46 protein-coding genes and 1 other RNA gene (2 of these 47 cut by a window edge) are annotated in these 57,671 nt (G+C 36.1%); 23 read left to right on the top strand and 24 right to left on the bottom strand.

Features of this window, described 5'->3' with window-relative positions; translation table 11 throughout:
* From ACM9HF_RS11115 to ACM9HF_RS11130, 4 genes are all read right to left on the bottom strand, one after another.
* A protein-coding gene (locus ACM9HF_RS11115) for a TonB-dependent receptor (protein ID WP_473607892.1) crosses the window boundary here: on the bottom strand, window positions 1-678 show its 5' end (the start). Its footprint begins 1,671 nt before the window's first position; only the first 678 of its 2,349 coding nucleotides appear in the window; its start codon is at window positions 676-678; the stop codon falls past the left edge of the window.
* Window positions 679-1,066: 388 nt separating this feature from the next.
* Window positions 1,067-1,819: a winged helix-turn-helix domain-containing protein gene (locus tag ACM9HF_RS11120; protein WP_473607895.1), complete on the bottom strand. Its 753-nt coding sequence runs from the start codon at window positions 1,817-1,819 to the stop codon at window positions 1,067-1,069.
* Window positions 1,820-1,839: 20 nt separating this feature from the next.
* On the bottom strand, window positions 1,840-3,348 hold the full coding sequence (locus tag ACM9HF_RS11125) for a hypothetical protein (protein WP_473607898.1): 1,509 nt from the start codon (window positions 3,346-3,348) through the stop codon (window positions 1,840-1,842).
* Between the two features lie 441 nt (window positions 3,349-3,789).
* A complete protein-coding gene (locus tag ACM9HF_RS11130) occupies window positions 3,790-4,749 on the bottom strand; it encodes a LysR family transcriptional regulator (protein WP_473607902.1) in 960 nt (319 codons plus the stop codon).
* Window positions 4,750-4,886: 137 nt separating this feature from the next.
* Here ACM9HF_RS11130 and ACM9HF_RS11135 point away from each other — a divergent pair, with 137 nt between their 5' ends.
* The 4 genes from ACM9HF_RS11135 to ACM9HF_RS11150 all read left to right on the top strand — a co-directional run bounded on the left by ACM9HF_RS11135 (window position 4,887) and on the right by ACM9HF_RS11150 (window position 10,770).
* Complete coding sequence (locus ACM9HF_RS11135; protein WP_473607905.1) at window positions 4,887-5,819, top strand: sodium-dependent bicarbonate transport family permease; 933 nt, start codon at window positions 4,887-4,889, stop codon at window positions 5,817-5,819.
* Between the two features lie 53 nt (window positions 5,820-5,872).
* Window positions 5,873-8,434 (top strand): phosphoenolpyruvate carboxylase, encoded by a 2,562-nt coding sequence (gene ppc / locus ACM9HF_RS11140; protein WP_473607908.1) that lies wholly within the window; start codon window positions 5,873-5,875, stop codon window positions 8,432-8,434.
* 119 nt (window positions 8,435-8,553) lie between these two features.
* Window positions 8,554-10,302 (top strand): CHASE domain-containing protein, encoded by a 1,749-nt coding sequence (locus ACM9HF_RS11145; RefSeq protein WP_473607912.1) that lies wholly within the window; start codon window positions 8,554-8,556, stop codon window positions 10,300-10,302.
* A gap of 42 nt (window positions 10,303-10,344) precedes the next feature.
* Window positions 10,345-10,770, top strand: a complete 426-nt coding sequence (locus ACM9HF_RS11150; RefSeq protein WP_473607915.1) for a response regulator — start codon at window positions 10,345-10,347, stop codon at window positions 10,768-10,770.
* 34 nt (window positions 10,771-10,804) lie between these two features.
* Here ACM9HF_RS11150 and ACM9HF_RS11155 read toward each other — a convergent pair whose 3' ends face one another.
* Window positions 10,805-11,257, bottom strand: a complete 453-nt coding sequence (locus ACM9HF_RS11155; protein ID WP_473607918.1) for a hypothetical protein — start codon at window positions 11,255-11,257, stop codon at window positions 10,805-10,807.
* 39 nt (window positions 11,258-11,296) lie between these two features.
* On the bottom strand, window positions 11,297-11,947 hold the full coding sequence (locus tag ACM9HF_RS11160) for a class I SAM-dependent methyltransferase (protein ID WP_473618291.1): 651 nt from the start codon (window positions 11,945-11,947) through the stop codon (window positions 11,297-11,299).
* Between the two features lie 426 nt (window positions 11,948-12,373).
* Between ACM9HF_RS11160 and ACM9HF_RS11165 the strand changes: the two genes are divergently transcribed.
* On the top strand, window positions 12,374-12,541 hold the full coding sequence (locus ACM9HF_RS11165) for a hypothetical protein (RefSeq protein ID WP_473607922.1): 168 nt from the start codon (window positions 12,374-12,376) through the stop codon (window positions 12,539-12,541).
* Window positions 12,542-12,708: 167 nt separating this feature from the next.
* Here the strand turns inward: ACM9HF_RS11165 and ACM9HF_RS11170 are convergent, their stop codons facing one another.
* The gene (locus ACM9HF_RS11170) at window positions 12,709-14,988 is read right to left on the bottom strand and encodes an FAD-dependent oxidoreductase (RefSeq protein ID WP_473607925.1); all 2,280 of its coding nucleotides are present in this window, start codon (window positions 14,986-14,988) and stop codon (window positions 12,709-12,711) included.
* A gap of 578 nt (window positions 14,989-15,566) precedes the next feature.
* Between ACM9HF_RS11170 and ACM9HF_RS11175 the strand changes: the two genes are divergently transcribed.
* Together ACM9HF_RS11175 and ACM9HF_RS11180 are read left to right on the top strand one after the other, a co-directional pair.
* Window positions 15,567-16,340 (top strand): helix-turn-helix domain-containing protein, encoded by a 774-nt coding sequence (locus ACM9HF_RS11175; protein ID WP_473607929.1) that lies wholly within the window; start codon window positions 15,567-15,569, stop codon window positions 16,338-16,340.
* A gap of 666 nt (window positions 16,341-17,006) precedes the next feature.
* Window positions 17,007-17,213, top strand: a complete 207-nt coding sequence (locus tag ACM9HF_RS11180) for a cold-shock protein (RefSeq protein ID WP_077341181.1) — start codon at window positions 17,007-17,009, stop codon at window positions 17,211-17,213.
* 573 nt (window positions 17,214-17,786) lie between these two features.
* On the opposite strand, the gene ACM9HF_RS11185 is transcribed toward ACM9HF_RS11180, so the two are convergent.
* The gene (locus ACM9HF_RS11185) at window positions 17,787-18,329 is read right to left on the bottom strand and encodes a type II secretion system protein (RefSeq protein WP_473607936.1); all 543 of its coding nucleotides are present in this window, start codon (window positions 18,327-18,329) and stop codon (window positions 17,787-17,789) included.
* Between the two features lie 191 nt (window positions 18,330-18,520).
* Here ACM9HF_RS11185 and ACM9HF_RS11190 point away from each other — a divergent pair, with 191 nt between their 5' ends.
* From ACM9HF_RS11190 to ACM9HF_RS11200, 3 genes are read left to right on the top strand one after another with little or no spacing between them, the layout of a single operon-like run.
* Window positions 18,521-21,610, top strand: a complete 3,090-nt coding sequence (locus ACM9HF_RS11190; RefSeq protein ID WP_473607939.1) for a response regulator — start codon at window positions 18,521-18,523, stop codon at window positions 21,608-21,610.
* An 11-nt stretch (window positions 21,611-21,621) separates the two neighbouring features.
* A complete protein-coding gene (locus ACM9HF_RS11195; protein ID WP_473607941.1) occupies window positions 21,622-22,020 on the top strand; it encodes a response regulator in 399 nt (132 codons plus the stop codon).
* Window positions 22,010-23,680, top strand: a complete 1,671-nt coding sequence (locus tag ACM9HF_RS11200) for a diguanylate cyclase (protein WP_473607945.1) — start codon at window positions 22,010-22,012, stop codon at window positions 23,678-23,680. Before ACM9HF_RS11195 ends, ACM9HF_RS11200 begins: the two co-directional genes overlap by 11 nt.
* Window positions 23,681-23,772: 92 nt before the next feature.
* Here ACM9HF_RS11200 and ACM9HF_RS11205 read toward each other — a convergent pair whose 3' ends face one another.
* Window positions 23,773-24,045: a TMEM165/GDT1 family protein gene (locus ACM9HF_RS11205; protein ID WP_473607949.1), complete on the bottom strand. Its 273-nt coding sequence runs from the start codon at window positions 24,043-24,045 to the stop codon at window positions 23,773-23,775.
* Window positions 24,046-24,191: 146 nt separating this feature from the next.
* Window positions 24,192-26,141, bottom strand: coding sequence for a BCCT family transporter (locus ACM9HF_RS11210; RefSeq protein ID WP_473607950.1), 1,950 nt, complete (start codon window positions 26,139-26,141; stop codon window positions 24,192-24,194).
* Between the two features lie 240 nt (window positions 26,142-26,381).
* Between ACM9HF_RS11210 and ACM9HF_RS11215 the strand changes: the two genes are divergently transcribed.
* From ACM9HF_RS11215 to ACM9HF_RS11235, 5 genes are all read left to right on the top strand, one after another.
* Window positions 26,382-29,069: a TonB-dependent receptor gene (locus tag ACM9HF_RS11215; protein ID WP_473607955.1), complete on the top strand. Its 2,688-nt coding sequence runs from the start codon at window positions 26,382-26,384 to the stop codon at window positions 29,067-29,069.
* Between the two features lie 145 nt (window positions 29,070-29,214).
* A complete protein-coding gene (locus ACM9HF_RS11220; RefSeq protein ID WP_473607959.1) occupies window positions 29,215-31,209 on the top strand; it encodes a tetratricopeptide repeat-containing sulfotransferase family protein in 1,995 nt (664 codons plus the stop codon).
* Window positions 31,210-31,431: 222 nt separating this feature from the next.
* The gene (locus ACM9HF_RS11225) at window positions 31,432-33,522 is read left to right on the top strand and encodes a sensor domain-containing protein (RefSeq protein WP_473607964.1); all 2,091 of its coding nucleotides are present in this window, start codon (window positions 31,432-31,434) and stop codon (window positions 33,520-33,522) included.
* Between the two features lie 225 nt (window positions 33,523-33,747).
* Entirely contained in the window at window positions 33,748-36,105 is a 2,358-nt protein-coding gene (locus ACM9HF_RS11230; protein WP_473607967.1) for a TonB-dependent receptor, read from the top strand.
* A gap of 45 nt (window positions 36,106-36,150) precedes the next feature.
* Entirely contained in the window at window positions 36,151-37,437 is a 1,287-nt protein-coding gene (locus ACM9HF_RS11235) for a hypothetical protein (protein ID WP_473607971.1), read from the top strand.
* Between the two features lie 194 nt (window positions 37,438-37,631).
* On the opposite strand, the gene ACM9HF_RS11240 is transcribed toward ACM9HF_RS11235, so the two are convergent.
* Genes ACM9HF_RS11240 through ACM9HF_RS11250 form a run of 3 tightly spaced genes read right to left on the bottom strand, consistent with a single transcriptional unit; the run spans window position 37,632 to window position 40,842 of the window.
* Window positions 37,632-38,387 (bottom strand): 3-keto-disaccharide hydrolase, encoded by a 756-nt coding sequence (locus ACM9HF_RS11240; RefSeq protein ID WP_473607974.1) that lies wholly within the window; start codon window positions 38,385-38,387, stop codon window positions 37,632-37,634.
* 2 nt (window positions 38,388-38,389) lie between these two features.
* Window positions 38,390-39,934 carry a DUF7133 domain-containing protein gene (locus ACM9HF_RS11245; protein WP_473607978.1) on the bottom strand — a complete coding sequence of 515 codons (1,545 nt, stop codon included), beginning with the start codon at window positions 39,932-39,934 and terminating at the stop codon, window positions 38,390-38,392.
* Window positions 39,931-40,842, bottom strand: coding sequence for a c-type cytochrome (locus ACM9HF_RS11250; RefSeq protein WP_473607982.1), 912 nt, complete (start codon window positions 40,840-40,842; stop codon window positions 39,931-39,933). Before ACM9HF_RS11250 ends, ACM9HF_RS11245 begins: the two co-directional genes overlap by 4 nt.
* 213 nt (window positions 40,843-41,055) lie before the next feature.
* Here ACM9HF_RS11250 and ACM9HF_RS11255 point away from each other — a divergent pair, with 213 nt between their 5' ends.
* On the top strand, window positions 41,056-42,366 hold the full coding sequence (locus ACM9HF_RS11255) for a helix-turn-helix domain-containing protein (RefSeq protein WP_473607984.1): 1,311 nt from the start codon (window positions 41,056-41,058) through the stop codon (window positions 42,364-42,366).
* A 163-nt stretch (window positions 42,367-42,529) separates the two neighbouring features.
* Here ACM9HF_RS11255 and rnpB read toward each other — a convergent pair.
* Both rnpB and rsmI read right to left on the bottom strand, forming a co-directional pair.
* An RNA gene (rnpB, locus tag ACM9HF_RS11260) (RNase P RNA component class A) lies at window positions 42,530-42,913 on the bottom strand.
* 57 nt (window positions 42,914-42,970) lie between these two features.
* Window positions 42,971-43,819 (bottom strand): 16S rRNA (cytidine(1402)-2'-O)-methyltransferase, encoded by an 849-nt coding sequence (gene rsmI, locus ACM9HF_RS11265; RefSeq protein ID WP_473607988.1) that lies wholly within the window; start codon window positions 43,817-43,819, stop codon window positions 42,971-42,973.
* 137 nt (window positions 43,820-43,956) lie between these two features.
* Between rsmI and ACM9HF_RS11270 the strand changes: the two genes are divergently transcribed.
* From ACM9HF_RS11270 to ACM9HF_RS11285, 4 genes are read left to right on the top strand one after another with little or no spacing between them, the layout of a single operon-like run.
* Window positions 43,957-45,747: a penicillin-binding protein activator gene (locus ACM9HF_RS11270; protein WP_473607992.1), complete on the top strand. Its 1,791-nt coding sequence runs from the start codon at window positions 43,957-43,959 to the stop codon at window positions 45,745-45,747.
* Entirely contained in the window at window positions 45,716-46,108 is a 393-nt protein-coding gene (locus ACM9HF_RS11275) for a YraN family protein (protein WP_473607996.1), read from the top strand. Before ACM9HF_RS11270 ends, ACM9HF_RS11275 begins: the two co-directional genes overlap by 32 nt.
* A 23-nt stretch (window positions 46,109-46,131) precedes the next feature.
* Window positions 46,132-46,722, top strand: a complete 591-nt coding sequence (locus tag ACM9HF_RS11280) for a phosphoheptose isomerase (protein ID WP_076417250.1) — start codon at window positions 46,132-46,134, stop codon at window positions 46,720-46,722.
* Window position 46,723: 1 nt separating this feature from the next.
* Window positions 46,724-47,293, top strand: coding sequence for a BON domain-containing protein (locus ACM9HF_RS11285; protein WP_473608003.1), 570 nt, complete (start codon window positions 46,724-46,726; stop codon window positions 47,291-47,293).
* 70 nt (window positions 47,294-47,363) lie between these two features.
* On the opposite strand, the gene ACM9HF_RS11290 is transcribed toward ACM9HF_RS11285, so the two are convergent.
* The 8 genes from ACM9HF_RS11290 to zapE form a co-directional block, all read right to left on the bottom strand.
* Window positions 47,364-47,804, bottom strand: a complete 441-nt coding sequence (locus ACM9HF_RS11290; RefSeq protein WP_286133224.1) for a ClpXP protease specificity-enhancing factor — start codon at window positions 47,802-47,804, stop codon at window positions 47,364-47,366.
* Window positions 47,804-48,445: a stringent starvation protein SspA gene (gene sspA / locus ACM9HF_RS11295; RefSeq protein ID WP_473608009.1), complete on the bottom strand. Its 642-nt coding sequence runs from the start codon at window positions 48,443-48,445 to the stop codon at window positions 47,804-47,806. The genes ACM9HF_RS11290 and sspA overlap by 1 nt, the downstream gene beginning before the upstream one ends.
* 85 nt (window positions 48,446-48,530) lie before the next feature.
* A complete protein-coding gene (locus ACM9HF_RS11300; protein ID WP_473608013.1) occupies window positions 48,531-49,229 on the bottom strand; it encodes a cytochrome c1 in 699 nt (232 codons plus the stop codon).
* Window positions 49,229-50,491 carry a cytochrome b gene (locus tag ACM9HF_RS11305; RefSeq protein ID WP_473608016.1) on the bottom strand — a complete coding sequence of 421 codons (1,263 nt, stop codon included), beginning with the start codon at window positions 50,489-50,491 and terminating at the stop codon, window positions 49,229-49,231. The genes ACM9HF_RS11300 and ACM9HF_RS11305 overlap by 1 nt, the downstream gene beginning before the upstream one ends.
* On the bottom strand, window positions 50,491-51,081 hold the full coding sequence (petA, locus tag ACM9HF_RS11310) for a ubiquinol-cytochrome c reductase iron-sulfur subunit (RefSeq protein ID WP_473608020.1): 591 nt from the start codon (window positions 51,079-51,081) through the stop codon (window positions 50,491-50,493). Before petA ends, ACM9HF_RS11305 begins: the two co-directional genes overlap by 1 nt.
* Window positions 51,082-51,383: 302 nt before the next feature.
* Window positions 51,384-51,776 (bottom strand): 30S ribosomal protein S9, encoded by a 393-nt coding sequence (rpsI, locus tag ACM9HF_RS11315; RefSeq protein ID WP_077342589.1) that lies wholly within the window; start codon window positions 51,774-51,776, stop codon window positions 51,384-51,386.
* 3 nt (window positions 51,777-51,779) lie between these two features.
* The gene (rplM, locus tag ACM9HF_RS11320) at window positions 51,780-52,208 is read right to left on the bottom strand and encodes a 50S ribosomal protein L13 (protein ID WP_473608026.1); all 429 of its coding nucleotides are present in this window, start codon (window positions 52,206-52,208) and stop codon (window positions 51,780-51,782) included.
* A gap of 200 nt (window positions 52,209-52,408) precedes the next feature.
* Window positions 52,409-53,524: a cell division protein ZapE gene (gene zapE, locus ACM9HF_RS11325; protein WP_473608029.1), complete on the bottom strand. Its 1,116-nt coding sequence runs from the start codon at window positions 53,522-53,524 to the stop codon at window positions 52,409-52,411.
* Between the two features lie 206 nt (window positions 53,525-53,730).
* On the opposite strand from zapE, the gene ACM9HF_RS11330 reads away from it, so the two are divergent.
* Together ACM9HF_RS11330 and ACM9HF_RS11335 are read left to right on the top strand one after the other, a co-directional pair.
* Window positions 53,731-54,207, top strand: coding sequence for a Z-ring associated ZapG family protein (locus ACM9HF_RS11330; RefSeq protein WP_473608034.1), 477 nt, complete (start codon window positions 53,731-53,733; stop codon window positions 54,205-54,207).
* Between the two features lie 71 nt (window positions 54,208-54,278).
* Window positions 54,279-55,640, top strand: coding sequence for a Do family serine endopeptidase (locus ACM9HF_RS11335; RefSeq protein WP_473608038.1), 1,362 nt, complete (start codon window positions 54,279-54,281; stop codon window positions 55,638-55,640).
* 119 nt (window positions 55,641-55,759) lie between these two features.
* Here the strand turns inward: ACM9HF_RS11335 and hemE are convergent, their stop codons facing one another.
* A complete protein-coding gene (gene hemE, locus ACM9HF_RS11340) occupies window positions 55,760-56,827 on the bottom strand; it encodes a uroporphyrinogen decarboxylase (protein ID WP_473608042.1) in 1,068 nt (355 codons plus the stop codon).
* A gap of 818 nt (window positions 56,828-57,645) precedes the next feature.
* Here hemE and ACM9HF_RS11345 point away from each other — a divergent pair.
* Window positions 57,646-57,671: the 5' portion of an LEA/WHy family protein gene (locus tag ACM9HF_RS11345; RefSeq protein ID WP_473608046.1), read on the top strand. It continues 454 nt past the right edge of the window; only the first 26 of its 480 coding nucleotides appear in the window; its start codon is at window positions 57,646-57,648; its stop codon lies beyond the right edge, outside the window.

Here is a 57,671-nt window from a genome sequence, read left to right on the forward strand (position 1 = left end):
TGCATTAATACGAACAGCAGAGTTTTCAGAAAGTGGTAAGTTATAATCTAACGTTACACGTTGGTATTCATCTGTACCTAAACCTGCATCTACACGACCAAAGTTATAGTTTACAGAAGCTTTTTTAGTAACACTGTTTACAGCACCACCAGAAGAACCACGACCAGCAAATGTTGAGCTTGGACCTTTAGTAATTTCAACACGTTCAGTGGCGAAACTTTCACGCGTGCTCATACCTGGATCACGTAAACCATCAACAAACACATCACTACGCGCTTCGTGACCACGAATAATGTAACGGTCACCAAACGCATTACCGTTCTCACCTGTACCTAATGTAATACCCGCTTGTGCTGATAAAATATCTTTAAGGTCAGTTTTACCTGCTTCTAACAATTGATCTTGTGTTAATACCGTGATCATTTGAGGCGTGTCGACAAGTGGTAGCGTACGGCGTAAATCACCTGACTCATCGTGTAAATAAACTGAAGTTCTTACTCCGTGAACTTCCATTAATTCAATCGCTTTTTTAGACTGATTTAATTCACATTTAGTTGATCCATCATCTTTACAATTATCCTTAACATCTTCTGCGTATAAACTACCGCTAGAAAAAACGAGTGCAGCTGTAATTGCTTGAGCACCTAGCGTTAATTTATTATTTTGGTTTGCTTTCATGATTTGAGAGATCCTGTATTTCATTAATGTTTTATTTTTAATTGCGCGCATTTTAGAGCAACATTAATCTAAATGCAAACCAATATCATTTAGATTGTAGTAATTATTTATTTATATAAGCGATTTTTAAAAAAAATATATTAATGGGTCTATACAACTCTATGTATATCAAACGAAAGGCTGATGAAGGAGCGTTAATTAATGAATAAATTGTGGTAATAAATAATGCTAAATACGTTAATGAATTCAGCTATTTTATAGGGAGAATAAAGGATAGTAACGATGTGGTTGGTCATTAAAGCGGCTATAAATGACTAACTGGTTAATGTGAGTAAAATAAGAAGTAATATCTAAACCTTACCTCTTATTTTATTCTACTCACTTTTTATTATGTAACTTCTAGATTTGTATTCGGTAGGTCATTGTTCGTAATTGAATCATTAATTAACACAAGAATGTATCCGTTACCGCGTATACTTTTAATGGTAGCGCTGTTATTTAAAGTACGTAGCTTGCGCCTAATATTAGAAATATGCATATTAATACTTTGGCTACAATACAAGACATTACGTTTAAAAACACTCTGTGCTATGTCTTCTCGAGAAACAATTTCACCATGATTCGTCATTAATAGATTCAATAAATCAAATTCTATCCCTGTTGTTACAACTAAATTGCCGTGATAATAAAGTTCACGTTTATCACGGCATAATAGAAAAGGTTGTAACTGCAGTTGATTTTTTCCACCTATTATCAGGTCAAGCTGTTTTCGTCGAAAAAAAGCTTCAATTCGCGTTAATATTTCCTCTTTATGAAGACTTCTTCTTAAACAGTTATCAGCCCCAGCTTTAAATATCACTAAGGCATCTTCTTTCACGCCATCAATCAAGGCCCATATAACTAGAGGTGTTTTTTTCCGAATATACTTAATTACATCAACTAAGTAGTCACTTGATTTCTGTATATCAATAAAAATCAAATCAAACGAATTAGCCATCACCTGTTTAGCTAGTTCAACCAATGAAGAACAGTGAATTAACTCGGTGTACCTTGCTTTTAAACAATGAAACAATATTGACTGCTCTCGCGTTTCATCAGTTATATTATCGCTTAAAATCAAGATACGTTTATGAAAATTCATAGTTACTAAACCTATATTAATTACTGTTCAGCAAATGTAGCTCGGTAACCTGAAGGCGTAGAGTCATCATTTTCTAACACTAAAAATTGAGGTTTAGAGTCTTCATTTAACACAACTTCAAAACTAGTTAAAATCAATTCACTTGTATCATCTTGTGCAACGACATACACAGTATACGTATTATTTAATAAGGTAATTGAACCTGAAAGGCCATAAGAAACAAGTTGACTATTAGGAGTAGAACTAATCATTTCATTATTTCTTACGAAATACACCTTCACAAAACTAAAGTCATCTGATTCGATGAAATTAATAGTCGTTATTTTATGATCATAAATATTACTAACATTTGTATTATTAATTGCTAACGAATGAATAGAAACTTCAACCTCATCAACAATACCATCGTTATTTTCATCAACGTCACCGTCACCGTCATCATCAACATTCGTTTCTTGTAAATAAAAGAATACTGTTTTATCCGAGTTTTCTGGCAAGGTTAATAAATGATTTTCAATAATAACGCTGTTCGTTTCAGGAGTTGTTAGCGATATGCTGTAGTCTCCATTTTCTTGTACAAGCTCTTCACTAAACGTACCGTAAGAAAAAGAATTGATAGTGGCCGAGTGAGTAAGGTTTTCAATGTGAAATATTAAATCACCTTGATAATCAGGTAATAAATCATGCGTTTTAATTGCGTTAAATGCTTTAAAAGTACTTTGAGTATTTACATCAATATATTCTGTAATAGAAGAGTTAGAGATCAAATCAACAACATAAGGAGAACCGTTGTCTGTAGTACTTTTTCTTATTGAAAGAATGTATTGAGATGGAAAAGCAAAGTCGATTTCGTCTGATTCAAATACCACTTCATTAGTATCAGTATCAACCAAATACATAATGTAAGAATCTTGATCAAACTTTTGATTATCTAGCAACGCTTTATAACTAACTTGCCCTACTAATACAGCTTCGTTGAAGGTTTCATCGTCTTTAGAGAAATACATACTAATATCTTTATCACTTTCAAACATATTCAACACTTGTATGTTAAATAAATCATCATCGATATCATCTTCATCGTCAATTACAGCAACGTCATAAGAGAGTAATTCAGGCGCATTAACATCACCATTCAACACTAATAATTTCGTTGACTCTTCAATAATGTTTACATTTCCTTCTAATAAAATTTCTAAGTCATCCCTAGATTTTCCATCATCATTTTGAAAAGCGATTTCATAAGCATAATTTCCAGTGTCAACACTTGAAATACCACTTAAAGACTTAAAACTAACACCTGAGTATGTTTTTTCATAAGCATCTTCATCTTCATCGGTTAAGTCTTCATCAATCGTTAAATATATAGCCGGAGAATTAGCCGACAAGTTATAAAATCTTAAATTACCAATTGTATCCTCTTCATCACTTGAACCACATGCAGAAAGTAAAATTACACTTATAAAAACGATAGACACTGAGTGAAACCAAGACCTAACACTCAAATTAAAACTTTTTTCTATATTCATTAATAAACCTTATAAAATAGCAACAAAACAACGAATGGATAGCTAAAACGACATACTTTTAGCTTAACGACGTAGACGTTATTAATATCTTTTAAGTTCTTTGTAAAAGTAAAAATTTATAATTCTTTACTTTTATTTACATAATAAACAGGCCTTAAAAAACAGTAATTTTGTTTAAAATCAACAAATTAAAATAGTTGCACACGTTGTAAATAAATTTCACATTAATGTAAAAATTTATTTCATTGAGTTATGCTAGCTACCTATCAATTGTTGCTATGACTTTTCATGAATGTGATTAAAATTTGATGAAAAAAAAAGATAATTTACTGAAAATCAAATACAACTAGAGCGTGTTATTTGCTTTAACTCAAAGAGAACCTAATTGAATGATTGAAGAAAAACCTAAATAACATGAGGGTTATTATCCAACGAATACACTTACCTAACGCCTTTATCGATACTTGCTCCATTTTTCCTGTTAGCCGCTATTTTCTTCTGCAATAAGGTTAAACCTTCTTCTTGTAAATACTGATAAAACAGCTCAGCCAATACTGTTTGGTTTCTGTTTTTGGTGCGCGCTAAATACCAATGGCTTTGTATTGGAAAATGCTCAACATCTAATCGAGCTAAGCTCACCTCTTGCATATAGTCTAAGGTGTGACTACTTAAAATAGACAAACCTAAATCAGAAGCTACTGAATGCTTAATGGCTTCGTTACTTTCAATAGTCATTTTAGCTTTAAGCTTTAACTTATGGAGTTTGCAAAAGTCGTCAATACAACGTCGTGTACTTGACCCTAATTCCCGCAATAAAAAAGGATAATGAGACAATCGATTTAAACTAATAGGCATTTTTTGCGTTAATTCGTGATTAACTGGCGCAACAACCACTAGCGGGTTATCTAGAAAAGGTTCGGCTATTAAATTGTCTGAATCTGGGCATTGGCTAAATACGTAATAATCATCTTTATTTTGATTAAAGCGTTGAATGATTTTTTGACGATTACCTACATTTAATTCAACATCAATTAGCGGATAACGCTTACAAAATTGCCCCAGTAAAATAGGTAAGAAGTATTTAGCGGTAGACACTACCCCCAGCTTTAAAACACCTGATTTTATCCCTTTTAAGTTATCTAATTCAATTTGTAGCTTATTCAAGCCAAAAAACATTTCGCGTGCTGTGCTCAAGGCCGCTTCGCCCGCTTCAGTCAACTCAATACTTCGGCCATTAACGTGATACAACTGCAACTCAAGCACTTCAGTTAAGTTTTTTAATTGAATAGATACCGAAGGCTGAGATATATGCAAGGCTTCAGCAACTTTAGAAATATTTTTATGTTCGGCTAACGCTAAAAATATTTGCAGTTGGCGCAATGTGGGCATTCTATTCGACATAATATTCCTTAAAAAGGTTTTACACCCAAAAGTATAGACATATGTATATACTTTCAATAAAAATTATATATTTTTTATTATTAATAAAGCAAATTATGATACGCCTACATTTATATTAATGAATAGTTTTTACGGTTATGGCTCAATTTCTCCCTGACATATTAGCCTTCTTTTTTATAACAGCATTCATAGCACAACGTTTTTCAGTTGACTTAAGGCTACCTGATGCCGCTTACCAACTAATCACTTATATTCTATTAATAACGATTGGTTTAAAAGGCGGGCAAGCAATTTCGTCAAACGCGAGTTTAACGTTAATAGGAGAAAGTAGCTTAGTTATAGTCATGGGGTTGGTTATAACATTCGCCGCATTAATGTTTATTAAAATCGGTTCAAAATTAAATAAAAATGATTCTGTAACACTCGCGGCTCATTATGGTTCAGTGAGTGTGGGTACTTTTGCTGTAGCAGTAAGCTTTCTAGAAATGCAAGGTATTAGCTATGAACTAACCCTTAACTTATTTGTTGCTTTACTTGAATTACCCGCAATTATTCTGGGTTTATATTTACTCAGCGACAAGCAACATAAATTAGATGTTAAAACGATATTAGCTCACAAAAGCTTAGTGTTAATTGTAATAGGTATGCTGATTGGTACTTTATATGGCGATATTTCTCAGCCTATGACAAACAATTTAAAGCCTATGTTTAGCGTAATGCTAGCCTTATATTTAGTGCATATGGGCGCATTAGCAGGTAGCAAAATTTCAGATATTGGCCCAAATAAATATTTCATTATTTGCTTTGGGATCGCAATGCCTATAATTGGCGCAAGTATTGCGTTATTTGTGGCATGGCTAATTGGTTTAAGTCATGGTGGTGCCGCTTTATTAACAGTATTGGGTGCAAGTGCCTCATACATTGCAGTACCAGCAGTGTTTGAGCAAGCCCACCCTGAAGCCAATGTTGCTCAGGCTTTATTTGCTTCACTGGCTATTAGCTTTAGTTTCAACGTTATTTGGGGCATCGAGCTTTATACTGGTGCAGCCAAATATATAACAAATATATAAATTAAATTCTTATTCATCGCTGTATAAATTAAAATTTTTTTAAAGGAGCTGGTATGTTAGAAAACATTCAACAAAATGTGCGCGAATTAGGTACATTACTAGGACAAACCATAGCTGATGAGCAAGGCGCTCAATGGCTTGAAAATATTGAAAAAATGCGACTGCAAGGTCGAGACATAACCGCGGGTGATGCCAGTATAGTTGAGCAATTACAACAAACTATTTCAAACTGCTCAGAAGCTGACTTATTAATTTATGCCCGAGCTTTTAGCCAATTTTTAAATTTAGCGAATGTGGCTGAGCAACAGTACACCACTAGCCCACAAGGGTTAGATGAGCTAGATCATGCACATCCGCTAGAAGATTTAAAAGAAAAGCTTGGCAACGTATCGGCTGAAAAATTTACCCAAGCGTTAGAAAAGCTTCACATAGAGTTGGTATTAACTGCGCACCCTACCGAAGTTAATCGCAGAACCTTTATTCATAAATATAATCAAATTGCTCATGAACTTGATCATAATAACAACGCGTCGTCTCCTCGTATTACTGAGCTAGTAGAACAAGCTTGGTACACAGATGAAATTCGCCAGCAACGCCCTACTCCGTTAGACGAATCGCGTTGGGGTTTAAACACTATTGCTAATAGTTTTTGGTTTGCTGTGCCTCAGTTTTTAAAAGAGTTAAACCAATTAAGCCAAGACTTAACCCAAAAAGACTTACCTATTGATTACAACCCAATCACTATGGCGAGTTGGATGGCGGGCGACAGAGACGGCAACCCATTTGTTACCGCTAAATTAAGTGAACAAGCTTTACTGAATGCTAGGCTAACGGCAGCAAAACTTTACCTTATTGATTTTGAACGCTTATATTTAGAGCTTTCAATGCGTAAAGCATCAGAAGAATTACTTGAAGCAGACGTAAATGGTGTAGGACCTTACCGTACTCAGTTAAAACACGTTATCGAATTATTAAAACTGAGTATCGAGCAGCTAAACAAAGGCGAAACTCAAGGTATTCTAAATAGCTCTGATCAACTTAGATTACCTCTCATTGCTTGTCGCGATAGCTTATTGTCTGTTGGCTTAAAAAACGTAGCCAACTCTTTAGTTGTAGACATGATACGTAAAGTAAATTGTTTTGGTATTTCTCTGGTTAGGTTAGATATTCGCCAACACAGCGAGCGCCATGAAGCTGCTGTTGCAGAAATAACCCAAGCATTAAACATGGGCGACTTTGCAGCATGGGATGAGAAAAAGCGTCAAGCCTTTTTAGTTGACGAGATACAAAACCCTCGCCCATTACTTCCTAAAAAACAGTGGTCTGCCGATACTCAAGAAGTGTTAGACACTTACGCGATGATTGCATCACAACCTGCTGAGTTATTTGGTATTTATATTATTTCAATGGCGAGTCAAGTTAGTGATATTTTAACGGTAAATTTATTACTAAAAGCTTCTGGCGTAAGCTGGAAAATGCCAATAGCACCATTATTTGAAACGTTAGAAGATTTAAATAATGCGCCAGCAGTAATGGCCGAGCTATTTACATTAGAGAGCTATAAAGAATATTGTGAACAACAACATCACGTAATGATAGGTTACAGTGATTCAGCTAAAGACGCAGGTGTATTGGCAGCAACTTGGGGGCAATACCAATGTCAAGAAAAGCTGGTTGAAGTATTTGCAGAAAAAGACATTAAGCTAAAATTATTTCATGGCCGTGGCGGCACAATTGGCCGTGGCGGCGGACCTGCACATGCCGCTATTGCCTCGCAACCTCCAGGTTCTTTAGATGGTGGTTTACGTGTTACTGAACAAGGTGAAACCATACGTTATAAGTTTGGCTTACCTAACTTAGCAACTCGTAGCTTGCATTTGTATGCATCAGCTATTTTAGAATGTTTAGTAACACCACCACCTGCGCCAACGGCAGAATGGCGAAAGCTAATGGACGAAATGGCAAACGATAGCTGTGATATTTATCGCTCTTATGTACAAACCAATAAAAACTTTGTTAAATACTTTAGACAAGCAACGCCAGAGCAAGAGCTAGCGTCATTGCCTTTAGGTTCACGTCCTAGTAAACGTAAATCAGACGGCGGCATAGAGTCACTTCGCGCAATTCCTTGGATATTTGCATGGAGTCAAAATCGTCTTGTTGTACCTAGCTGGTTAGGTTTAGGTGGCGCTATAGAAAAAGCCTATCAAGATAATTCAAGCGTAATTCACGACATGTTAGAAAGCTGGCCTTACTTTAAGTCGCGTATTTCGCTTACCGAAATGCTTTATACCAAGTCTGACGAACAAGTTTCAGCCTTATATGATGAGGCACTTGTTGACGATGACTTGAAATACATGGGTGCAGAGTTACGTGAACAACTTGCTGCCGATAAAAAAACATTATTGAATTTATTAGCACAAGATACATTGCTGCAAAACGATCAATGGAATTTCAGCTCGTTTGAATTACGTAGAGGTTATTTAGCGCCGTTACATTTAATACAAATAGAAGCATTGAAACGTTTACGCCAACAACCTGAACATCCTGATAACGAACAGTTATTGATGGTAACGATGGCGGGCATAGCAACAGGTATGAGAAATACAGGTTAATATTGGATTAACCCAATTTGAATAATCAATTGTTTAGCCTAGAGCTACATTAATGAATCAAATGGGTGTAAATGTACTATATTACAGGGAAGTAATATTGTTTTTTGTAGGAATATATAATGGAAGAAGCACCAATCAATGGTGATCAAAGAGAAAAATTAGTTAATGCTGGAAAAATGAATTTTGTTCATTGGTTAATTGTCGCTATTTCTGTCGCTTTAACCTTCACAGCATGGCACTTCACAAAATCACAGTTAAATCAAAAGCTTGAGTTGAAATTCCAAAGATATGCTGAACAAGCAATTGATTTAGTCAAAGAAAGAATGGGGTTATACGAAAATGCCCTTTGGGGAGGTGTAGCCTATATTGACGCCACAAATACAGACATTACACATACCGACTGGCTAACTTATGCCAACAGTTTAAAAATTGATACTACTTACCCCGGCATCAATGGCATAGGTATCATCTATAATGTACAAGCAAACCAGTTTAATAGTTACATGGAAAAACAACGCGATCTTAGGCCCAATTATAAAGTTCACCCTAGTCATAACGAATCGGAATATTGGCCAATAACTTATATTGAGCCTGTTGAGCACAATAAAAAAGCTGTTGGCCTTGATATCGCTTTTGAAATTAATCGATATTCATCTATTAAAAAAGCACGTGATTCAGGTAAGGCTCAACTAACAGGGCCGATCATCTTAGTGCAAGATGATAAACAAACACCCGGTTTTTTGTTTTATACGCCCTTTTATAAAAATGGCCAAAAACCAGAAACAACGGCAGCTAGAAGAGACACTATTGTAGGCGTTGTTTATGCTCCTTTTATTATGAAAAAACTCATGCTAGGAACTTTAGCGAAACAAAACAGACATGTAAGTATTAGAATAAGTGATAACGATAGTTTACTTTTTGACGATAATACCTATGGAACTTCTAACGATTATGATCCTAATCCTTTATTTTCAAAAAAAGTGGATACTTATTTATATGGTCGAGTATGGACATTTGATATTCAATCAAATATCGACTTCAGAGAAGAGTCTAACGCAGATCAGTCTTTTTTCATTTTAATTGGTGGTTTAACTGTTGATGCATTTTTACTTGGGGTTTTTATTTTTCTCACAAGAGCTAATAGAAAAGCATTAGCCTACGCAGATAAAATGACTACGGTATTACAAGATAAAACTCAAGATTTAGTGAAATCTAATCGCGATTTAGAAAAATTTTCTTACGTTGCTTCACACGACCTCAAATCCCCCCTTAATTCAATTAAACAATTGGCTCATTGGATTAATGAAGATTGCGGAGAAATATTACCTAAAGAATCGCAAAAACATTTAAATATGCTCATACTACGTTGTGATCGGATGATGAAGCTATTGACTGATTTGCTTGATTACTCTCGAATTAATCGTACCGAATTTAAAAAAGAACGTGTCAATTTATACGATATGAATCAAGATATAATATCTTTAGTGGATATTCCTTTAGGGTTTACTTGCACCGCTCCAGATGTTGAAATTAATATTCCAGCTTCCCCATTAGAAATAGTACTGAGAAATTTAATTTCTAATGCAATAAAACATCATGACAAAGACAGCGGTAAAATCAGTATATTATATAATAGTAATAGCGACTCACACATTATTAGCGTAGAAGATGATGGTCCTGGTATTCCAGCCGAGTTTCATGACCAAGTCATGCTAATGTTTCAAACCCTAAAGCCAAGAGATAAAGTAGAAGGCAGTGGAATGGGGTTAGCTATGGTGAAACAAATAGTAGAACATTATGGTGGCAATATAAGCATAGTTTCAGACGGTAAACACGGAACAAAATTCGTTATAAAATGGAAAAAATAAGATCAATTCCCCCTATACAGTTAATTAAATTTTGGAGCTCTAATGACATCATCAAAACCCAGTGACGTAACATTATTTTTAATCGAAGACGACGATGTTGATGCAATGACAATAGAACGAAGCTTTATTAAACAACGTATTGCGAACCCTATTATTAGAGCTTATGACGGTATTGAAGCTTTAGAGTTATTACGAAACAATACCGTTCCTCGCCCTATGGTGATATTGCTCGATTTACAAATGCCACGTATGGGCGGAATAGAGTTTTTAAAAGAATTACGTGCTGATGAAGCTTTGTCTGATCTTGTGGTATTTGTTTTAACAACATCTAAATCTGAAAGCGATGTTGAGCAAAGCTATCACCAACACATAGCTGGTTATTTTACAAAAGGTGAAGTAGGAGAGAAATTACTAGGCGTTGTTAATACATTAGATAGTTATTGGAAGATAGTACATCTTCCTGAGTAAACGACACGTTGATTTTTACTCATTCATTTAGCGGTTAAAAATCAAAACTTTTAATAATAAAATACTCCGGCCAAGTTTCTCTCACTTGGCTTTCCCATTGTTTATCGTTTTCACCATTTGGCAGTTTTCGTAACCAATATTTAGCCCACTTACTCACGCTTTTTCCTGATTTACTCAACTTTAATGGAGAGAATCGGCATTCGTAGTTACAGCCATTATATTCAACCATTTGATGATTTTTAGTTCGTCGGTATAAAGCCATTAACTTAGCGCTAATAATTTCTGCTTCTGTAAAAGCGATTAGTCCTTTGTTTTTTAAATCATTTAAAATGGCTGCTTTTTTTATACAAATCTCGTTATGGGCATCTATATGAGGGGTATATACCATGCCAGACAAGCCATAAATAGATTGTAGCTCTCTAACCGCAAGTGCTTTTAGAGGCTTTAATGTTTCGTTAATTTCATTTAAATCATTAATGGAATACATGTATACCTCCTTAAAAAACTAACTTGCCAGATAAATATTTTAACGTTCAAACGTTAAAATATGTCCTTTAAATTCATGCTCTAGGTAATCGGTATGAACAGGTTTTTTATGGGAAGAGGTAAAACCAAATTCAATCATTTTGGTACTTAATTTACTCTTACGCCCTCTACCCGGATCAACAAGAATAACTTCACATTTAGGCTTTGAATGGTTTTCAATGAAATTGGCTAATAAGTCAATGTGGCTATCTTCATAAAGTAAATCGCTACCAATAATTAAATCGAAAAGACCCAGTTTGTCTATTTTACTTGTCCAATCAACTTGCTCAAATGAAATGTCGCTATCACCATTAAGTAGGGTGTTTCTTTGTAAAAAAGTTTTAACTTCAGGATGGTAATCGGTTGCAGTTATATCAGCACATTGTTTATTCAATAACAAACTAGATAAAGCCATACCACAGCCTATCTCTAATATACGTTTTGACTGTGTTTTGTAATCAACAATATAATGCGCAAGTACCAAACTCGATGGCCAAATAACACCAAAAATAGGCCATGAAGCAGACGATATACCTAATTTTTCAGCAACACCAACAGGATCATGAAACTCTTGTTTATCACGTAAGGTACACAGGTGAATATCTGTTTTACCAAATTCGACGGTTTGGTAGCATAAGCGGAGGTTTGTAATTAGCTTGCCTCAATAATTGAGCGCTGAGCCAATTATCAAGGATAGTGACAAAACGAAGGTATGTATTCTGTTAGATTACAGCAGTGAGCAATAAAGACAATATATTTGCATAATTATAAAACTTTAAGCGCTATTTTCAGTTATTTACTAATAATGCTTGTTTATTATTTGTTCGTACTATAGACTCTCCTCCGTTCAAGTGCTGTATTATCATAAAAAAGAAAACTTCACTCGAATTTAATAAATATCTTATTGCTCTGCCTTTCCTTGACCACGTCAGTTATCTTTAGATTTTTTTACTTAGTTATTGTTTTATCTTCAACGAATTATTTCCTGTAAATCTTTATATTTGAACCAAAACAATAATAACACTTTGTTTATATTAGGTACTTTTACCAATACAAACGCTTATATTAGAGTTTTATAATGTCTTATACATATAACGGACAACAGATCCGTGTAATGCAACCAGTGCATTCAATTTCTGTTAATCAAAACCGAGTTGCGATCAAAGATGATCACGGATTAAGTTATGTTACTTTTTCAAATTCATCTGACTTTAAACAATTTCTTTCTTGGTTATCTCAAAGCTAGTATTTAAGTAACTCGAATTCGTGATAATTACCTTGAATTGATATCGCTCAAGTGCTCTGAAATAGCTTCTTGATTGGTAACGGGTATATAAATAATAAGCGATTTCAACAATAACGCATCTGAGTTTGAAACAGACCTCTGTATCAAACTCAGATTAACAATATTGACTAACTTACAATGACAGAAAATACAGATACAGGAATATCTTCCTCTGTTTTTTCAAATTGAAAAGTTAAACTCTGCGCTTTAATTGACTGTTCAAAGGTTATTTTATTAACCGTTTGATAATTTCCAACCACCTCGTGAAGTAAAGTTCCGTCTTCTTTTAATATTTTATAGTTTGCAACACAAAACGGTATCCGTTGCTCTGGATGACCCATTAAAGAAGATTCAAGTGGATGATCAAAGTCGCTATCAAAATGAATAACAACTGAGTTAATCTCTTTTTCTTCAGACCACTTAAGTGCCAACGTTGGATTACGATCATTAATATCAGCAACCCAAGCATTACTGCTAAACCAAGGTCTTGTGTAGCCATTAATAATATTCGCGGCTGAAAAGTCTTGTATGGCTGGCGTGATTTCTAGCGCAAGGTTTTTTCCACCAGGACGTCTTTCAGGGATCCAAAATTCAAACTCGTCTACACCCAGATCTTTATCTACCGTTTGTTTACCGTTATTAGATACCGCTTTGTTAGTACCATTAAATACTGAAACAACACCTGTTATTCTTTCATTTGAGTATTCAACTTCTATATTTTCGTTTTTCAGTAGGCACATAAATGCATAGTGAGAATCAAGAAGCGTGGCGTCAAAATCAAGCGTCACTTTATGTTCACCTTCTGTTAGCGCAATTTCCTTTTCGGCTAAAGTCACATTAGGCGTGTAGTTTTCTTGTTTATCGCTCACTCGTAATTGGCTAACTAAGGTTGTATTACATTTCGCTTTAACATTAATCGTAAAGGTATATTTAACATTGGCTGTAAGCGGCAATAATTGTGCGGCACTAATGACTAAGGGTTTAAATTCGCCGTTTGACTTTATGTGAGTTAAAGACAATTCACTACTTGCTGATATTTCAGCTGAACTAGCAATATTATTACTTTTTACTAGAGGTATATGAGGAATAAAGTGGCCTATTTCATTGAGCTCTTGTTGAAGTTTCCCTAAGCTAGGCTGCGCTAATAAGTCTTGAGGTAATAAGTTATCTTTAATACACAAAGCTGCTGCTGCACCAACGACTTGTCCGCCATGACCTGAAGTTGCCATAACGCGCGTTGAACCAAAAGCGATATGTGAAGCACTGATAATACGGCCAGCGATAAATAAGTTATCAATACCTTGGCTCATAAAACAACCTAATGGTATTTGATAAATACCTTTAGCATGGTATTGCTCACAAGGACTTTCATCACTAAACACACCTCCACTTGGGTGAAGGTCAATCGCCCATCCGCCATAAGAAATAGCGTCTTCGTGAGATCTTTGTTCAACTATATCTTTTTGGGTTAGCATTTTATGGCCGATAAAACGTCTGCTTTCACGCTTACCGGGAATTGTTCCTACCCACTCTAGCGATAAGTTTTCTACACCATCAAATTTACCGCTGTTTTTTATGTGATCCCAAATCATGTAAACAACAGACCATAAAGCCCATTTTATTTCTTCGGTTCCATGAATAGTGTCTTCTGTTCCACCGTATTCTATCCACCATAAACGAATACCGTCTTCACCTTTATTAACACGTGATAAACGTTCTTCAGAAATTTTGGTATTTTTAGCATACTCAGGTGGTATAAAGTCGACAGGCTTTCCTACGTCTTTACTGTAGAAAAACAAGGTGTGACCCAATAACTCTGTTTGTTCTTCATCAGGAGCCATTTTTTCATCAAATTCATTTTTAGATTCAGCGCCAATAACAAATGGTGCTCCTGACATAAAACCTAAAATACCGTCACCTGAAGCATCACAAAACAATGGCGCGTCGATTAAATATTCTGTGCTGTTTTGTGAACAAAAAGCTTTAACCGATTTTATTTTAGTCGCACTCGACTTTGTTGCATCATAAACGGCAGTATTAAGTAACAAGGTTATGTTTTTTTCTGCTTTAACTTTATCAAGTAAAATGGTGTCAAAAATAACCGTGTTACCTTCTTTATTTTTATAAAGGTTTTCAATTAAAAGCTCATCAATAATGCCGCCTTCTCTTGACCAGCGGTTATTATTACCTAAATGAGAAGTTGCGCCTAAAATCCAAACACGAATCTCGCTTGATGCACATCCGCCTAATACAGGGCGATCTTGAACTAAACATACTTTAATACCTGAACGCGCTGCATTTATGGCACAACAAACCCCCGCCATTCCTCCACCAACAACAACTAATTCGCTTTGCAAAGAAACTTGTTTATTTTTACGAGAACCGGACTCTAAAGCCATTCTTAACATAGTGGTAAGCTCCTAATATTTGTAATTTTTTTGGCAATTGATTAAAAAGATTTTCATATAACTAACAGGCTTAAGAATAACCCTTCTCGTCAATCAATATATTGCTGACATGGATCTAGTACTTAGATTTCGTTGAAAACGCGAAACCTTTGCCTAAAAACATTTATTGTTCCAGCTCTGTTCTCTACCTTGAAATGGTATAAGAGTTAAAATAACAAACGCATTATGTATCTATAATAGATACCACTCAAGTTTTAAATAAATATAAATAATTAAATTAAGAATAGCTACCTTAATATATACCCGTTACCACTCAAGATACGTATTTCAGAGCACTTGAGCGATATCAATTCAAGACAATGCTTTGTAATAATGGTCGTTCCCTTATAAAAAGCATTAACGAAGAAGTGATTTTGCTCAAGCGCTTCTTCGATGGGTCTAAAAATAGGTAAATTATAAAGTGCACTAAGCGCTAAAATACGAAACCCCTTGCATTCAATTGAACCATAGCTTTATTAGATATAAAATATGATTTATACCCTCCCTATTCTCTTACACACATAAAATAAGGATTTGGCATGACACGCTCTGTACCCTCAGTCGTTAATAATGAAAAGCTTGGTAAATACGGTAGTCAATTAAACCAAGGTCTTATTCATGGAATAGAAGCGTTGCAAGGTATTGCCTCTAGCGATCACCCTTTGGGGAGTCGAGAACTATCTAGGATATTAGGATTAGATATTACTAAAGTTAATCGTATGCTCAGAACTTTGGCGTACCTTGGCTTAGTAAGACAAACCCCTGATAGAAAATATACCTCTGGTCCAGGCATGCACGTTCTAGCGGCGCAAAGTTTATACGCTACTGGCTATGTTAGACATGCCATTAAGCCATTAGAGTCATTAAAAGAGTTAGGTTTAATTGTTGCTATGGGCGTTTTATGGCAAGACAAGGTGACGTATTTATATCACGCTCTACCTGGTATGGATTCTGTTGATGCTATGGGCAGATTAAGTTATTACCCTGCAACATTAAGTGGTGTGGGTTTATCTTTATTATCTGAATTAGACGATAACGAAATATCTCATTTATACGAAGGTAAAAATATTGATGGGTTTGATGACTTTGATTTACTAATGGAGAAAATAACCGAAATAAGAACACTGGGTTACGCAAGAGTAGAAACAACAGGCTCCTCTCTTAAAACCAGTAAAACTTATACTCTTGCAGTAAATTTAGGACAACCCGTATATAGCGCCATTGCCTTGTCGGGCTGGTTACCCGAAGCGTCTACAGAAGAACTTATTGCCGTGTTAAACGAAAAAGCAAAAGAAATTGAACAAACTAAATAACCAGAGTTCAGGTTAAATAATATTTTAGGCAAAAAAAAAGCGTTTACCTAAAAAAGTAAACGCACTATAAACACATGAAACACTAAGGGAGTAAAGTCTCTCGTATAGTAAGAGCACTTAATTGCAGTAAAGTTCCTTTTTTGTGAAAAAAACTTCATTTTTTATTTAAAATAACATAGCTCTTTCCTACCAAATAACAATAAAATATTGTAAATCAAATAAATAAAGATATTAATTTCACCAATAATTAATATTAACCCTGATTAAAATTTATATTAATTATATATTCAAGCTAATAAGAATAGATGGTGTTACACTGACAAGCTTATTTTTATTTCCCTTCTCTTTTAAGGTAAGCAGCTTTACTGTTTATCGATCTTTGGTTGTGATTCGTAATGTTTGTATTCATTTGTTTAGAACAACTTTTGAGTCTAATAGATCTTCAGATTATAAATTTAAAATAAAACATTAAAGCAGTTAAAAATAATACCTAAAGCATTAATAAATTGCGCCAACTTATATGAAGAATAAATGGTCAATCGGTTATTGTGATTAGTATAAGATCCCATTTAATATTTTAGGGTTAAACAATTTCAAGCGATTGTCGTAATGGTGATAACAACAATGGCTTTTTTAAAACTCACCATAAGATAAAGAAAATACAATATGAGTAAAGGTATAGTTAAGTGGTTCAACGCCGATAAAGGTTTCGGTTTTATTACACCAGAAGACGGTAGTAAAGATCTTTTTGTTCATCATTCAGAAATCCAATCGGGTGGCGAATATGCAACATTAGCTGACGGTCAAGCGGTTGAATTTGAAGTTGGACAAGGTCAGAAAGGACCATGTGCTAACAAAGTAAGCGCTGTATAATTACTAGCTAACTTATTCATTTGAGCGGGTTATTTCTTTTAATATAAAAAAATAGCTTTAGCTCAAATATTAACACTAAAAAATGTACACTCGTATAATCCCCCCCTTCATTACTCGTGTTTAAATGTTAAATCCCCACTACCTTATATTAAGTTAACTAACATCTCCTCCGTTCTACCGACCTTTATCGATTAATAGCTAACCTCAGCTCGGGATAAGCAAAGTTACTCAACAAGCTATTTTTATGTCTAACTTCGTTGAATTTATTACTAATAGCCAGCTATTAGATAGAAAAATTCGCCTTGTTATACACAAAAACATCAATGTTGAGAGACTAATATAGCTTAAGAAAATAACGATATATATTAAATTGTTGTTAAGTAATAGTTTTAATTCATTCGCTAACATTCATTAACCCGAGTTGAGGTTAGCTAAATTTTAAGCAAAAAAAAGCGTTTACTTAAAAAAGTAAACGCACTATAAAACATGAAATACTAAGGGGAAATAAAAGTCTCTCGTATAGTAAGAGCATAACAATTCAATTAAGTTCATTTCTTTTTAAATTATTTTTAATTAACAACCTGTATTAACCGTTGTTAATACAGGTTCACCTAAAGCTTTCCAGTGATATTCAAAATAACAGTTAGTGGCTTTAACTTCATCTTGAGTGGGTTGGTCTTTAGAAAGTACATTTCTCGGAGCAGCCGCAACAGCATAACTACCATTTAATACATAAATACGGTATGCCCAATCGTTAACATTCAGGCCAGCTCCTTCGAATATTTCAGGGGGCGAAGTATAATCAGCAGAAAAACTAGTTGCTGTCGCCATTGCTGCCCACGGCTGATAATTACTGCCTTTTACACCTGAAAACTCAACTACATCCTCAAAACTGCTTCTTGATGTAATTGTTTTAGTTTTAAATAAAGAAACTGAAGATTTAATTGCTCCTACAGCACCTTTTATAATAGCGGTATTAGCATCTGATGTTAGATTAATAAATTTAGGGAATGCTGTAACAGACAAGATACCTAAAATAACAATAACAACAACGAGCTCAATTAAAGTAAAACCTGTATTATCCGATGGCAATAAATTACTTTTTATTGTATTCATTAATATCTTCTCTTTTTAAAAGCCACTATTTTCCCTATTCAAATAATAGCTTATATACCCGTTATCATTCAACATACTGTTCCACTGAAAGCTAAAAACACCTTTATACCCAAAGAATATCGCTATTTGTGATCCTCCATACTAAACTAAATTCATAATAATCATTAAAAATAATGTTTTTGGGACTGAATGTGTTAGGTAAATACAAATTAGGTTTACGATTTAAGGTGGCTTTTGCGTTAAATACGTTGTTATTTATATCTTTATTTACAACAGGTTACACTAGCTATCAACAGTCACAAAAAATTGCCGAAAATAAAGCGATTGAAGTACAACAAAGCCAACTAAAACTACTCAAACTTAAAATAAAATCAGCATTAAATGAACATCAAAATATTTTAATGTCGTTACGTGATACACCTCCAATACAAGCAATTATTGATGCTATTAACAATAACGGTACAGACTCTAAAAGTAATGAATCTTTAAAAGTATGGCAGCAGCGGCTTAATACCATATTTTTTTCCTTTGTAAATAATCACTCACAATATCTTCAAATTCGTTATATAAAAAGTAACGGTGAAGAATTAGTGAGGGTGGAAAGAAAAGCCAATAATCGCATTAACATCGCAAGCCAGGGTGAATTACAAAACAAATCGACTGAAAAATACGTTGTGGAAACCATAAAAATGCTTCCTGGGCAGGTTTATTATTCTGATGTAAACCTCAATAAAGAATACGGTAAAATTCAAATCCCGCATGTTCCTGTACTACGTATAGCCACGCCTGTGCACAATGCTTTAGGAGAAGTTAAAGCACTAGTAATCATTAACCTATCTACAGACGTATTATTCAATAATGTGGTTTCAACTGACCACGGCATACGTAGCTATATTGTGGATCAATCGGGAAATTACATTAAGCATAAAGATAAAAGTAAATCATTTGCTAAAGAACAAGGGCTTGATTACAACTTTTACGATGTAGAACCACAATGGGCAGAGCAAACAAAAAACAATGAAGAATTAATGCAATTAGCTAAAAATTCAACTGAACTTTTTGGTTTTCAGAAAATATTCTTTGCTCCTTATGATCATGACCGATATTGGCTATTAGCGATACACATTCCCGAAGAGATTGTTTTTTCTGAAATCAAGCAAGCGCTTGATCGTATGATACTTATACATATATTTATTGCTATTTTATCTGTAATCCTTATTTTCTGGTTTGTCTCCAAAAAAATTCTCTACCCTATATTAACGTTAGCCAGTAGCGCAAAAAAATTACATCACGGTGATTTATCAATACGCCTTGATCCTAAGTCAGTAAAAGATGAATTTAGATTACTATATTATTTAATGAACAACTTTGCTGAAAACCAACAAAACAGTACCTTAAAATTAGAGCAAAAAATTGCCGCGCAAAACAAAAGACTCTCTGCGGTTATTGATAATGTAGTAGATGCTATTATTACCATTGATGCCTATGGAAAAATAGAATCATTTAATCGCGCAGCCACAACTATTTTTGGTTACTCTGAAGATGAAGTAATAGGCAAAAATGTAAAGATGCTTATGCCTGATCCCTATCAAAAAGAACATGACGGTTATCTTGCACACCATAATAAAACTGGTGAAAAGAAAATCATAGGTATTGGTCGTGAAGTCACAGGCAAAAGAAAAAACAATAGTACTTTCCCCATGGAATTAGCAGTTAGTGAAGTTTCATTAGATGATACTAAGTACTTTGTTGGTATTGTGCGAGATATCACTGAACGTAAGCGCATTGAGCTTATGCAAAAAGAATTTATTTCTACTGTAAGTCATGAACTACGCACCCCACTAACCTCAATCAGTGGTTCACTCGGCTTAATGCTTGGCGGTGTAACGGGTGAGTTACCTGAGAAAGCCAAAGAACTACTGGTTATTGCTAATAATAATAGCGAAAATTTAATACACCTGATTAACGATATTTTAGATATTGAAAAAATGTCAGCGGGAAAAATGTCATTTGATCTAAATGTAACCGATATAACTCCCGTAATTCTCAATGCAATTGAAGCGAATAAAGGTTACGGAGAAAAACTGAATGTATCATTTACATTCAGTTCAACACTTACAGCTCCATTGATGGTCAATATTGATGAAAAGCGTATTGAGCAAGTTATGTCTAATTTACTCTCAAATGCTGCCAAGTATTCACCGACTCATGAAGTGGTAACGATTACGCTAGAAGTTATTGCAGATGAAGTGCATATTTCAGTACATGATCAAGGAAAAGGCATACCCAAAGCATTTAGAACACATATATTCGATAAGTTTTCACAAGCCGATAGCTCAGACACTCGCCAAAAAGGTGGCACTGGATTAGGACTACACATCACTAAAGCCATTGTTAATGAACATAATGGACGAATTGATTTTAGCTGTGATAAAGGTAATGGGACAACGTTTAGATTCACGCTTCCTGTATACAAAGAAGCACCGCTAATGGCTGATAACAATGAAATTATAAATCAAAAAGCATTAATTTTGATTATTGAAGACAATATCGATATTGCTCGCCTATTAAGCATGATGATCAAAGATGCAGGCTATAATTGTCACCATGCTTATGACTATCAACAAGCAAAAGACCTCATCGCGACCAATCAATACGATGCAGTCACCTTAGATCTTATTATTCCGGGTGGCAACGGGCTTACCCTATTGAAAGAGCTACGCAGTAAAGAAGAAACAAGACAGTTACCCGTTATTATCGTTGCGTCACCTAATGAAGATAGCGATAAAGTTAAAGCAGGCGACAGTATAGAACTTGTAGATTGGCTAGAAAAACCAATACAACCTGAGCAATTGGTTAAATCAATTCGAACAAGTTTAGCCATTGAAAAACAACAAAAACATCATATTTTACATGTTGAAGATAATTCAGATATCATCACAATTGTGAACTCTCTACTGATCGATAATTATCAAATAAAACAAGCACCAACTTTAGCTGAAGCAAAGCAATTAATTGCACAAGAAAAGTTCGATTTAATATTACTTGATATAGGCTTACCTGACGGTTCAGGCTTAGACTTATTACACCAGTTAAATGATAACGATAAAAATATTCCTGTGGTGATCTTTTCTGCTCATGATATTCCAGTAAATATTGCTCGTCAGGTTGTAGCAACATTGACTAAATCTAAAACAGACAACAATAAGCTTATTCAAAAAATACATGCTGTTATTCACAGAAAACATGAAAAACATGAAAAACATGAAAAGTTGAACTAGGATTAATAACTATGCAAGAACTTATTCGAATTCTTTATGCTGAAGATCAAGTCGATATCCAACAAGTGGCTACGCTAGCACTGGAAACTGTCGGTGGTTTAACCCTAAAAACATGTAACACGGGTTTAGAAGCTGTTGATGCTATTCACCCTTTTAAGCCACAGTTACTTCTTTTTGATGTAATGATGCCCGATATGGATGGTCCAACGGCTTTAGCAAGAATTCGTGAAATTGATCAATATAAAAATATCCCAGCCATTTTTATGACAGCTAAAGTACAGAGTAAAGAAATACAAAACTATCTTGATATGGGCGCACTTGCTGTTATAGCAAAACCTTTTGATCCTATGACTCTTGCCAATCAAATTAAAGAAATATGGCAACGGAACCAGCAATTACATGACACCTAACAACACAATAGACATCCAAGCTGAACTTGAGCAATTAAAATTATCATTTATAGATAAAATTCCTGCTTATGTTACTGAAATTAAAGATGTTTGGCATTCATTAAAATTATCACCTCAAAATCATGAACAGGCTGAGTTATTGCACCGTTTAGCTCATACATTAACGGGTACTGCAGCCACCTTTGAACTAGAGTCCTTAGCTATAGCCGCTAGAGAAATAGAGCAGTTACTACGAAACTTTTCTTCTCCTCCTTCTACAAAACTTCCTGTAAAAGAAATAGAAATCGTACTTAAAAAACTCTGTGATGCCTCAGCATTAGTAGATAAAAACGCAGTATCTAACCAACCTGTTTATGTTACAGCAGAAGGTCAACCAATAAGCGTTATTCCTAATGACAGCAATAACCTTATTTATATTATTGATGAGGACAAATACTTCACTCACACTATAAAGTTACAAATACAAGCTTTTGGTTATCAGGTAGAAACGTTTAACTGTATAAATTTATTTAAACACGCACTCAAACATCAAGACCCTACAGCGGTGATCATGGATGCAATGTTTGATAACACTAAAACAGCAGGCATTGATTATATAGCTGAAATTAATAGTGAGCGTGAAATACCTCTACAAACCATTTTTATTACAGAGAGTAATGATCTAAAAACACGTTTAAGTGCAGTACGCGCCAATGGCTTTGCTTATTTTACCAAACCCGTACTAATAACATCATTAGTAAGTGCACTCGACAAGATCAGTTATAAAGTGCAAGAGAGTCCTTACCGAGTATTAATCGTTGATGATTCACCAACACAAACTGAATACGCCGCGCTAACATTGCAACAAGCAGGCATGAAAACTCGCGAAGTAAACGATCCCTTTCTATTACTAGATGCATTAAATGAGTTTTCACCTGATATTATCCTCATGGATATATACATGCCTAAATGTACGGGAATTGAATTAAGCCAAGTGATACGCCAAATGGAAAACTATATGAGTACGCCTATCATGTTTGTGTCTTCTGAAGATAATTTAGGCAAAAAACTCGGGGCGTTAAGCATAGGTGGCGATGACTTTTTGACAAAACCCGTTAAACCTTGGCATTTAGTTTCAGTTGTTTCTAACCGAGCACTACGCGCACGATTAATGCGAAGACTTGCTGAAACCGATGGCCTCACAGGGTTACTCAATCATACTAAAAGTAAAGAGTGTTTAAAAAATGAGTTAGATCGAGCAAAACGCGATAACACTCCCCTTTCTTTTGCCATGTTAGATTTAGATTTTTTTAAAACAATTAATGACAATTATGGGCACCCCGCTGGTGATCGCGTATTAAAAAGCATCTCAAATATATTTAAACAACGTTTACGTAAATACGATATTGTTGGCCGTTATGGCGGTGAAGAATTTATTGTTATTTTACCTAATACTGACGCAAAAACAGCAGAAGCTATTATTAATACTTTAAGAACACGTTTCAGTGAACTTACCCATTACAGTAAAGATAAAGAATTTCAATGTACTTTTAGTGGGGGAATTGCTGCTTTTCCTGATTTTGATAGCGAAAAATCGATTAGTAACGCAGCAGACCAAGCCCTTTATCAAGCAAAACAAATAGGACGAAATCAGGTAGTCATAGCAAAGAAAAAAGAATGAATTAACCTGAGTTCTGGAAGGTAAAGCGCTCATTCTAATAAGAATTGATAAGGTACAAATACCTTCCCTTTATTTCATTGTTAACCTTATTTTTATGCTTTATATAATGTAAAAACGCCTATAACAATAAAACCAATACCTGCAGCATAATGAAGGTATTTTTCATTAATATACTCTGACATTAAACTCCCCGCTAAAACACCAATAGCTGAAGCCACAATTAAAGCTGCTGATGCTGCCAAAAATACCGTATATTTACTCACTTCTTTATCTGCTGCAAAAAGCATTGTCGCTAATTGAGTTTTATCACCAAGCTCGGCAATAAACACCGATGCAAAAATTGTTAAAAATATCTTCCAATCCATACCTAAATAAAACCTGTAAAATTAAAATCGCAATAATACCAGTTTTTCGCATGAGTTGATCTGTTTTATACAAAAGCTCATTTGTATATTAAGCGCCAGCAGACCACTAGCGCACAATATTTGTTATGAAAAATAAAGAACAAGTATTACCGAATTAAATGTAAAAAGTGTCTATGTTTGTGGTATTGGTCAATAATATTGTCGATCACTGCCGTTTTCGACCATCCCATAATATCGTAGTCTTGACCACCTTCAACTAAATGAACTTCAACACGGTAATAACTTTGTTCGTCGTCATCGTCTTCAGTAACAAAATCAGGTTGCGAATATTTTCGAGCAACAACACGATAAATAAATTCTTGTTCCTCACCGTGATCAACAATCAGGCTCAAACCATCGTTATCTGAAATTTTTACATTAATTTGGCTTTCTTGTAATTCCTTAGTTACTAGTTCAAAAGCAGGTAATACCGTCTGGTTAATAAATTTATTCGCGTTAGCTTTGTTTGGAAAATCAACAATATTTTTTAATCGCATTCGCCAGTTATCATCACCTCCACCACTAGACTGAGGCAGCGTTGTTACGAGTTGGCTTTCTTGTTTAAAGGCTTCCACCCTCAGTGCTTTAATCAGGCCAATAATGGCAAGTATTAGCACAATAGCAAAAGGTAAAGCGCTTGCGATTGTCATGGTTTGTAAAGCATTAAGACCACCCACTAATAATAATATGGCAGCAACCACACCAATACCCACAGCCCAATAAACTCGTTGCCATAATGGCGTGTCATTTTTACCATACGAACACAGCATATCAACAACCATAGCGCCAGAATCACATGACGTGACAAAAAATATCACGATCATTAACACACTAAGAAAAGACAATACGGAGGTAAAAGGGAAGTTTTCAAGGAAAACAAATAACGCGACTGATGAATCTTTACTGACCATGTCACCTAAAGCGACAACGCCTTGGTTATACACTAAATCAATAGCGCTATTTCCAAAAATAGTCATCCATAATAAGGTAAACAATGTGGGTATAAACATAACCCCTAAAATAAATTCTCTAATCGTACGGCCGCGAGATATTCTGGCAATAAATAATCCTACAAAAGGCGCCCATGCAAGCCACCAGCCCCAATAAAATATTGTCCATCCTCCTATCCAATTTGTTTTCTTGTAAGCAAAAAGGTTAAAAGTGTTATGCACAATATCCGATAAATAATCGCCCACATTTTGTAAATAGGCTTGTAATAAAAATACCGTTGGACCTAATACAAAAATGAGTACTAACAAACCTACAGCTAAAGCCATGTTAGTTTCAGAGAGTATTTTAATACCTTTATCTAATCCTGTAGCAACCGAGGCCACCGCAAGTGCAGTTATCACACACATAATAATGATTTGATTGGTTACTGAAACATCGATATCAAACAAATAACTAAAACCAGCATTAACTTGTGACGCTCCTAAACCAAGCGAAGTTGCAACACCAAACACCGTACTAACTACAGCAAAAACATCCACTAAATGACCTGGCCATTGATAAATTCGCTCCCCTATTAAAGGATATAACGCCGAACGTAAGGTTAAAGGTAAATTATGTCGAAAACTAAAGTAGGCCAGCACCAAAGCTACAATGGTATATATAGCCCATGCATGAAGACCCCAATGGAAAAAAGTCATCTTCATAGCTTCTTGAACAGCTTCAACCGTACCCGCTTCAGCCGTAGGTGGAGACAAAAAATGCATTAAAGGTTCAGCGACCCCAAAAAACATTAAACCTATTCCCATACCTGCTGCAAAAAGCATAGAAAGCCAAGTAACTAATGAGTAATCAGGTAATGAATGATCTGGCCCTAATCGAATATCTCCATAACGAGAAAAACCTAAAAAAATCACAAAAAAGAAAATGAAGGCCACGGTAAAAACATAAAACCAGCTGCCATTATCAACAATACTGGTTTGCATAAGTGCAAATAAACTTTGTGCTTCTTTAGGTAGTACAACGGTATAAAGCAAAAGCGCGACAATAATGAATGAGGCACTAAAAAACACAGTTTTATTTAGTTGACTCTTAACAGATGTAGACAATACTTTCCCCTAAAATTAATTTGTATTGATATCACATTGATTAATAACAATCTGTAAATAATAACACATATTGCAAGCTCTCAAAATACAACAAAGTATAAAAACAAGAAGAAATAAGCTAATAACATATACTTATTAAAAACAGATTATTACATGTTAAGCTATAATAGAGCTCAAATATAATTAGCACTCTAATCATATCAGCTCGAATTATTATTAAAACATTAAGGGATAATCAATATGAAACTTACTAAGCTGCATTGCGCTGTCTTAACTGCTTTAGCAGCATCAGGTAATATCTATGCAGAAGAGGCAAAAAAACAACCCAAAGCACAAATAGAGACGATTGAAGTTACTGCTACAAAACGCTCAGAATCTATCCAAGCCGTTCCTGTTACCGTGACCGCATTAACAGGCGATAGCCTAGAAAAATTAGGTGTGGCTAACTTTGACGAATACGTAGAGTTTTTACCTAATGTAATTTTTCAGGGCACAGGCCCTGGACAAAACGAAATATACATTCGTGGTGCAGCAACATCACAAACCAATATTGCCGTTTCATCCGTTCAAGCCTTACAACCTTCTGTGGCTTTTTATTTAGATGAACAACCCGTTTCAATGCAAGGCCGTAACTTAGATGTTTACGCCACCGATGTTCAACGAGTAGAAGTTTTACCGGGGCCACAAGGCACACTTTTTGGTGCAAGCTCTCAATCAGGCACGGTACGTTTAATTACCAACAAACCTACTCATGACGGTTTTGCTGCTGGTTTTGATACAGGCGTTAGCTCTACCAAAGGTGGCGATATGAGCAACTCGGTTGAAGCATATTTTAATATGTCTTTAAGCGACTCTGTTGCAGTACGTGTTGCCGCTTATAATGATCACCAAGGTGGTTGGATCGACAACATTTTAAATGTACCTGGCCAAGGTGGGTATCAAGGTAGTGCCGTTGTTATTAGTAGAATTTCAGGCGGCGCTTTAGCCGATCCAGAAAATACACCAGTAACGGCACCCAAAAATGATGCATTAGTTGAAGACAACTTTAATACAGCAAACTATGCAGGCGCACGCTTTGGTTTATCGTATTTAATTAATAACGAATGGGAACTACTTGTTCAGCATACTCAACAGTCTTTAGATACTGAAGGTGTGTTTGCGTACGATCCAAACCTTGAAGGTGAAACATCAACCAATCGCTTTATACCAGAAAATAACAATGATGATTTTGGTTTAACCACATGGACATTAGAAGGTCGTCTTGACCATCTTGATATTGTTTACACCGGCGGTTATTTAGATAGAGACATCAACTCAACTATTGATTACACCGGCTATACTAATGGTGGTTCATTTTCGGCATATTATGTGTGTAATTACGCTGGCGTACCTGCAGGCGAACAATCATGTGCTGATCCAACTAAATTCTATAAAGAGCAAACAAACACATCGCGAACGACTCATGAGCTGCGTTTAAATACTTCAGCTGAAAACCGCTGGAGACTTACTGCGGGTGTTTTTTACGACTCACAAGAATTATCAACCGTTGGCCAATTTAATATTGCCAATACCAGCCTAGACGGTGCTTACGATTTTACTAATTTACAAACAAAGCTTAAAGGTAATGACGGTATAAACAGTGACGGTTTTAATACTCCTTTCTCATCTGAAATTAGCTTTGTTAATGATGTAACTCATATCATAGACCAAGTAGCTGTATTTGGTCAGTTAGAGTTTGATATAACAGACACAGTTACAGCTGGCTTGGGTGCACGTTGGTATCAAATTGAAGATTCGTTTAAAGGTGCAACCTCAACGGTTGATGTAAGTAGTCGATTAAAAGCCTTTGGTGATGGTAGCGACGCGGCATTAACAGAATACTTTGCAACCACCACTACATCAGCAAGCGAAGTGGCAGCCATTAAAGCAGCAGTTGCTAGTGGCCAATTAGAAACTGACCTACTTGATGCTGATGGCACGTTAACGGTAGACGATATCATTATTAAAGCCTCAATTGATTGGAAAGTATCAAACGACATCATGATTTTTGCATCATACTCTGAAGGTTTTAGACCTCCAGTTACCAACCGTGTAGGCGGCGGTAAAGCTAAAAATCCCGAAGGAGCTTTTGAAAGCTTTCACATTCCGGTTTATTCAACAACAGATAGTTTAGACAATTATGAGTTAGGTTTTAAATCAACCTTATTCGACCAAGCCTTACGATTTAACGCAACAGCCTATTATTCAAAAATATCTGATTTACAAACATCACGATACGACCCAACCAATATCAGCTTTTTAGTATTTACTGATAACGTAGGCGATGCTGAAATTAAAGGGATTGACGGTGACTTCAGCTGGGTAGCAAGTGATAACTTAATTATATCAGGTGCATTTAGTGTTATTGATACCGAGTTAACTTCAGTAAACGATGAACTTGCAGGTATTGCGCCAGCAGTAGGTAGCAGATTACCTTACTCCGCTGAGTTTTCTGGTAACTTACAAGCACAGTACTTTTACCCACTAAAAGGCGACTTAACAGGTTATGTTAACGGTTCAATTAGTTATACCGGCGAACGCTTAGCCAGCATGACAATGGACGCTTATGTAAACGAAGACGCCACGCGAGAAATTTACGGCACAGGTTCTGGCTTAAAGATTGAAAAAGAAGCCGATGTTTATGCTGGTGTTAATTACAAAGACAGCAATGGTAACACTTTTGCTGGTGGTCGTTACATACAAGAAAGCTACGTACTAGCCAACTTAAGCTTTGGTGTAACCAACGACGAATGGAAAGCAGAGCTCTTTATCGATAACGTAACAGATGAACACGCTACGTTATATATTGATACACAGCAGTTTACGCCAAAAGTGGTATCGAATAGACCTCGTACCATCGGCTTTAGATTTTCTTACGATTTTTATTAAATCTTAGAAAGCTTGTAAGTTAAAAATTGCCGCTTGAGAAATATATCCATATCACCTCAAGCGGCTTTTTATTACTAAAATAAGTTATAACAAGTAAAATAAGCAAAGTATTTCATTATTCATTATATTTCGTGGAGTTAAATCGTTGAACAACACATCACCTCTCTCATTTGAAGCGCAGTTAAAATCAATTCAACAGTTAATTCAAACCGCAAAATTTAATGATGCCATCAAACAAAGTAAACAATTGCTTGAACAAACCTCGAATCAGGAAGAGCAGGCTGAACTGTGGTATTTACTAGCCGTAGCCCAACGTTATAGTAAAGATTATTCCAACGCCTTAATCAGTATTACTGAATTACTAAAATGCAACAATACACACAGCAGAGCGCACCAAGAGCAAGGCTATAATCACCTCGCATTAAATCATTCTGAACAAGCAAAAAATTCATTTGAAAAAGCCGTAGAACTTAACCCGAGCTTAGTCGCTAGTTGGCAAGAATTAATTGAAATTTACCGAGATACAAATCAACCACAAAATGTACAAAAAGCAGCCAATCATTTAGCTAAATTAAAAAGCTTACCGCCAGCGTTACTGGCAGTAACCGAGTTTATGCATGAAGGTAAACTCCTAAAAGCAGAACAAGTTTGCCGACATTTTTTACAAAATAACAAACATCATGTGGATGGTATGTGCATGCTGGCTGAAATAGGCATAGAACTTAAAATATACGACGATGCCGAGTTTCTTCTCGCCAGTGCGATTGAAATAGCACCTACTCATATTAACGCTAGATCTCAATACCTCAATTTACTTATTCGTTTAGGTAAATACAAAATGGCGGAACAGCAGGTAAATACCTTACTTGCAAAGCAGCCAGATAACTTAAGTTATAACATTGCTAAAGCAAGTGTTTTAACAGGTTTAGGGGAAATAGAAGAAGCCATCGCCTTATTTGAAAAAATTATAAGTAAAGACGATAAAATTGCTGGCTTACATTTACAACTAGGCCACGCACTAAAAGCCAAAGGCGATATAAAGAAAGCGGTGCAAGCTTACCAAAAAGCTTATCAAATCAACCCCAATTACGGTGATGCCTATTGGAGTTTAGCCAATACTAAAACCTATCGTTTTAGTGATGAAGAAATTGCGCAAATGCAGGCTAAGCGAGAAGATGAAAGTTTAGCAATAATCGATAAAGTACAATTACATTTTGCCACGGGTAAAGCCTTTGAAGACAAAAAAGATTTCCCACAAGCATTTCAAGCTTACCAGCAAGGCAACCAATTACAACGATCCAACAATGGCTTCGACATCAATAAAATTGAACAACAAGTAGATGAACAAATTAAATATTGCACTGCTGAGCTTTTTGAAAAATACGCACATATAGGGTTCGACACCCCCGATCCTATTTTTATTGTGGGCTTACCTCGTGCAGGCTCTACCTTACTTGAACAAATATTAGCATCGCATAGCCAAGTAGACGGTACCATGGAGCTACATAATATTTTAGGCTTAGCCTCTCGTTTGCGTGGTCGTGTTCAAACTAAAGATAATCAAGAAAGTCCATACCCTAAAAATTTACACGAAATAAACAGTGATTACTTTAAACGTTTCGGCCAACAGTTTATTGATGAAACACGTGTGTATCGAGATAACGCGCCGTTCTTTATCGATAAAATGCCTAATAACTTTCTCCATTTAGGCCTGATCAAACTGATTTTACCTAATGCAAAAATTATTGACGCCAGACGCTCACCAATGGCCTGTTGTTTTAGTGGTTTTAAACAGTTATTTGCCGAAGGGCAAGACTTTAGCTACAGCCTTGAAGACATAGGTCGTTACTATCAAGCGTATTTAAAATTAATGGCACATTGGAAACAAGTACTCCCCAACTTTATTTTAACGGTAAATCATGAAGATGTAGTCGAAGACTTAGATAAAGAAGTTCACAGAATGCTTGATTTTTGTGGTTTAGCATTTGAGCAATCCTGTATCGATTTTCATAAAACTCAACGCGCAATTAAAACCCCTAGTTCAGAGCAAGTTCGCCAACCTATTTATAAAAGTGCAACAGAACAATGGCGCTACTTTGAAGAATATTTAACGCCTTTGAAAAAAGTACTCAATGTATAATACCAATCGCTTATTGCGTTTGGTATAACGAAACAGTTGCTATTTAATTAACTCATTACTTTAATGAATAAAACACAAACCCATCAACAAGATAAGTCTGTTCCCCCCTCTAAAATAGAGTAAACATACAATATAAAAACTAACTAAAATCACATCTAAAATATGCAAAAAATAGGTTCTAGGTCTACTATAAAAGTAACGTAACTGCCCATTTCCTCTATTATGAAGAATAAGAAGAAAAATAATAATTTAGTAGCTGAGAAAACTATTGTAAATGATCCACTGCATCAGTTGTTTGATGCAGTGGATGCTATTTCAGTGCAAGGATATGACGAAGAAAGACGAGTTATCTATTGGAATATAGGTAGTCAATTACTTTATGGCTACTCTAAAGAAGAAGCTTTAGGGGCTAAGATAGAAGAACTTATTATTCCTAAGGCAATGTGTGAATTGGTTATTAATGCGCACAAGAATTGGGTAAAAAATGACATAGAAATTCCCGCTTCAGAAATTACCCTTTGTAATAAAAGCGGCGAAGATGTGAATGTTTTTTCAAGCCATGTCATGCTTACTAATCAATACAATAAAAAACAAATGTATTGTATTGATATTAATTTAACTGATATTAGAGACGCTCAAGCTCAAGCTGAGTTTAAAGAACATATGCTTGAGGCTGTATTTGAGGCAACACCTGATTTATTTTTCTTGATGGAAGAAAGTGGAACCATCATTGATTATCATGCAAGTAATAAAAAAAACCTATACGCTTCACCACAACAATTTATAGGTCAACCTATAATAGATGTATTACCTAAAGAAGTTGCTAGTAAATTTCAATTTCATATTGAGCAAGTATTAAAACAAGAAGGTATATCAAGTTTTGAATATGAGTTAAAAATGCCTCATGGCTTAGTCTACTTTGAAGCAAGAATTAGCCACCTGCCAGAATATCAACAAGTAGTAACCATTGTTCGTGATATTACAGAGCAACACAAATCTTCTGAAATTATTCGTCAACATGCCTATTTTGATGCATTAACCTCATTACCTAATCGCTTTTTAGCCCTAGACCGTTTATCACAAATGCTTAATGAAGCCGAAAGGAACAATGAAAAAACAGCTGTGTTTTTTCTAGATTTAGACGATTTCAAAAAAGTTAACGATTCATTAGGTCATGAAGTAGGCGATAAACTGCTCATAGAGTCAGCCCACAGATTAAAACAAGCGATACGAAAAGAAGACACGGTTGGTCGCTTAGGTGGTGATGAATTTATTGTATTATTACGAGGTTTAACTGACGATAATAATGCGTTAGTTATTGCTGAAACTTTACTTGATACCTTTAGAGAACCTTTTCAAATTGATGGTAGAGAATTAATTTTAACATTAAGTATCGGTATTGCTATCTATCCTGATAATGGCTGTTGTGCCTCTGATTTGCTACGCAATGCAGATACCGCTATGTACCAAGCTAAAGCTTTAGGGCGTAATTCACATTCGTTTTTTACTAAAGAAATGAATGTAACCATGATACGTCGCTTTGAAATTGAAGAACAAATGCGTGGCGCATTAGAGCGCAATGAATTTGAAGTTTATTATCAACCGCAATTCGATGTTAAAAGTAAAAAAATTGTAGCCGCCGAAGCCTTACTTCGCTGGCATAACAATACTTTAGGCAATGTAACGCCAGATGAATTTATTCCAATTGCTGAACATACTGGCTTAATAGTACCTATTGGACAATATGTTGTTAAGCAAGCATTAAACTTTTTAAGTCACTGGCAAATTGTTGATCAAAAAAAATATACTATCGCGGTTAATTTATCTCCTCGACAGTTCAGAGATAAAGAGTTACTCAACATTATTAAACAATCATTAAAAGACGCGAATGTTCATGCTAATAGTCTCGAATTTGAAATTACAGAAGGCGTGCTAATGACAGGCCAATCTTACATCGATGAGGCATTGGTTGAACTTAATAAATTAGGAACTAAATTATCCATGGATGACTTTGGTACTGGCTATTCATCATTAAGTTATTTAAGACAATACGCTTTTGACGTAATAAAAATAGACCGCTCATTTATTCATGATATAACTATTAACAAAGAAGATCGTGTTCTAGTAAAAGCAACAATAGCAATGGCACATAGCTTAGGTTTAGTTGTTGTTGCTGAAGGAGTAGAAATGCATGAGCAACTAACCATATTAGATGAGTTGGGATGTGACTACGTACAAGGATATTATTTTAGTAAACCAGTACCTGCTCAACAACTTCTAGCATTATCGGCCCACTATAAATTACCTAGCTAACATCACGGTATCAATCTCAGATTAACCATTTAATACACAAAAGTTTCTCATTTAAATCAAAAATCCCCCGTTACTCTTTCTCATTAACCTTAAATCATTCGTCAGCTAACACCTCTTTTTTACTGCAAAACATTTCTTCATTGATAAAAACGCCTTGCGAAGTGTTATGTTATAACATAACATTTATACGAATTGTTATATTATAACACTTATAAACGAGGAATCATGAAAAAACTATCCAAAATCATCAGCGTGCTACTTGCCGTTTCAGCAAGTGCAGAGCTAAACGCTGAACAAATTCAAGGCGTCATCAAAAACAGTCAAGGCCAAGCTGTTTCAGGGGCTACCGTTAAAATAATGGGAACGAATAATACGTCTGTCACCAATGAGAAAGGCCTATTTACCTTAGAAGTACAACCAGGACGTTATGAACTGCACGTTGTTGCAGACAATTTTGTTCATAGAAATGTCGACGTAAATGTTAACGAAAATAAACAAGCTAACGTAAGTGTATCTCTTGATAAATCAGCCATTGAAATTATAGATATTCATGCAACCCCCTTTCATAGCTCAAACATTGAATCAGCTTTACCTATTACTGTATTACACGGTGAAAATTTACGCATGCGTCAAGAAAACACACTGGGTGATAGCCTAAGCAAAGAAGTAGGCGTACATAGTAATTTTCATGGTGGTGTAGCCAGTACGCCTATAATTCGTGGCCTAGACGGACCTCGAGTATTAGTGACTCAAAATGGTTTAGATGCTGGTGATGCATCACGTATCGGTCCTGATCATGCGGTATCTACCGAAACATCCACTTCAGAACGCATTGAAGTTTTACGCGGACCAGCCACCTTATTTTATGGGAGCGGAGCTATCGGCGGTGTGGTTAACCTTGTTGATGAAAGAGTGCCTCGTAGTATAGACACCAAAGGAGAGTGGCTGGTTGAGCACAATAGTAATAACGAACAATCTTTAGCGTCAGGCTCGTTCAATAGTGGCATAGGTAATGTTGCTGTACATGCCGATGCTTTTTACCGTGATAGCGAAAACTACCAAATACCTGAAAAAAACAGCATCGACGAAGTAGAAAATTCAGCCGCAGAATCAAGTGGTTTTACTCTTGGTACTAGCTATTTACTCGACAATGGTTTTGTCGGTATGTCTTATCAAACTTTAGATCAAGAATATGGTATTCCAGGGCATAGCCATGGCGATGAAAACATAGAAGTACTTGCAGATTTAAAACAAAAACGTTGGCAATTATTAAGTGAATTAAATTTTGATAATAAATATATCAAATCGGTTAACACTAAGGTGGCGTATACCGATTACCTACATAGTGAACTAGAAGTTGGTGTTGTTGGTACAACATTCGACAATGAAACCATAGAAGCACGCACCGAAATATTACACCAAAACATTTGGGATTGGCGTGGCGGTTTAAGTATCCACTATAAACAAAGTGACTTTACTGCTGTAGGTGAAGAAGCATTTACTCCACCATCAAAAACTGACTCAATTGCATTAGCGTTAATGGAAGAGCGTCATTTTGGCGAAGTATTATTACAGCTTGGTGCACGTATTGAGCGTACCGAAATTAGCGCAGCAACCGTGCATTTACCCGAAGTTGAACTATTACATGAGTTAAGTGAAGAAGATCCTCATGCCGGACACAATCATGGTTCTGAAGAAATCACGCGTAACTTTAATGTTAAACATGTATTTACACCCGTCAGCCTTTCAGCAGGTTTAGTATGGGACTTTAGTGATAGCTACAATCTAGCCTTATCATTATCGCATTCTCAAAGAGCCCCTTCAGCCTCTGAACTCTTATCTTTTGGCCCTCATATCGGTACAGGTTCATATGAAGTAGGCGCACTATTTTCATTACAAACACCTAACGGAGAAACACCTTATTTTGATTTAAATCATCAAGCTTTAAAAATGGAAACAGCTAACAACATTGATTTGAGTTTACGTAAATTCAAAGGCGATTTTGGCTTTATTCTTAATGCTTTTTACAACCAAATAGACGATTACTATTACGAGCAAGCTACGGGTTTATATACCGAAAGTGCACATGAGCATGAACACGACCATGCAGAAGAGGCGGAAGAAGAAAGCACCTTACCTCTATTCATTTTCACAGCACAAGATGTCACTTTATATGGTTTTGAAGCACAAGCCGTTTGGCAAGTTACTGACGAATTTTCATGGAAAATTCAAGGCGATATTATTCGATCAAGTTTAGATACAGGTGGAGACTTACCACGTACACCACCCGCACGAATCGCCACCGAGTTTAGCTATCAAGGAGAAAACCTTTCTGCTGACTTATTTATCAATAATTACTTCAAGCAAACACATACCGCAGCACTAGAAAGCCCAACTGATGGTTACGTGATGGTTGATGCCAATGTTAATTACCATTTTAGTTTAGGCCAGCACGACCTCGCTGTTTATTTAAAAGGTAAAAACTTAACCGATGAATACGCACAAGTGCACACCTCATTCTTAAAAGACTTAACACCATTGGCAGGCCGCTCTTTTGCTATTGGCATTCGTGGCACATTTTAATTTTTATTCGATCTACGGATCTACCCCATTTAACCAAGGAATATCATGAAAAAGTTTACTCTAAATACCTTAGCCTTAGTTTGTGCAGCAACTTTAGTAGGTTGTGGCGATGCTGAAACAAATATTGTCGAATTACCACCAACAGTAATAGACGATACTGATGATCATAACGAAGAAATAGGAAAAGGTCGTTTAGCTATTGCAGAAGCAGACCAAGCCGTTGTTCATATTTTTAATTTAGAAGACAACAGCTTAGTTGAAACTATAACGCTAACCAACCCTGCTGAATATTTGTACGCAAGTCCAGAAAACCGTTATGCGGTAGCTGTACAACGTTCATTTGATACAGTTGAATTTATCGATGGTGGTTTATGGCAAGAACTCCATGGCGATCATTACGACCAACACACTGATGAGCCTGTATTAACAAGTTTTACTTTGCACGACGTAAAACCAACTCACTACGTGCCACGTGGTGATAAAACCGTAATATTTTTTGATGGTAATAAAGATACCGGTGCTAACGCTAGCTTGAGTGTATTAAGTGATCAAAGTATCAGTGCAGAAAAAACAATTGCAGACCATGATTTTGATACTTATATGCACGGCACAGCAGAAATTCGCGGCGATTATGTTTTAACAACATTACGCGACAGTAATACTGAGAGCAGCTTGCCAGAACACATTAGCTTACTAGAATTACATAATGATCACTTTCATCAAGAGCAAACCTTTGAAACGGCATGTCCCGCTTTACATGGCAGCTTTCAAAATGAAACACACATCGCCTTTGCCTGTGGTGACGGTGTTTTAGCAATTGAACAACAAGGTAATGTTTTTACCGACTATAAAATTCCTAATCCAGCAGGTTTAGCTGAAGGCGTACGTATTGGCTCGTTAAAAGGTAGCGCAGAAAGCAATGTAATGATTGGCACCGCTTCCTCTGACTTCTATCTAATTGATTTAGCAGCACAAGATATCACTCAGTTTAACTGGCAATCAGAAGACGATTTAACCTCTGTCACATATGCTTTTGATGGTCACAATGAACACCTATTAATACTTGATAATAACGGGTATTTAAATGTATTCCCTGCTGAAGATAACTGGCAATTAGAAGAACGATTTAAAGTATTTGATAACTTAGCCGTAGGTGCACAACCTTCAATTATCGCCTCTAAAGCCAATGAGTTAATATATATTATCAACGAACAAAAAGTCACAACCCTTGATTTACATGAAGGTGAAATAATAAACAGCTTTGAATTAAACTTTACTCCAGGCAGCGCAACATGGCTTGGTATAGCTGGAGAGGAAGAGCATAATCACTAGTTATATACCCGTTATCATTCATCCATGTAGGAACCTGACTAAAGTTAATAACGAAGCATAAATTTTAGACCCATCGAAGAAGCGCTTGAGTGGTGACGGGTATAACAATGAATTAGAGTCGTATCGGAGCTGGCTTTCCCTGCCAGCTCTTTAACTAGAGCGTGTTGACCATACATTCACTCGTTAACGTCAACCTACAACTCTCTCACCCAAATATTTTTGAAGCTAATTTCACCATCGTGATCTTGTAACAATATAGGTTTACAGCCATGAGCATTGAAGTATTTCGCTTTACCATTGTACATAGTTGTCCCTTGTATTTCGAAATGTTCTTGTACCAATACACCATTATGTAACACGGTAATATATGCCGCTTTAGTTAATTCGCCGGCCTGATCAAACTGAGGTGCACGGTAAATAATATCGTAAATATTCCACTCACCACTAGGTGATAACGCATCAACCAAAGGAGCCGATTGCTTATAAATAGAACCTGACTGACCATTTACATAAACTTTAGTGTTATACGTGTCGAGTATTTGAACCTCATACCGCCCTTGTATTTTAATACCGCTATTAGCGTGCTTGGGAGCATCTTTACGTCGCTCACTCGCTATAGGAGCACGCCACTCTACATGCAACTGCATGTCACAAAAACTTTGCTTTGTAATAATAGACCCACTTTTCGGCTTGATCGTTAAGCTGTCGTTTTTGTAAATCCAATTAACTGATTTGCCATTTGTATGCTGCCAATGTTTGTTTACATCGCTTGCTTGTTGAAGCAAAGGGATAGCATCTGATGGAATAGGTTTTACCTGTATTTTTTTAGGTATAGGTTCCCAAATTTCAGTTAATTTAGGATCTGGCTTATTTGCATATGCACCTGTAGCCGTAATGAATCCCACTAAAATAAGACTGGCTTTACTGATATTTTGAGTTTTATTAATCATTATTATTTACTTCTTTTAAATGTAGTTATTTGAGGTAACTTATTTACATTGTATCTGAGTATATCTCCCATGAGAGGACGACTCTTACTATCGTTTAAGCCACTTAAATTGATGGTGTATAACTGACCTGCTAATAAATTCGGGATGATAACTTTTATGCTTTTTTTATCTTTAGCTAAGCTGATATTGCCCTCATTAACTTTTTGTAGGTCGACTTTCTCTGAGCCATATGCCGCGTGATAATGGTAACTGTGCCGAGTGATCTCTATTTGTGGAGGTATATTAACCAGTGTTTGATTAAAGCTAATTTCAAAACCGTCGTGTAATAATTTAACTTGGTTAACAATAAAAATGTCTTTCGGCTTTTTGCTAATTTTCAGTAAGCCTTCATCGCCCGCCCAACCTAAATGCACTTTACCTACCCACAAACTGCCATCGGGAGAGAAATCTAATCGGAAGTTACCAATACCAAGTTCATCACCGCTAATAAAAGGAATGAGCGTACCTTGCATCGCGCCGCCAGTTGGATCAGGTAAAAAGCGGATCAAATTATTAATATTCATATCTCCGACTATTAATTCGCCTTCAGGTAAGCCAAAGAGTTCAGGTTTAATCGTCGACAACGGTTGAGTGGGCGAATTTGCTAATTCACCTTGTGGAAATAAGCCCGCTGCGGGTTTACGTATTTTGAGTAAGTCATCTGTTGTCACGTCTTGATGTTTTATTTTCCAATCTTTCAACCAATGTAACGAGGCAGGATGACCAGCAAAGTCACCTTTGTTTATTTGATGGAGTGGGCTTGTACCAATCCAGTCACCTTGATTATCGGTAACCCAAAGTTTATCTTGCGGATCAATATGTATACCGGCTGGAGAACGAAAACCAGATGCATAAGGTTCAGCTGTGCCATCGGGTGATATTTTTATTACCCAGCCACGATAAGGCACACAAGAAAACATGCGCGTAACGTTTTTTCTATAACCAGCTAACCACGCTTTAAAGTCATGCCATTCACGCATTTTATCTTCTGGGGGACACATGTCGCTATATTCACCGCGAATATATTCATTGATACCATTAAAGTTAGAGGCAATATTAAGCGAGATATAATAATTCCCTTTGCTATCGACCGCTGGTCCAAAGGCAAATTCATGGTAATTACCCGTCATACCAAAATCACTGTAAAGAGTTTGATAAAGATCGGCTTTTCCATCGTTGTTTTTATCAACTAGGCGAGTAAGCTCCGGCTTTTGCATCACCACAAAACTGTTATCGCTGTCTTGAACAATTCCTAATGGCTGATCTAAACCTGTCGCAAAGGTTTTCCATGTTTGTTTTTTAGGGTGATACAAAACCAAATCGCCACTGATAGTCGTCAAGGCAATTCTGCCGTCTTTTAATGCACTTAGACCACTGATTTGTGGGTCTATCGTCTTTGGATATTCAACTCGTTCAATATCATAATAATCTAACCATGTGTTTTTTTCGGCGTAAACGGTTGAGCTAAGTGTTAACCCTAAAGTTAATAAGCTTGTTAATATTCTCATGGTAATACTACCTCAACACTAAAGTCTGCAGCTTCTGCTGCCGTTAAATGTAAACTGTTGTTCATTAAGCGCCCATGGCTAGCAATAATTTGGCTTGATGAGCTTTCTTGACTTTTATGGGATAAATTTAGGCTGATCGGCTCGCTCTCTTTTGTCATTCCGCTAATTTGAAAGCTGCGTTTAAAACTGTTGGTTTTTGAGCCTATCGTGATTTTTTCTTTTACTTTAATCTTGCCTATTTGGTAATAAAACTCTGGGTAGCCTCCGATCAATTCATAACCTTTAAAGTTAACGGCTTGTCCTTCAGCAAAAGAAAAGCCTGTATTATCGTTTTCTCTGTATAAAATTTGTTTGCTATTTTTTTCTCGGTTTTTCTCACCATGAAATGGCGCAAACGTAGGAAATGCATAGCGCACTTTACCAATATAACTATCCCATACGATTGAGACTTTAGGGGTTAAACTCACGACAATTGATGCTGGACTGGTAAAAGGTAAAACGCCTCGAGTAACATAGGGGAATTTTCGTTCTGGGCGTTTAAAAGGTGGAAATTTAGGTTTATCTTGCTTTTCTTTAACATGTTCGCTGACGGTTAGTATGTACTCGTGTATTTGACTAATAACCCTTTCGCTTAAATGTCCCATTGGCGGCATTTGAATCGTGTCAGGATTTTTTTTACCTGGAGATTTTACCCACGCTAAAAAAGCCTTATTATTATCTTCTGGATAATTATCTCTAATGTAAACTAAAGAGGGCCCAGTGCTAAATCTATCTAGCGCATGACAGGCTTTACAGTTTTCATCAAATGCTAATTTACCTTCATCAATAGCCAATACATTTGTTGAAATGAGGCCACTTGATATCAACAATACAGTGTGAAACAAAACCGACTTACTTTTAAAATACATAATTTACTCTTAAAACTGTTAAAGCTCAGTGAAATTCAATAGACTAGCTAATTACTAGCAAGGTACATGCAAATTTCTATCTTTTTTGTTACATGTTTTTTCGTAACACGCTAACTAAGCAACAGACTAAAAGCTTACACTCCTTGCTTAAATAAATAAGTAAAAACTGACACTTAACCGTAACCTGGACAGTTAACTTAACTGTTATATAACATGAATATTCAAAAAAAATCAGCTGACAACCCTAGTAAAAGTGCCATTATCGAGCAACTTGAACGCATAAAGCGCAGCAAGCTATTTGAACGTTCTAAAATTAATTGTAAATTACTAAGTTTCTTGGTGAACTACCATTTGAATTCGTTAGAAAATAATGACGATGCTAAAGCCCCAAAAGAATTTGAAATAGCGATGGGAGCTTTAGATAAAGCGAACGATTTCAACCCCGCTGAAGATGCTTCAATTCGAGTTTATATTTCAAATTTGCGTAAAAAATTAGAAACCTATTATCAAACAGAAGGCACAAACGAAGCGTTTCAGATTAGCATTCCAACAGGCGCTTATGGGTTAGAATTTAATTGGGTATCAAAGCAAGAACCCCCCATTAAAAACAACAAGAAAAATGTTAAAAATAATTATTTTTTGATTGCTGCAATTACGCTATCGGTGTTACTTAACTTAGTTTTAGTTGCAAGTTATTTATTAGAAAAGCGTGTTACCAAACCAGAAAAAAATACAGAAATCAGTCAGTTTAAAAGCCTTAAGCAACACGCCCTTTGGCAACCTTTGCTTTCAAACCCAAAAGCCACCTTAATTGTGATTGGCGATCTATACATGCTAACTGAACTAGATCCTCAAACTCAGCTCCTTAGAGCTATACGTGAATTTGGTATCAATTCCGACCTTCAATTTGAAGATTATTTAAATAAACATCCAGAAAAGCGCACCAAAATAAATAAAGCATCAAGCGCCTTTTTACTTAAGAATAGTGTGTACGCGCTGCAGCATATACTCCCTTTGTTTACAGAGGAGTCACCAGCCACTATCCGATTGGCCTCTGAGCTGACCGCAAGTGATTTACGTGACTACAATATTGTTTATCTGGGGTTATATAAATCACTTGGGTTATTAGACTCTTATTTAGAAGGCTCCAATTTTCAAATTAAAGCAGCCCCCCCTTCGCTTAAACACAACAGCTCGGGGCGAGTTTACAGTGTTACTGGTGATTTAGAGCAAGAATATACGGACTATGGTACTTTTGCCCAGTTTTCAGGGCCAAGCGGTAACCTCTTTTACATTTTCGCTGGTTTTTCCGATGCCTCAGTTATTCAGATGGCTAAATATTTAACCAATCAAACACGATTGTCATCTAACGAGTTTAAACAGCATTTCGAGTCATTGGGAAATGCTAATTCCAATTTTGAGCTAATATTTTCCGCATCCAGTTTTAATAGAACAGACCTAGATTCAAACCTAGTTGATACCGGCTTATTAGATATTAAATCTATTTGGGCAATGCCGAAATAATATTGATATTTCCACACAAGCTGGAATTATAAATAACTTTAGGCATGTACTGATTGGCGATAAAAGCTTACGAATAGGACAATCATTCGTCTCGTTTAATTAACTGTATTTTAAACACAAAAAAGCCCCAGTATCTCTACTGAGGCTTTCCGTATTTCTAGATTTAGTGAGCTGACCGTAAGCCGGGTTTTGTCTAGGACAATCATTCGTCTAGGCCTTAAATCACTCTAAGGCTCAAGCAACCTACCCGGTTTCAACGCGAGCCACGCCATATGAAACCCTATTTGGTCTTGCTCCGGGTGGAGTTTACCCTGCAACCAACTGTTACCAGTGGTCCGGTGCGCTCTTACCGCACCCTTTCAGCCTTACCTGTTCCGCAAGCGGTCATCGGCGGTCTTCTCTCTGCTGCACTTGTCGTCGGCTTGCGCCGCCCAGGCGTTACCTGGCACCCTGCTCATTGGAGCCCGGACTTTCCTCCCCTCTACCCGTATACCTAATGTCGAAACATGAAATACAACGATAAAGCAGCGATTGTCTGGTCAACTCGCGCCGCATTCTACAGTAAAGCGTCGCTATCACCAATAACAAAATAGTTTATTTACGCTTAGTCCTTTAACGACAAAACAATATCGTAAAGTGCATTTTTCTTCACACCATAAATTTCTGCCGTTATGGCGCATGCTGTTTTAGGTTTCATTTCTTTTAACAAAAGCTTTAAGGTATCAATAACTTTAGGAGATATCGCATTAGGGTCAACTTTATACCCTTCAATAATTAATACCATTTCACCTTTTAATTGATTTGGGTCTTCACTCAACCATGCTAGTAAATTTTCAGCTGTATCTGAATAAATCGTTTCAAACGTTTTAGTTAACTCGCGCGCAATAACAACATAACGCTCTCCACCTAAAACAGTCACAATGTCTGATACGGTATCAATCGCTCGTCTGGGTGCATCATAAAACACCATGGTTCGTTCTTCATTCGCTAGCTCTGATAATGTTGCTTGTCGAGCACCTGATTTAGACGGTAAAAAACCTTCAAATGAAAATCTGTCTGTAGGTAAGCCAGCTACAGACAAGGCTGCAATAGCCGCACATGCTCCAGGAATAGGAGATACTTTTAATTTTTGCTGACGACAGTACCTAACTAGATGAAAGCCTGGGTCACTGATCAGGGGGGTACCTGCATCAGAAACAAGCGCAATACTTTTTCCTTCAGATAACAAATTGCCAATATGCTCTTGTCGTTGACGTTCGTTATGATCATGCATCGACATAGTTCTATTTTTAATACTATACGCCGACAATAACTTTTGTGTATGACGGGTATCTTCACATGCGATTAAATCTACTTGGCTAAGAATATCTAAAGCTCGTTGAGAAATATCGGCTAAGTTGCCAATTGGAGTGGCTACAATATACAAAGTGCCTGCGTCGATAGATGTTTGCATGTAATATGTTCGCTTTAGTTGAGACTAACGTGGATGACGTTTATTATAAGGGTATATTATAAAGCATGGATTGATGATAAGTGACCCAAACAACATTATATTTTTTTTCAAAGCGGATTTTATCAGTTTTTATAACCGTGCTGATAGTTTCAAGTTGTGCTACACCTAAAAAAGTAAGCAAATCAACTCAGCCAGTTACGGTAAATAAAATATCAGAAGTAACTGAACAAACGGTTGCGGCTAGCGATTATTTACGCCAAGCAGAAAAGACATCCCCACAAGCAGCTATAGCGTTAATGCTAAAAGCAGCTAACACCTATATTACCGAGAAAAACCCAGTAAAATCGTTATGGCTAGCGGGCGAACTCCACAAGTTACCTTTGAGTGACTCACAAAACTTTGAAACGCTTTTAGTAAAAACAGAAAGCTTACTCGCTTTAAATAAATTTAAAGATGCAGAAGAACAGCTATTACTTGCAAGCAAGCTTATAGACGAAAATCAAATCGCAGCTAACTACCAATATTACCGCTTAGCTTCTCTTATCGAAAAAAATAAAAACAACCCTATTCGTTCAAACTCTGCGGCTTTACTTGCCTTTAGTTTAAACAATAATGTAGTTACCGATGACATAATGAATTTATGGAGCAACTTAAGCACTCTATCTAGCTGGGAATTACAGCAACTAAAAAAACAGCAACTTCCTTATTTTGATGGCTGGTTAGATTTAATTACCAAAGCGAATAAATGGGGAGACAACAAATTTATACTCGATCAACAAATAGTTAAATTTCAATCAAAATTCCCTAATCACCCTGCAAACTTTATTGCTGAGCAACTACTACTTGTAAGTGAAATTGAGGCCCCTTTAATTAAAAATATTGCCGTATTACTCCCTCTTTCAGGGCAACACAAAAGTATTGGTGAAATAATTCAACAAGGTGTTTTAGCTGCATACACAAATAACGACATTAGCTTAACTTTTATTGATACCAACAAGCTAGACTTCACTACACTCGGTTTACGTTTTACTGACGAAGAAATAGATCATGTTATTGGGCCTATTCTCAAGCCCAACGTAGATCAATATATTGCACAACCCGATATTGAACTTCCTTCATTATTATTGAATATTCCCACCTTAGACATTTTGGGTGCGAATCACTTTGCCTTTTCAATGAAAAGAGAAGACGAAGCGATTCAAGCCGCAACGGTACTATCAAACAAACACTACAAACACCCTGTATTATTTTCAACACAAGATAATGTTAGTAGAAAAATAGCGACCTCGTTTGCAAATAAATGGCAGTCTTTAACAGGTACTATGCTTGAGGTTGTAATACTTGAAGCGAATGAAAACATGCAAAAGTCACTCAAAATCAGTTTAGACGTTGATGTTAGTAAAGCTCGAATTAGAAACCTTGAAGCGCAAATAAGACAAAAAATAGAAACTGAAAATCGTAACAGACGTGATATCGACATGATTTTTATTGCCGCGCCCACTACGCATACACGCTTAATAAAACCGTTTATTGATGTGAACACTAGTACTTATTCAAACACTATACCTATGTTTGCAAGCTCATTAAGCTATGACGGTTCAAACGACGACGCAGAGATCAGGGATTTAGTAGGGTTAACTTTTTCAGAAATCCCTTGGCTTCTAGATAGCCCATGGCAAAATAAAGAAGCCAACATAACAAGTCAAAACTTATGGCCTAATCGCTCTGAAAGCTTACAACGAATTTATGCGTTAGGTTACGATAGCTTATTTGTTATATCTAAGCTAAAACAACTAAAAGAACTCCCATATTTAAGACATTATGGACAAACAGGAGAGTTAAAAATGGGAGCCGATAATATTATTTCGCGAAGCCTTCTCTGGGGACAATATACTAATGGAACAGTTAAAGAAGTGGATATGGAATAAAAAGCAAACCACTACAGATACAGGTAGAATAACGGAAGATTTTGCATCTCAATATTTAATTTTACAAAATTTAACATTATTGGATCAAAATTTTCATAGCAAGTACGGTGAGATTGATCTTATTATGCTTGATAACAACATGTATGTGTTTGTAGAAGTAAAATATCGCAAAAATAATCAGTTTGGTGGGAGCTTAGTTGCAGTAAGCCATAGCAAACAACAAAAATTACGCCTTTGTGCTAAATATTACCTGCAACAAAAGCAATTAAATGAATATAATACACCTTGTAGATTCGATATAGTCGCATTAGAAGGTGACATAAAAAACCCTAATATTAACTGGCTTAAAAATGCCTTTTAACACCTACGGAACTTAATAACGCCATGTTAGAAAGAATAAAAAGTAACTTTACACAAAGTATTCAAACAAAAATTGCAGCGAGTGAAGTGCTTGCAGGGCCTATTGAACAAGCAAGTACAATTATGGTTCAAAGCCTTTTGGCTGGTAACAAGATCCTTTCTTGTGGTAATGGTGGTTCAGCAGGCGATGCACAACACTTTTCAGCTGAATTGCTTAACCGATACGAAACTGAACGTCCTCCCTTACCAGCCATAGCATTATCTACTGACACATCAACATTAACATCAATAGCAAATGACTATCATTACGATGAAGTATTCTCAAAGCAGCTAAGAGCATTAGGAAATAGTGGTGATGTATTATTAGCTATTTCAACCAGCGGTAACTCTCGTAATGTCATTAAAGCAATAGAAGTTGCCGTGTCTAAAGATATTCCTATTATCGCACTTACAGGTAAAGACGGTGGCGATATAGCAGGTTTATTGGGTGAAAACGATGTTGAAATACGTGTTCCTTCAGCACGAACAGCACGTATTCAAGAAGTACATTTATTAGTTATACATTGTCTATGTGACATTATAGATACAACGTTATTTCCACAAGCGGAAGATTAATATGCAATTTAAACAAACCTTACTCGTATTAACTTGTATAGGTGTTTTACAAGGCTGCGCTGCGGCCGCCATCGTTGCTGTTGTTGGTGGTGCAAGTGTTGCCGCTGACAACAGAACTTTAGGTAAACAAATTGATGATCAACGCATTGAGCTTGTTGCCCACAACGAGCTCACTAAACTTACCGAGGTGCATGAGCACACTAATATTCAAGTTGTTAGCGTGAATGGCAGCGTATTAGCCGTAGGCCAATCACCTAATACAAGATTACGTGATTTAGCCATGCAAACGTTAAGTAACATTAATGGCGTTTTAAAAGTTCATAACCAAATAAGAATTGGTAACACCGTTTCTGCAACAACAAAAAGTAACGACTTATGGCTAACGTCTAAAGTAAAGGCTGCTCTGCTTGCTAATGAAAAAATAAGTGCTGCAGATGTTAAAGTCGTCACAGAAAACGGGGAAGTATTTTTGATGGGGTTATTACCAGAAAATCATGCCGATATCGCCGTTAATGTTGCACGTAATATCAGTGGTGTAAGCAGAGTATATAAAATGTTTGAATATTTATAGCTGCCTTTCATAATTTTTAGACACAAAAAAAGCAAGCGAGTAGCTTGCTTTTTTATTACGCATAAATAGACTATTTAATGACTTTTAGCGTAGCGCCACCTTTCGGCTTAGCTTTAGATGAAGTGTTCTGCGTAGAATTATCAACACTTTTTAGCGTTGTTCTTGGCTCTTCTTCTACATGAACTGGATGCTCAATAGGTAATGATGTACCTGCACCCGTTTCTTTCGCATAAATGGCACCTATTGCACCGTAAGGCACAACAATATGCTCAAGCTTACCACCAAATCTAGCACTAAACTCAATAGCTTCTTTGCCTAATGAAATAACACCTATAGCACCACCAGATATATTAAGTACTATTTGGCCGTCAGTAACGTAACCCATAGGAACCAATACACCGTAAACGTTTACGTCTACCATGATATAAGGTGTTAATTCATTATCAGAAATCCAATCATAATAAGCCTTAACGATATAAGGCTTATTAGATGTCATTTTAACGTCAGACACTATACTGGATTTCCAAAGCGTAATTCACGCTCAGACTCAGTTAAAGATGCTTGGAAAGATTCACGTTCAAATACTTTTAACATGTATGTTTTCAATTCTTTTGAACCTTGACCGTCAAGTTCAATACCTAAAACAGGTAATCTCCATAATAACGGAGCTAAGTAACAATCCACTAAGCTAAACTCTTCGCTCATAAAATATGGCGCTTCATTTAAAATAGGAGCAACACTTAATAAGCTTTCTTTAAGTTCTTGGCGTGCTTTAGTCGCCGCTTCAGCAGGACCATTATAAATAGTTTTAGCTAAGCTATACCAATCTTGCTCAACTCTATGCATCATTAAACGGCTTCTACCACGAGAAACAGGATAAACAGGCATTAATGGTGGATGAGGAAAACGCTCATCTAAATATTCAATAATAATACTTGCTTCATATAACGCTAATTCTCTATCAATAAGCGTAGGAACAGTACCGTATGGATTTAGGTCTAATAAGTCTTCCGGCAGATTTGCCAAATCAACTAGGTGTATGTCAACGCCAACACCTTTTTCTGCTAATACGATGCGTGTTTGATGACTATACATATCATCAGCATGTGAATATAAATTCATAACAGAGCGTTTGTTTGCAGTTACGGCCATTTTGACTCCCAAAATTCTATAAATAAAAACTAACAAAGGGGGCACAAAGCCCCCAATCAAGAAAGATACAATACACAGCTATTAACTAGTGTACATCTCTCCAATATTCTTTCTTCAATAAGTACGCAAAGATCAAGAAGATAAATAGAAAACCGATAACCCAGTAACCTAAGCTCTTACGCTCAAGTTTGTTTGGTTCAGCAGTATATTCTAAAAAGTTGGTTAAATCTCGAACAAAAGCATCATACTCTTCTTCCGTCATTGATCCACCTTTTGCTTCACTTAGCTCACCATGTTCATTAACGGTACGAACACCTTGCAAACCTTGTAAAACATGTGGCATACCAACATCAGGGAATACCTTATTATTTACACCAAACGGACGATTTTCATCAACATAAAAAGAACGTAAATAAGTATAAATATATTCCGGACTTCTAAAACGAGCTTCTAATGTTAAATCAGGCGGTGTGCTACCAAACCATGCTGCAGCATCTTTTGCTGGCATCGTATTTAAAATATGGTCGCCTGCTTTTTCACCGGTAGGCATCCACTTTTTAACACCTTCAGCTTCATCAATACCTAAGTCTTTAAAGGTACGATTATAACGTTGGTACTGTAACTGGTGACAGCCTAAACAATAATTTAAGTAAGACTCAAAACCACGCTTAAGTGATTCTTTATCTGACAAATCATTCTCTGGTTTATCTAAATGTAAGCTAGGGCCTGAAGCTATAGCTAGCATAGGAAAAATTGCTAATAAAGCTAAAATAAACTTTTTCATTATCCTGTTACCCTCTCTGGAACTGGCTTAGTTTTCTCACCCTTACTATAAAACCATAAGAAGATGAAGAAACCAAAATAGCCTAAAGTTGCAAGTCTACCAATTAGGTTAGCTAGATCAGAAGCTGGCATAGTACCTAAAACACCTAACGCAACAAAACAAATTGCAAATTGAGTTAAGTTTAAAAGATGTAGTTTACTACGGTAGCGGAATGAACGAACAACACCACGGTCAAACCAAGGTAAAGCGAATAGCATACCAATTGCAGCAAACATCGCAATCATCCCTAATAACTTATCAGGAATAACACGTAGTACTGTGTAGAAAGGTCCAAAGTACCAAACAGGAGCAATATGCTCAGGAGTTTTTAAACCATTAGCAGGCGTAAAGTTTGGCGGCTCAAGGAAATATCCACCACCTTCAGGGAAGAAAAACATTACCCAAGAAAATAAAATCAAGAAAATAACAACCGCTACTAAATCTTTAACCGTGTAGTAAGGGTGGAAAGGTATCGCATCAACAATATCGTACTTCTTAGTGTACTGTTCATGGAAAGTAAATTTAGATAATTCTTCAGGTTTCACACTTCCTTTTGGTTTCTTAATATCAGAACCATCAGGGTTGTTAGAACCTACTTCATGTAATGCTAAAATATGTAAGAACACAAGGATTACAAGAACAAGTGGTAAAGCGATAACGTGTAATGCGAAGAAACGGTTTAACGTAGCACCAGAGATAACATAGTCACCTTTGATCCAAATGGTTAAGTCTTCTCCAATACCAGGAATAGCACCGAATAGTGAAATAATTACCTGAGCGCCCCAGTAACTCATATTACCCCAAGGTAATAAATACCCCATGAAAGCTTCAGCCATTAATACTAAGTAAATTAGCATGCCGAAGATCCATAGTAATTCACGTGGTTTCTGGTAAGAACCATACATAACACCACGGAACATATGTAAATAAATGACAATGAAGAAAGCTGAAGCACCTGTAGAATGCATATAACGTAGCAACCAACCGTAGTCGACGTCACGCATAATATATTCAACAGAAGCAAAAGCACCATCGCCTGATGGTTCGTAATTCATTGTTAACCAAACACCTGTAAGTATTTGGTTGACTAAAACAACTGTCGCTAAAATACCAAACACATACCAAAAGTTGAAATTTTTAGGTGCTGGGTATTGGATAGCATGTTTATTCATGGCATCCATGAATGGTAAACGTTTCTCGATCCAAGCCATAAAGCTATTCATTATGCTTCTCCTGGTGCAACACCAATAAGTAAGGTGTCTTCAGTTGGGAAAGAGTGATCAGGAACTACCAAGTTTAACGGTGCAGGAACGCCTTGGAATACTCGACCAGCCATATCAAATTTAGAACCATGACACGGACAGAAAAAGCCGTCTTTAACACCAGAAACAAACTCTTCAAAATCACCTTTATGATGAGTAGGAGCACAACCTAAATGAGTACAAACACCTAAAGCTACCATAAACTCAGGTTTAATTGAGCGAGTAGCATTTGTGGCGTATGCAGGTTGTTGAGCTTCACTTGACTCAGGATCTCGTAACTGATCGTTATGATTAGGTAAAGCATTTATAATTTCATCAGTACGACGAATAATATAAACAGGCTTGCCGCGCCATTCAGCACGGATCATTTGGCCTAACTCGATTTTACTTACATTAACTTCAACCGGAGCACCAGCAGCTTTCGCTCTAGCACTTGGGTTCCACGAGCCAATGAAAGGCACAGCTACACCAACTACGCCTACACCACCAACTACAGAAGTAGCAGCAGTTAAAAAGCGTCGTCGGCCGTTATTAACGGGAACATTGCTCATTCAGAATCTCCAATTAGTATTCAATTACTACAACGATAATTTTTATTATTTCAACAAAAATTTAATCTCGGTTGTTTAATTAAACTAGCGACAAAAAAATTTTTACGATCATAAAGAAATCAGTGTTTTTTTACAAGGTAAATCAACAGTTATAGCCAATCAATTTACTTTTTTAGTGCTTTATTGTTAATGGTTCTTATTCAAAGGCAAGAGTGGTTTTTATAGAAGAAAAAAAAGCCTTAAAATTAGGTATAAAAAAACCAGCATAAGCTGGTTTTTTGAATATAACGTATAGGTAAATATTAACGTTTTGAAAATTGTGGCTTTTTACGAGCCTTGTGTAGACCAACTTTCTTACGTTCAACTTTACGAGCATCACGAGTAACGAAACCAGCTTTACGTAATTCACCACGTAAAGTTTCATCGAACTCCATTAATGCACGAGTAATACCGTGACGAATTGCGCCCGCTTGACCAGAAATACCACCGCCTACAACAGAGATATTGAAGTCAAACTTCTCAAGCATTTCTACTAATTCTAATGGTTGACGAACAACCATACGAGCCGTTTCACGACCAAAGTAAACAGAAATGTCACGCTTGTTAATTGTAATTGCACCGTTACCAGCTTTCATAAACACACGAGCAGTTGAGCTCTTGCGACGACCAGTACCGTAATATTGATTATCAGCCATTGCTTACAGCTCCAAAAGTTGTGGTTGTTGTGCAGTATGTTTGTGCTCAGCACCAGCATACACTTTAAGCTTGCGGTACATTTCACGACCTAAAGGACCTTTAGGTAACATACCTTTAACCGCTAATTCGATAACACGCTCAGGAGCTTTTTCAATTAGTTGTTCAAAACTAATTTGCTTTAAGCCACCAACATATTCAGTATGCGAGTAGTAAATTTTACCTTTCGCTTTGTTACCAGTTACACGTACTTTCTCAGCATTGATAACAACGATGTAATCACCTGTATCAACATGAGGAGTATATTCTGGCTTGTGCTTTCCGCGTAAACGGCTAGCAATTTCAGTAGCGATACGACCTAAAGTTTTATCTTCGGCGTCCACTAAGAACCATTCGCGTACAACGCTCTCTGGTTTAGCTACAAAAGTTTTCATTAAGAAACCCAATTATATAAATGTTACTTTAAATAGTGATTAAAAAATTCAATCACTGGTTAAAAGACTACGCTGTACCCCTTCGAGTATCGAGTCCGTGCCTGATATTCAAAAACACCAGGCCTTTGTAACGCAGGGAGCGCGGATTATACAGAAGTTTGTTAAGAATAAAAAGGTTATTTTTTAAACTTTTCCATAATTTACGGAATATGTTCACTCGCCAGATACGTTTGAGACTGCATCTCTTGTAATCGACTCAAACAACGTTTGAATTCAAAGCTTAAGCGTTCGCCACTATATAACTCTTCTAAAGCAACTTCGGCAGAGATGATCAGCTTAACGTTTCTTTCATAAAACTCATCTACAAGCGCAATAAAGCGTCTTGTTGTATCGTCGTGATCTGTTGTCATTTGCGTAACATTAGCCATTAATACGGTATGATATAGCTTACTAATTTCCATATAGTCACCTTGGCTACGCGCACTTTCACATAAAACTGAAAATTCAAAATGAATTACACCTTCAGATTCTTGTACTGTAGCTAAGTCGCGATGATTAATATTCACATGTTTACCCATCACTCCATCTTCACATGATAGCTGTTTAAAATATTGATTTAAGTTAATCGCCGCTTGTTCATCTAACGGACAGTGATAAATTTCTGCTTGCTCTAACGTTCTTAAGCGATAATCAACGCCACTATCAACATTCACAATTTCACAATGTTCATTAATTAAATCAATAGCAGGAATAAATCGAGCCCGTTGCAAACCATTTCGATATAAATCGTCAGGCACAATATTAGAGGTTGCAACTAAAATAACTTTTCTTGCAAAAAGCTCTTCAAATAAAGTACCTAAAATCATGGCATCAGTAATGTCTGATACAAAAAACTCATCAAAACAAATAATGCATGTTTCTTTTGAAAAACGTTCAGCTATTACTTTGAGGGGATCAGATTGGCCATGAAGTGTTTTTAACTCTTCATGTACACGATGCATAAAACGATGAAAATGAACTCGCATTTTGTTGTTAAAAGGTAAGCAATCGTAAAAAGTGTCTACTAAATAGGTTTTACCACGCCCTACACCGCCCCAAAAATATAAACCTTTAATGGTTACTGGTTTTTGTTTGCTATAGGTCTTTTTCCAACCACTTAATACTTTTTTAAAGCCAGAAACAGGGATCGGCTTATTTTGTAAATCTTCAAATAACCGTTGTAAGCAATTTACCGCATGTTCTTGTGCAGCGTCATATTGAAATCCTTCTTGCTTCAAATCTGCGTTATATTTTTCTATAGGGGAGCTTTTTATCATACAATGGCCATTCATTATTACTAATATTGCTTTTAAGACATATTTTTAGCTAAAAATGCTTGAAAATTAATTTTTAGTAAACATATTCAATATATAAAGAAAGATCAGTATAACAAGGCAAAACAATAATTTTAAACTAATCTCACAACTTTCGTGATGAGGGTAACGTTTAAATTTTCATTTCATTTATCTAAGGTAGTTTTTGTATGACAGTTATAATCGGTTTAGCAATTTTTATTGGTGGTGCAATACTAGGATTTATTTTAAATAAAACCATGAGCAACACTTCACAAGAAAACAAAGAATTAACCAACAAAGTAAACCAAAGCGAACAAGCCTTAGAACAATACAAAGCTAATGTAGCTGAACACCTCGAAAGCTCAGCAAAATTACTTGAGCAAATGCACTCAACATGCAAAGACGCTATGGTGCAAATGGCACAAAGTACTAAGTTATTACAAGAAGCCACTCCAGAAGAGTCTTCTGCAATGCCTTTTTTCTCACAAGAAACACAAGAACAATTAGCCCAAACAGTGCAATTAAGGCATAAAGAATCAGCTCGTAGAAGCGATGTAGAAATTACTGAAGCCCCCCTTGATTACTCAGGTAATCCAAGCGGTTTGTTTGAAGATAAAACACAAAGTGTTACAAATCCTGAACAGAATAAAAAGGAACTTAGTTAGATAATAATTACTCTGACTGTACATATTTTTTATTTAATATTTCATTTAATATTTTAGGAGCTATTCGATATATGAAAAAACTTTCTCTTATTATTAGTACTGCTTTGCTTTCAAGCTCTATCGCGTTAACAGCCTTGCCTGCAAACGCAAACTTACCCTTTGCTGTTAGTGGAGAAGCGTTACCCAGTCTTGCACCTATGCTTGAAGGAGTAACACCAGCTGTTGTACTTATTTCAGTAAAAGGCACACATGAAGTAAAAAACAATGTACCTGAAGCATTCAAATTTTTCTTTGGTAAACCCGGAGGAAGAGGAGCCCCACAACATGAGCAAGAATTTAGAGGGTTAGGTTCTGGCGTTATAATTGACGCAAGTGAAGGTTACATAGTAACCAACAATCACGTTATTTCAGAAGCCGATGAAATTATTGTTACCTTAAAAGATGGTCGCCAATTAGAAGCTAAAAAAATTGGTAGTGATGAATACAGCGACATTGCTCTTTTACAAATAGACCACAAAGATTTAACTGAAATAAAGCTAGCCAATTCAGACAACATTCGCGTAGGTGACTTTGCCATAGCCATAGGTAGCCCATTCGGACTAGGTCAAACGGTAACATCGGGTATTGTTAGTGCACTAGGTCGTACGGGTTTAAACAGCGAAAACTATGAAGACTTCATTCAAACCGATGCTGCAATCAACAGTGGTAACTCGGGTGGCGCATTGGTAAACCTTAGAGGCGAACTGATTGGTATTAACACCGCTATTTTAGGTCCAAGTGGTGGCAACGTTGGTATCGGCTTTGCAATACCTAGCTCAATGGTTAATAACCTAGTAAGCCAAATTATTGAATTTGGTGAAGTTCGCCGTGGCATGTTGGGTGTACAAGGTCGAAGTGTAACCAGCGACATTGCCAAAGCAATGGAACTAGAAACCAACCAAGGTGGTTTTGTTGAGCAAGTAACTCCAGGTTCAGCTGCTGAAGAAGCAGGCATTAAAGCCGGCGACGTTATTACTAAAGTAAATGGCCAAATGGTTAAATCATTTAGCGAATTACGTGGAAAAATTGGTTCTATCGGCGCAGGTAAAAAAGTAAAAATTACCGTAGTACGTAAAGACGGTAAAGAAAAAACCTACAAAGTTACCCTTAAAAAGTCTGAAACCGCAAATGTTGAAGCTGAAAGTATCCACCGTATGCTAGAAGGTGCTGAATTAGAAAACAGCACAAACGGTAAAGGTGTAGACATTGCAGAAGTTGAGAAAAACAGCCCTGCAGCTATTGCCGGATTACGTTCAGGCGACATGATTATTGGTGTTAACCGCCTACGTGTTACCAACATTGCAGAGCTAAGAGCTATTCTGAAAAAACAAGATAGCGTATTTGCTTTAAACATTATTAGAGGTAACTCAAGCTTATACTTGATGATCCGTTAATAACGTTAGTAGCGGTTAGTACCTAAAACTGCCAACATTAAAAAAGGAGCCTCGGCTCCTTTTTTGTTTCACACAACAACATAAAAATAAATTGTGTTATTAAATAATTTTACATCAGCTTACTTATGGTAAGGCTTACTTAAACGATGAACCGACTCAATAAAGTGACCCGCATGTTCAGGGTTTACATCTGGGTGTATGCCATGCCCTAAATTAAATACATGACCTGTACCACCATTACCAAAGCCAGCTAAAATCTTAGCAACTTCTTCCTCAATACGCTCAACCGGAGCATAAAGCATTGAAGGATCCATATTACCTTGTAAAGCAACCTTATCGCCTATTCTCGCTTTCGCTGATTCAATATCAATAGTCCAATCTAAACCAACACCATCACAACCTGTAGCAGCAATATCTTCTAACCACATACCGCCATTTTTAGTAAATAATGTAACAGGAACTTGTCGACCGTCAGCATAACGCGTTAAACCATCAACAATTTTAGCCATATATTGTAAAGAGAAATCTTTATAATCACGAGGAGACAACACACCGCCCCACGTGTCAAATACCATTACAGATTGAGCACCCGCAGCAATTTGAGCATTCAAATAACTAATAACAGAATCAGCTAACTTATCTAACAATAGGTGTAATGATTGCGGGTCTGAAAACATCATTTTTTTGATTTTAGTAAAAGCTTTAGAACTTCCACCTTCAATCATATAAGTTGCTAATGTCCATGGGCTACCCGAAAAGCCAATCAACGGCACACTACCGTTTAATTCTTTTCTAATAGTACGTACGGCATTCATTACATAACCTAATTCATCTTCCGGATCGGGCACGCCAATTTTTTCTATATCAGCTCTACAGGTAATGGGACGTTCAAACTTAGGACCTTCGCCCGTTTCAAAATATAAACCTAAACCCATAGCATCAGGAATAGTTAAAATATCACTAAATAAAATAGCCGCATCTAATTTAAATCGACGAAGCGGTTGAATAGTTACTTCACATGCTAACTCGGCATTACGACAAACCGACATAAAATCACCAGCACCTTTACGCACTTCTCTGTATTCAGGTAAATAACGTCCAGCTTGCCTCATCATCCATACGGGAGTGTAATCTACTGGTTGGCGTAATAATGCACGTAAATAATTGTCGTTTTGTAATTCAGTCATCAAAGAAATTCTCTATTATTAAGTGCTAATATTCTAACACTACAATTTTTTTTCTTCTATATTCACAATAAAAACAAATCATAATTTACGTTATTGACCTAACTGGTTTTTTATTAAACGGCTGTAATTATTGAAATTAATTAATTAACAATAATTTAACGAATAAAAAACGCACCAATGTACGAAAATAGTCGTGGTGTATATACTCTATTAAAGTTGTTGCATAGCCTAGATCCCTTTGCTATAAATTGTTCCGTGCTAACAAATAACAACAATAAATAGTAACAAATAATAACAATAATAAAGTAGTATCAATAATAAGAAGCTTGATTTACAAGCCAATACAGCGAGCATTTATGGCCTTACCTTTGGTAAGGCCTTTTTATTTGTAACAGCTTATTTTTAACGTTGAAAAATAAAATCAGTAATCACTTTTTATTGTAAAAAGGTGAGAAAATAGCATAAACAAAACATTTAATTCTATCTAAATATCACGTATTAAATTTCCAATATGTTAATAAGAATTAACATAAACTAAAAGGTTCAATTTTACTTCACCCTCGTGTTTACAAAAACAAGAAACATCGACACGTCTTAGTCTCATGTCGATACCGTAAACATGACGACTAAAATTAGAATTCTGATCACAAACTTAACTTTACAACTTACATACACTTCCACACAAAAGCCTCCAAACTTATATCAACAGTAAAATCATCTCTATTGATCCTCTCACAATACTTATTCTCGAATTTAAAAAGGCTGCGTGCTACATTAGCTTTTTGATTAACACACTATTTACCTTAAGGAATTATATAATGCGTACATGGAGTATGTTTTTCGC

The organism is Colwellia sp. RE-S-Sl-9, from assembly GCF_048296855.1.
GTDB lineage: Bacteria > Pseudomonadota > Gammaproteobacteria > Enterobacterales > Alteromonadaceae > Pseudocolwellia.

Excerpts from the sequence above, each read along its gene's own strand:
- ACM9HF_RS11120 (WP_473607895.1), bottom strand. The coding sequence starts at position 1,819 with ATGAATTTTCATAAACGTATCTTGATTTTAAGCGATAATATAACTGAT.
- ACM9HF_RS11125 (WP_473607898.1), bottom strand. The coding sequence starts at position 3,348 with ATGAATATAGAAAAAAGTTTTAATTTGAGTGTTAGGTCTTGGTTTCAC.
- ACM9HF_RS11130 (WP_473607902.1), bottom strand. The coding sequence starts at position 4,749 with ATGTCGAATAGAATGCCCACATTGCGCCAACTGCAAATATTTTTAGCG.
- ACM9HF_RS11135 (WP_473607905.1), top strand. The coding sequence starts at position 4,887 with ATGGCTCAATTTCTCCCTGACATATTAGCCTTCTTTTTTATAACAGCA.
- ppc (WP_473607908.1), top strand. The coding sequence starts at position 5,873 with ATGTTAGAAAACATTCAACAAAATGTGCGCGAATTAGGTACATTACTA.
- ACM9HF_RS11145 (WP_473607912.1), top strand. The coding sequence starts at position 8,554 with ATGGAAGAAGCACCAATCAATGGTGATCAAAGAGAAAAATTAGTTAAT.
- ACM9HF_RS11150 (WP_473607915.1), top strand. The coding sequence starts at position 10,345 with ATGACATCATCAAAACCCAGTGACGTAACATTATTTTTAATCGAAGAC.
- ACM9HF_RS11155 (WP_473607918.1), bottom strand. The coding sequence starts at position 11,257 with ATGTATTCCATTAATGATTTAAATGAAATTAACGAAACATTAAAGCCT.
- ACM9HF_RS11165 (WP_473607922.1), top strand. The coding sequence starts at position 12,374 with ATGTCTTATACATATAACGGACAACAGATCCGTGTAATGCAACCAGTG.
- ACM9HF_RS11170 (WP_473607925.1), bottom strand. The coding sequence starts at position 14,988 with ATGTTAAGAATGGCTTTAGAGTCCGGTTCTCGTAAAAATAAACAAGTT.
- ACM9HF_RS11175 (WP_473607929.1), top strand. The coding sequence starts at position 15,567 with ATGACACGCTCTGTACCCTCAGTCGTTAATAATGAAAAGCTTGGTAAA.
- ACM9HF_RS11180 (WP_077341181.1), top strand. The coding sequence starts at position 17,007 with ATGAGTAAAGGTATAGTTAAGTGGTTCAACGCCGATAAAGGTTTCGGT.
- ACM9HF_RS11185 (WP_473607936.1), bottom strand. The coding sequence starts at position 18,329 with ATGAATACAATAAAAAGTAATTTATTGCCATCGGATAATACAGGTTTT.
- ACM9HF_RS11195 (WP_473607941.1), top strand. The coding sequence starts at position 21,622 with ATGCAAGAACTTATTCGAATTCTTTATGCTGAAGATCAAGTCGATATC.
- ACM9HF_RS11200 (WP_473607945.1), top strand. The coding sequence starts at position 22,010 with ATGACACCTAACAACACAATAGACATCCAAGCTGAACTTGAGCAATTA.
- ACM9HF_RS11205 (WP_473607949.1), bottom strand. The coding sequence starts at position 24,045 with ATGGATTGGAAGATATTTTTAACAATTTTTGCATCGGTGTTTATTGCC.
- ACM9HF_RS11215 (WP_473607955.1), top strand. The coding sequence starts at position 26,382 with ATGAAACTTACTAAGCTGCATTGCGCTGTCTTAACTGCTTTAGCAGCA.
- ACM9HF_RS11225 (WP_473607964.1), top strand. The coding sequence starts at position 31,432 with ATGAAGAATAAGAAGAAAAATAATAATTTAGTAGCTGAGAAAACTATT.
- ACM9HF_RS11230 (WP_473607967.1), top strand. The coding sequence starts at position 33,748 with ATGAAAAAACTATCCAAAATCATCAGCGTGCTACTTGCCGTTTCAGCA.
- ACM9HF_RS11235 (WP_473607971.1), top strand. The coding sequence starts at position 36,151 with ATGAAAAAGTTTACTCTAAATACCTTAGCCTTAGTTTGTGCAGCAACT.
- ACM9HF_RS11240 (WP_473607974.1), bottom strand. The coding sequence starts at position 38,387 with ATGATTAATAAAACTCAAAATATCAGTAAAGCCAGTCTTATTTTAGTG.
- ACM9HF_RS11245 (WP_473607978.1), bottom strand. The coding sequence starts at position 39,934 with ATGAGAATATTAACAAGCTTATTAACTTTAGGGTTAACACTTAGCTCA.
- ACM9HF_RS11250 (WP_473607982.1), bottom strand. The coding sequence starts at position 40,842 with ATGTATTTTAAAAGTAAGTCGGTTTTGTTTCACACTGTATTGTTGATA.
- ACM9HF_RS11255 (WP_473607984.1), top strand. The coding sequence starts at position 41,056 with ATGAATATTCAAAAAAAATCAGCTGACAACCCTAGTAAAAGTGCCATT.
- rsmI (WP_473607988.1), bottom strand. The coding sequence starts at position 43,819 with ATGCAAACATCTATCGACGCAGGCACTTTGTATATTGTAGCCACTCCA.
- ACM9HF_RS11275 (WP_473607996.1), top strand. The coding sequence starts at position 45,716 with ATGGAACAGTTAAAGAAGTGGATATGGAATAAAAAGCAAACCACTACA.
- ACM9HF_RS11280 (WP_076417250.1), top strand. The coding sequence starts at position 46,132 with ATGTTAGAAAGAATAAAAAGTAACTTTACACAAAGTATTCAAACAAAA.
- ACM9HF_RS11285 (WP_473608003.1), top strand. The coding sequence starts at position 46,724 with ATGCAATTTAAACAAACCTTACTCGTATTAACTTGTATAGGTGTTTTA.
- sspA (WP_473608009.1), bottom strand. The coding sequence starts at position 48,445 with ATGGCCGTAACTGCAAACAAACGCTCTGTTATGAATTTATATTCACAT.
- ACM9HF_RS11300 (WP_473608013.1), bottom strand. The coding sequence starts at position 49,229 with ATGAAAAAGTTTATTTTAGCTTTATTAGCAATTTTTCCTATGCTAGCT.
- ACM9HF_RS11305 (WP_473608016.1), bottom strand. The coding sequence starts at position 50,491 with ATGAATAGCTTTATGGCTTGGATCGAGAAACGTTTACCATTCATGGAT.
- petA (WP_473608020.1), bottom strand. The coding sequence starts at position 51,081 with ATGAGCAATGTTCCCGTTAATAACGGCCGACGACGCTTTTTAACTGCT.
- rpsI (WP_077342589.1), bottom strand. The coding sequence starts at position 51,776 with ATGGCTGATAATCAATATTACGGTACTGGTCGTCGCAAGAGCTCAACT.
- rplM (WP_473608026.1), bottom strand. The coding sequence starts at position 52,208 with ATGAAAACTTTTGTAGCTAAACCAGAGAGCGTTGTACGCGAATGGTTC.
- zapE (WP_473608029.1), bottom strand. The coding sequence starts at position 53,524 with ATGATAAAAAGCTCCCCTATAGAAAAATATAACGCAGATTTGAAGCAA.
- ACM9HF_RS11330 (WP_473608034.1), top strand. The coding sequence starts at position 53,731 with ATGACAGTTATAATCGGTTTAGCAATTTTTATTGGTGGTGCAATACTA.
- ACM9HF_RS11335 (WP_473608038.1), top strand. The coding sequence starts at position 54,279 with ATGAAAAAACTTTCTCTTATTATTAGTACTGCTTTGCTTTCAAGCTCT.
- hemE (WP_473608042.1), bottom strand. The coding sequence starts at position 56,827 with ATGACTGAATTACAAAACGACAATTATTTACGTGCATTATTACGCCAA.